General features: G+C 71.1%; 41 protein-coding genes and 2 pseudogenes (1 of these 43 only partly in view). 18 read left to right on the forward strand and 25 right to left on the reverse strand.

Annotated elements, in window-relative coordinates:
- Positions 1-176, forward strand: partial view of a dihydrolipoamide acetyltransferase family protein gene (locus ACWCPI_RS13085; protein ID WP_451038173.1) — the 3' end only. 1,237 nt of this gene lie to the left of the window's left edge; the window shows 176 of its 1,413 coding nt (coding positions 1,238-1,413); its start codon lies off the left edge, out of view; it ends in the stop codon at positions 174-176.
- A 55-nt stretch (positions 177-231) separates the two neighbouring features.
- Here the strand turns inward: ACWCPI_RS13085 and ACWCPI_RS13090 are convergent, their stop codons facing one another.
- Complete coding sequence (locus tag ACWCPI_RS13090) at positions 232-1,170, reverse strand: D-alanyl-D-alanine carboxypeptidase family protein (RefSeq protein ID WP_451038174.1); 939 nt, start codon at positions 1,168-1,170, stop codon at positions 232-234.
- Between the two features lie 169 nt (positions 1,171-1,339).
- Positions 1,340-2,245 carry a D-alanyl-D-alanine carboxypeptidase family protein gene (locus ACWCPI_RS13095; protein ID WP_451038175.1) on the reverse strand — a complete coding sequence of 302 codons (906 nt, stop codon included), beginning with the start codon at positions 2,243-2,245 and terminating at the stop codon, positions 1,340-1,342.
- A 255-nt stretch (positions 2,246-2,500) separates the two neighbouring features.
- Here ACWCPI_RS13095 and ACWCPI_RS13100 point away from each other — a divergent pair, with 255 nt between their 5' ends.
- Positions 2,501-3,163, forward strand: coding sequence for a GntR family transcriptional regulator (locus ACWCPI_RS13100; protein WP_451038176.1), 663 nt, complete (start codon positions 2,501-2,503; stop codon positions 3,161-3,163).
- Entirely contained in the window at positions 3,160-4,473 is a 1,314-nt protein-coding gene (locus ACWCPI_RS13105) for an MFS transporter (RefSeq protein ID WP_451038177.1), read from the forward strand. The genes ACWCPI_RS13100 and ACWCPI_RS13105 overlap by 4 nt, the downstream gene beginning before the upstream one ends.
- A gap of 27 nt (positions 4,474-4,500) precedes the next feature.
- Here the strand turns inward: ACWCPI_RS13105 and ACWCPI_RS13110 are convergent, their stop codons facing one another.
- Positions 4,501-5,298, reverse strand: a complete 798-nt coding sequence (locus ACWCPI_RS13110) for an SAM-dependent methyltransferase (RefSeq protein ID WP_451038178.1) — start codon at positions 5,296-5,298, stop codon at positions 4,501-4,503.
- An 83-nt stretch (positions 5,299-5,381) separates the two neighbouring features.
- The gene (locus tag ACWCPI_RS13115; RefSeq protein ID WP_451038179.1) at positions 5,382-6,206 is read right to left on the reverse strand and encodes a maleylpyruvate isomerase family mycothiol-dependent enzyme; all 825 of its coding nucleotides are present in this window, start codon (positions 6,204-6,206) and stop codon (positions 5,382-5,384) included.
- A 202-nt stretch (positions 6,207-6,408) separates the two neighbouring features.
- Here ACWCPI_RS13115 and ACWCPI_RS13120 point away from each other — a divergent pair, with 202 nt between their 5' ends.
- Positions 6,409-7,212 carry a carbon-nitrogen family hydrolase gene (locus ACWCPI_RS13120; protein ID WP_451038180.1) on the forward strand — a complete coding sequence of 268 codons (804 nt, stop codon included), beginning with the start codon at positions 6,409-6,411 and terminating at the stop codon, positions 7,210-7,212.
- A 32-nt stretch (positions 7,213-7,244) separates the two neighbouring features.
- Here ACWCPI_RS13120 and ACWCPI_RS13125 read toward each other — a convergent pair whose 3' ends face one another.
- Complete coding sequence (locus ACWCPI_RS13125; RefSeq protein WP_451038181.1) at positions 7,245-7,742, reverse strand: LURP-one-related/scramblase family protein; 498 nt, start codon at positions 7,740-7,742, stop codon at positions 7,245-7,247.
- A 78-nt stretch (positions 7,743-7,820) separates the two neighbouring features.
- On the opposite strand from ACWCPI_RS13125, the pseudogene ACWCPI_RS13130 reads away from it, so the two are divergent.
- A pseudogene (locus ACWCPI_RS13130) lies at positions 7,821-8,141 on the forward strand (alkyl hydroperoxide reductase); the annotation flags it as partial.
- Here the strand turns inward: ACWCPI_RS13130 and ACWCPI_RS13135 are convergent.
- The 4 genes from ACWCPI_RS13135 to ACWCPI_RS13150 form a co-directional block, all read right to left on the reverse strand.
- Entirely contained in the window at positions 8,129-8,380 is a 252-nt protein-coding gene (locus tag ACWCPI_RS13135; RefSeq protein ID WP_019754387.1) for a DUF6458 family protein, read from the reverse strand. The pseudogene ACWCPI_RS13130 and the gene ACWCPI_RS13135 overlap by 13 nt on opposite strands.
- Before the next feature lie 88 nt (positions 8,381-8,468).
- Positions 8,469-9,785 (reverse strand): M18 family aminopeptidase, encoded by a 1,317-nt coding sequence (locus ACWCPI_RS13140; protein WP_451038182.1) that lies wholly within the window; start codon positions 9,783-9,785, stop codon positions 8,469-8,471.
- 111 nt (positions 9,786-9,896) lie between these two features.
- On the reverse strand, positions 9,897-11,723 hold the full coding sequence (locus ACWCPI_RS13145; protein WP_451038183.1) for an acyl-CoA dehydrogenase: 1,827 nt from the start codon (positions 11,721-11,723) through the stop codon (positions 9,897-9,899).
- 127 nt (positions 11,724-11,850) lie between these two features.
- Complete coding sequence (locus ACWCPI_RS13150) at positions 11,851-12,699, reverse strand: intradiol ring-cleavage dioxygenase (protein ID WP_451038184.1); 849 nt, start codon at positions 12,697-12,699, stop codon at positions 11,851-11,853.
- A 168-nt stretch (positions 12,700-12,867) separates the two neighbouring features.
- Between ACWCPI_RS13150 and ACWCPI_RS13155 the strand changes: the two genes are divergently transcribed.
- Positions 12,868-13,344 carry an SseB family protein gene (locus tag ACWCPI_RS13155; protein ID WP_003999609.1) on the forward strand — a complete coding sequence of 159 codons (477 nt, stop codon included), beginning with the start codon at positions 12,868-12,870 and terminating at the stop codon, positions 13,342-13,344.
- A 2-nt stretch (positions 13,345-13,346) separates the two neighbouring features.
- Here ACWCPI_RS13155 and ACWCPI_RS13160 read toward each other — a convergent pair whose 3' ends face one another.
- Positions 13,347-14,084, reverse strand: a complete 738-nt coding sequence (locus ACWCPI_RS13160; RefSeq protein ID WP_451038185.1) for a TetR/AcrR family transcriptional regulator C-terminal domain-containing protein — start codon at positions 14,082-14,084, stop codon at positions 13,347-13,349.
- A 134-nt stretch (positions 14,085-14,218) separates the two neighbouring features.
- Between ACWCPI_RS13160 and ACWCPI_RS13165 the strand changes: the two genes are divergently transcribed.
- The 3 genes from ACWCPI_RS13165 (at position 14,219) to ACWCPI_RS13175 (ending at position 18,167) form a co-directional block, all read left to right on the forward strand.
- A complete protein-coding gene (locus ACWCPI_RS13165) occupies positions 14,219-15,748 on the forward strand; it encodes an MFS transporter (RefSeq protein ID WP_451038186.1) in 1,530 nt (509 codons plus the stop codon).
- 190 nt (positions 15,749-15,938) lie between these two features.
- The gene (locus ACWCPI_RS13170) at positions 15,939-16,919 is read left to right on the forward strand and encodes a pirin family protein (RefSeq protein WP_451038187.1); all 981 of its coding nucleotides are present in this window, start codon (positions 15,939-15,941) and stop codon (positions 16,917-16,919) included.
- A 153-nt stretch (positions 16,920-17,072) separates the two neighbouring features.
- Positions 17,073-18,167 carry an AI-2E family transporter gene (locus tag ACWCPI_RS13175; protein WP_451038188.1) on the forward strand — a complete coding sequence of 365 codons (1,095 nt, stop codon included), beginning with the start codon at positions 17,073-17,075 and terminating at the stop codon, positions 18,165-18,167.
- On the opposite strand, the gene ACWCPI_RS13180 is transcribed toward ACWCPI_RS13175, so the two are convergent.
- Positions 18,101-20,269 carry a SpoIIE family protein phosphatase gene (locus ACWCPI_RS13180; protein WP_451038189.1) on the reverse strand — a complete coding sequence of 723 codons (2,169 nt, stop codon included), beginning with the start codon at positions 20,267-20,269 and terminating at the stop codon, positions 18,101-18,103. The genes ACWCPI_RS13175 and ACWCPI_RS13180 overlap by 67 nt on opposite strands.
- Before the next feature lie 192 nt (positions 20,270-20,461).
- Here ACWCPI_RS13180 and aspS point away from each other — a divergent pair, with 192 nt between their 5' ends.
- Positions 20,462-22,225 carry an aspartate--tRNA ligase gene (gene aspS / locus ACWCPI_RS13185; RefSeq protein WP_451038190.1) on the forward strand — a complete coding sequence of 588 codons (1,764 nt, stop codon included), beginning with the start codon at positions 20,462-20,464 and terminating at the stop codon, positions 22,223-22,225.
- Positions 22,226-22,303: 78 nt separating this feature from the next.
- On the opposite strand, the gene ACWCPI_RS13190 is transcribed toward aspS, so the two are convergent.
- The 7 genes and pseudogenes from ACWCPI_RS13190 to ACWCPI_RS13220 form a co-directional block, all read right to left on the reverse strand.
- On the reverse strand, positions 22,304-25,492 hold the full coding sequence (locus ACWCPI_RS13190) for an FG-GAP repeat domain-containing protein (RefSeq protein ID WP_451038191.1): 3,189 nt from the start codon (positions 25,490-25,492) through the stop codon (positions 22,304-22,306).
- Between the two features lie 110 nt (positions 25,493-25,602).
- Positions 25,603-26,391, reverse strand: coding sequence for a nucleotidyl transferase AbiEii/AbiGii toxin family protein (locus tag ACWCPI_RS13195; RefSeq protein ID WP_451038192.1), 789 nt, complete (start codon positions 26,389-26,391; stop codon positions 25,603-25,605).
- 98 nt (positions 26,392-26,489) lie between these two features.
- Positions 26,490-26,855, reverse strand: coding sequence for a PH domain-containing protein (locus ACWCPI_RS13200; protein ID WP_019753506.1), 366 nt, complete (start codon positions 26,853-26,855; stop codon positions 26,490-26,492).
- Positions 26,856-26,986: 131 nt separating this feature from the next.
- The gene (locus tag ACWCPI_RS13205) at positions 26,987-27,463 is read right to left on the reverse strand and encodes a hypothetical protein (RefSeq protein ID WP_451038193.1); all 477 of its coding nucleotides are present in this window, start codon (positions 27,461-27,463) and stop codon (positions 26,987-26,989) included.
- Positions 27,464-27,641: 178 nt separating this feature from the next.
- Entirely contained in the window at positions 27,642-28,253 is a 612-nt protein-coding gene (locus ACWCPI_RS13210; RefSeq protein WP_451038194.1) for a Uma2 family endonuclease, read from the reverse strand.
- Positions 28,254-28,300: 47 nt separating this feature from the next.
- On the reverse strand, positions 28,301-29,182 hold the full coding sequence (locus ACWCPI_RS13215; RefSeq protein ID WP_451038195.1) for a helix-turn-helix domain-containing protein: 882 nt from the start codon (positions 29,180-29,182) through the stop codon (positions 28,301-28,303).
- Between the two features lie 275 nt (positions 29,183-29,457).
- A pseudogene (locus ACWCPI_RS13220) lies at positions 29,458-29,879 on the reverse strand (ATP-binding protein); the annotation flags it as partial.
- Positions 29,880-30,035: 156 nt separating this feature from the next.
- Here ACWCPI_RS13220 and ACWCPI_RS13225 point away from each other — a divergent pair.
- Positions 30,036-30,911: a helix-turn-helix domain-containing protein gene (locus ACWCPI_RS13225; RefSeq protein WP_451038196.1), complete on the forward strand. Its 876-nt coding sequence runs from the start codon at positions 30,036-30,038 to the stop codon at positions 30,909-30,911.
- Positions 30,908-31,120, forward strand: coding sequence for a DUF397 domain-containing protein (locus ACWCPI_RS13230; RefSeq protein ID WP_451038197.1), 213 nt, complete (start codon positions 30,908-30,910; stop codon positions 31,118-31,120). The genes ACWCPI_RS13225 and ACWCPI_RS13230 overlap by 4 nt, the downstream gene beginning before the upstream one ends.
- A gap of 96 nt (positions 31,121-31,216) precedes the next feature.
- Here the strand turns inward: ACWCPI_RS13230 and metG are convergent, their stop codons facing one another.
- Both metG and ACWCPI_RS13240 read right to left on the reverse strand, forming a co-directional pair.
- Positions 31,217-32,938: a methionine--tRNA ligase gene (gene metG, locus ACWCPI_RS13235; RefSeq protein ID WP_451038198.1), complete on the reverse strand. Its 1,722-nt coding sequence runs from the start codon at positions 32,936-32,938 to the stop codon at positions 31,217-31,219.
- A 183-nt stretch (positions 32,939-33,121) separates the two neighbouring features.
- Positions 33,122-34,726, reverse strand: coding sequence for a VWA domain-containing protein (locus ACWCPI_RS13240; RefSeq protein ID WP_451038199.1), 1,605 nt, complete (start codon positions 34,724-34,726; stop codon positions 33,122-33,124).
- A 286-nt stretch (positions 34,727-35,012) separates the two neighbouring features.
- Between ACWCPI_RS13240 and ACWCPI_RS13245 the strand changes: the two genes are divergently transcribed.
- A complete protein-coding gene (locus ACWCPI_RS13245) occupies positions 35,013-37,088 on the forward strand; it encodes a PhoX family protein (RefSeq protein ID WP_451038200.1) in 2,076 nt (691 codons plus the stop codon).
- A gap of 14 nt (positions 37,089-37,102) precedes the next feature.
- Here ACWCPI_RS13245 and ACWCPI_RS13250 read toward each other — a convergent pair whose 3' ends face one another.
- On the reverse strand, positions 37,103-38,047 hold the full coding sequence (locus tag ACWCPI_RS13250; RefSeq protein ID WP_451038201.1) for a LysR substrate-binding domain-containing protein: 945 nt from the start codon (positions 38,045-38,047) through the stop codon (positions 37,103-37,105).
- 175 nt (positions 38,048-38,222) lie between these two features.
- Here ACWCPI_RS13250 and snpA point away from each other — a divergent pair, with 175 nt between their 5' ends.
- Positions 38,223-38,903, forward strand: a complete 681-nt coding sequence (gene snpA, locus ACWCPI_RS13255; RefSeq protein ID WP_451038202.1) for a snapalysin — start codon at positions 38,223-38,225, stop codon at positions 38,901-38,903.
- Between the two features lie 73 nt (positions 38,904-38,976).
- Here snpA and ACWCPI_RS13260 read toward each other — a convergent pair whose 3' ends face one another.
- Positions 38,977-39,966 carry an endonuclease/exonuclease/phosphatase family protein gene (locus ACWCPI_RS13260; protein WP_451038203.1) on the reverse strand — a complete coding sequence of 330 codons (990 nt, stop codon included), beginning with the start codon at positions 39,964-39,966 and terminating at the stop codon, positions 38,977-38,979.
- Positions 39,967-40,092: 126 nt separating this feature from the next.
- Positions 40,093-40,872 carry an alpha/beta fold hydrolase gene (locus ACWCPI_RS13265; protein WP_451038204.1) on the reverse strand — a complete coding sequence of 260 codons (780 nt, stop codon included), beginning with the start codon at positions 40,870-40,872 and terminating at the stop codon, positions 40,093-40,095.
- A gap of 88 nt (positions 40,873-40,960) precedes the next feature.
- On the opposite strand from ACWCPI_RS13265, the gene ACWCPI_RS13270 reads away from it, so the two are divergent.
- A complete protein-coding gene (locus tag ACWCPI_RS13270; RefSeq protein WP_451038205.1) occupies positions 40,961-42,280 on the forward strand; it encodes an aminotransferase-like domain-containing protein in 1,320 nt (439 codons plus the stop codon).
- Here ACWCPI_RS13270 and ACWCPI_RS13275 read toward each other — a convergent pair.
- Positions 42,195-43,115, reverse strand: coding sequence for a hypothetical protein (locus ACWCPI_RS13275; RefSeq protein WP_451038206.1), 921 nt, complete (start codon positions 43,113-43,115; stop codon positions 42,195-42,197). The genes ACWCPI_RS13270 and ACWCPI_RS13275 overlap by 86 nt on opposite strands.
- Positions 43,116-43,337: 222 nt before the next feature.
- Positions 43,338-43,817: a hypothetical protein gene (locus ACWCPI_RS13280; RefSeq protein ID WP_451038207.1), complete on the reverse strand. Its 480-nt coding sequence runs from the start codon at positions 43,815-43,817 to the stop codon at positions 43,338-43,340.
- A 120-nt stretch (positions 43,818-43,937) separates the two neighbouring features.
- On the opposite strand from ACWCPI_RS13280, the gene ACWCPI_RS13285 reads away from it, so the two are divergent.
- The 3 genes from ACWCPI_RS13285 to ACWCPI_RS13295 all read left to right on the forward strand — a co-directional run bounded on the left by ACWCPI_RS13285 (position 43,938) and on the right by ACWCPI_RS13295 (position 47,782).
- Positions 43,938-45,164, forward strand: a complete 1,227-nt coding sequence (locus ACWCPI_RS13285; protein WP_451038208.1) for a PP2C family protein-serine/threonine phosphatase — start codon at positions 43,938-43,940, stop codon at positions 45,162-45,164.
- A 69-nt stretch (positions 45,165-45,233) separates the two neighbouring features.
- A complete protein-coding gene (locus ACWCPI_RS13290) occupies positions 45,234-46,964 on the forward strand; it encodes a hypothetical protein (protein ID WP_451038209.1) in 1,731 nt (576 codons plus the stop codon).
- 242 nt (positions 46,965-47,206) lie between these two features.
- Positions 47,207-47,782: a tellurite resistance TerB family protein gene (locus tag ACWCPI_RS13295; protein WP_451038210.1), complete on the forward strand. Its 576-nt coding sequence runs from the start codon at positions 47,207-47,209 to the stop codon at positions 47,780-47,782.
- Positions 47,783-47,925: the final 143 nt, after the last annotated feature.

Below are 47,925 nucleotides of genomic sequence, written 5' to 3' on the forward strand. Positions count from 1 at the left end.
TCGGCGCCATCAAGCTCCAGCCGTGGGTCCACAAGGGCAAGGTGAAGCCGCGTCAGGTGACGACACTGGCACTCAGCTTCGACCACCGGTTGGTGGACGGGGAACTGGGCTCCAAGGTGCTGGCCGACGTGGCCGCCATCCTCGAACAGCCCAAACGGCTCATCACCTGGGCGTGAACCGAGGACGGCCCCCGCTGGTGCGGGGGCCGTCGTCGTCTCGGGTCGTCGCGGGTCAGTCCCGCTGTGCCCCCTGAGGCAGCGTGCGCAGCTGCATCGTGCTCGCCGAGGCCGAGCCGAAGGCGTAGTCCATCAGCTTCGCGGCGTCCGTGAAGCGGTACTGGTCATTGAGCAGGACGCCGATGACCGTCTTGCCGTCGCGGGTTCCGGCGAAGACCAGGCAGGGACCGGCCGGGGTGTTGGTGCCCGTCTTCACGCCGATCGCGCCGCTGTAGGAGCCCAGCAGCTGGTTGGTGTTGTACCAGGTGTAGGTGCGGGTGCCGCCGGTGCTCGTCGTCGCGTACTGCACCGTCTTCTGCTTCTTCACGATGCCCGCGAAGGTCGTGTACTTCATCGCGCTGCGGGTGAGCTTGGCGAGGTCGCGCGGGGTCGTGTAGTTCGTGTTCTGCGTCGAGTTGCCGTCGAACGAGTCGAAGTGCGTGTTCGTCAGGCCGAGCGTGTCCGCCTTGGCGTTCATCTTGCTGATGAAGGACTTGGTGCGCGCCGAGACGGTAGTACCGGTGCCGAAGGCGTCCGCGAGGGCCATGGCGGCATCGCAGCCGGACGGCAGCATCAGCGCGTGCAGCAGCTGGCGGACGGTGACCTTGTCGCCCGTCTTCAGGTCCGCGGTGCTCGCGCCCTTGGCGGCGACGTAGTCCCGGTAGGCCTGCTTGACGGTGATCTTGCGGTCGAGGTTCAGGTCGGGCGTGCTCAGCACGACGCGAGCCGTCATGATCTTCGTCGTGCTCGCCATGGGCCGCTTGGTGTCGGCGTACTTGCTGTACAGCGTGGAGCCTGTCGCACTGTTGAGCATGAAGGCGCCCTTGGCGCTGACCGTCGGTGCGGTCGCTGCCTGGGCGGGCGCGGACAGGGCGCCGCCCGCGACCAGCGCGCCGGTGGTGGCGACGACGGCTGCGGCTCTGCGAAGACGTACGCTCCTGATGCCGGTTATCACTATGAACGCTCCGAAGGTGCGAAATGCCTCTTTTGGCATCTGCGAGTTGGAGGGGGGCGCTCAGGAGACTCGCGAGGAGTGCGAAGGGTTGTACGGCGGGCGGAAGTGATGCACGGGGCGAGGGCGACCACTGGTGTGTGGCCGCCCTCGCGCGGGTGCGCCGCGAGCGTCAGCTGATCTTCGCGTAGCCGTAGTTGATGAGCTTCTTCACGTCCTCGGTGCGCTTGACCTCCGAGGGGGCCGTGAGCACGGCGCCCATCACGGACTCGCCGTTCTTGGTGGCGGCGAAGACGAGGCAGTACTGGGCCTCGGTGCCGGAGCCGGTCTTGATGCCGAGCACGCCGTTCCAGCCGATCAACGGCGCGTTGGTGTTCTTCCAGGTCGCCATCGTGCGGATGGAGCCCGTCTTGGTGATCGTCTTGGCCGTGTAGGCCTTGGTCTTCACGACGGTCTTGAAGGTGGAGCTCTTCATCGCGCTGCGGGCGAGCTTGGTCAGGTCGCGCGGCGTCGAGTAGTTGGAGCCGTTGCTGATGCCGTCGAACGAGTCGAAGTGCGTGTTGGCCATGCCCAGGTTCTTGGCCGTGGTGTTCATCTTGCCGATGAAGCTCTGCACGCGGGCCTTGACGGTCGAGCCGGTGCCGAACTTGTCGGCGAGGGCCATCGCGGCGTCGCAGCCGGACGGCAGCATCAGCCCGTACAGGAGCTGGCGGACGGTGACCTTGTCACCGACGATCAGCCTGGCCGTCGAGGGGTAGCCCTTGGCGACCATGTAGTCGCTGACCTCCTTCCTGATGGTGACCTTGGTGTCGAGGTTCAGGTTGGACTGCGACAGCACGACCTTGGCGGTCATGATCTTGGTCGTGGAGGCCGTCAGCCTCTTGGTGTCGGCGGCCTTGGTGAACAGGGTCTTGCCGTTCGCGCCGTTCATCACGAAGCCGCCCTTGGCGGTGATGGTGGGCGTCGTCACGGCCTGCGCGGGCGCCGCGGTGAATGCTCCGGTCACGAGCACCGCACCGGTGGTCACGGCGACTGCGGCGGCTCTGCGAACGCGAAAGCCCTTGGTGGCAGTTATCAACTGAAATTACCCCGATTACGTCGAATGCCCCTGAGTGCGGCCGAGTTCGGTGGGGGAAGACAAGTAGGCCGCACGTACGTGACACGTAACTAGCACAGAAGGTTGTCCGGCGGATGCGATGGGCCCCTGTCGGCGGGTCCGGACGGCTGACGCCCTGTCGGAGGCTTCGTCCGGTGAGGTGACGCCCTGATGGAACTTTCGTCCGCATGCTGGACGAGATCCATGATGGGTACCTGTTGTATCTATGCTGTGCGCATGTCTGCCGTCGCGTCCCCGTCCCTCAAGCGGCCCCCCGCGGCCGACCGCGTCTACACCCACGTCAAACAGGGCGTCCTGGAGCGCCGTTACGAGGGCGGCACACTGCTCACCGAGGGCGAGCTCGCCGAGGCCGTCGGAGTCTCGCGCACCCCGGTGCGGGAGGCGTTGCTGCGGCTGGAGGTCGAAGGGCTGATCAAGCTCTACCCGAAGAAGGGCGCGCTGGTCCTGCCGGTCTCCGCGCAGGAGATCAAGGACGTGGTGGAGACGCGGATGCTCGTCGAGGAGCACGCGGCGCGCAAGGCCGTACCCGCGCCGGCCGGACTCATCGAGCGCCTGGAGGAACTGCTCGCCCGGCAGAAGGCGCAGGCCGCCGCCGGCGACCTCGCGGGAGCCGCCGTCACCGACCGGTGCTTCCACGCGGAGATCGTCCGCAGCGGCGGCAACGAGATCCTGTCGCGGCTGTACGACCAACTGCGCGACCGACAGCTGCGCATGGGCGTCGCCGTGCTGCACTCCCACCCCGACCGGATCGCCAAGACCCTCTCGGAGCACGAGGAGATCCTTCAGGCCTTGCGCTCGGGGAACGCCGAGGCGGCCGTGTCGACGGTCCACCGGCACATCGGCTGGTTCTCGCACCTCGCGCGAGGTGAGGAGCGATGAAGCCCGCCGCACAGCCCGGCCATCCTCCCCCGAAGGGGGCACCCCCGGGCGGCCGTCGTGCCATGGCCGTCTGGGGCATAGGCGTCTCGGTCTACTTCGTCGCCGTCATCTTCCGTACGTCACTCGGCGTCGCCGGTCTCGACGCCGCGGACCGCTTCGACGTCAACGCCTCGGCCCTGTCGACGTTCTCCATCCTCCAGCTCCTCGTCTACGCGGGCATGCAGATACCCGTAGGCCTGCTGGTCGACCGGCTCGGCACCAAGAAGGTGCTGACCCTGGGCGTGGTGCTGTTCACGGCGGGCCAACTGGGCTTCGCCTTCTCGCCGTCGTACGGCATGGCCCTCGCCTCGCGGGCACTGCTGGGCTGCGGCGACGCGATGACGTTCATCAGCGTGCTGCGGCTCGGCACGCGGTGGTTCCCCGCACGGCGCGGTCCGCTGATCGCGCAGCTCGCGGGTCTCGCGGGCATGGCGGGCAACCTCGTCTCCACGCTCCTGCTGGCACGGCTGCTGCACGGCGTGGGCTGGACGGCGGCGTTCGCGGGCAGCGCGGCGGCGGGCGTCGTCGTCCTCGTCCTGCTGCTGCTGTTCCTGAAGGACCAACCCGAGGGACACGAGCCGGCGCCGCTCCCGCACCTGGGCGCGGCCTACGTACGGCGTCAGATCGCCGCGTCCTGGCGGGAGCCCGGCACCCGGCTGGGACTGTGGGTGCACTTCACCACGCAGTTCCCGGCGATGGTGTTCCTGCTGCTGTGGGGGCTGCCCTTCCTGGTGGAGGCGCAGGGGCTGTCGCGCGCGACGGCCGGTCAGCTCCTGACCCTCGTCGTCCTGTCGAACATGGTCGTGGGCCTGGTCTACGGCCAGGTCGTCGCCCGGCACCACGAGGCGCGGCTCCCGCTGGCACTGGGGACCGTGGCGGCGACGGCGGCGGTGTGGGCGACGACGCTGGCCTGGCCCGGCGAGCGGGCGCCGATGGCGCTGCTGATCGTGCTGTGCACGGTGCTCGGGGCGTGCGGGCCGGCCTCGATGATCGGCTTCGACTTCGCACGGCCGGCGAATCCGCCGGAGCGGCAGGGGACGGCGTCCGGGATCACCAACATGGGCGGATTCGTCGCCTCGATGACCACGCTGTTCGCGGTCGGGGTGCTGCTGGACGCGACAGGGGACGACTACACCGTCGCCTTCTCGGTGGTGTTCGTCCTCCAGGCGCTCGGGGTCGGGCAGATCCTGAGGCTGCGCAAGCGGGCGGCGCGCAGGGAGCGGGAACGGCTGGTCGCCAGCAGGGTGGAGACGGTGCACGTTCCCGCCTGAACCGGCGGCCGGTGCGCGGGTACGGTCCTACAGGGCAGGGACGAGGGTGAGGTACGCGAGGTTCAGCACCCCGCGGTAGCTCATCCACTGGGCACGATGCCGGTCGAGGCGCTCACGGGTCTCGGCCGCGAGCGGGTGGCCGGGGTGCTCGGCGAGCCAGACCTCGACGTCCGCCTGGTACGCCGACTCGAACTCCTCCCACTCGTCGGCGTTCGCCGTCTCGGTCCACTCGGGCCGGAAACCGGCGTCGACCGCGAGGTCGAGCAGGGTCGCGAGGTCGTGGTGGTCCGTGGCGGCGGCCTTCGGCCACATGCCGGAGAGTTCGGCGGGGGTCGGGGTGCGCTCCCAGAAGCCCTCGCCGAGCAGCACGCGGCCGCCGTCGGTGACCAGACGGCGCAGGGCACGCAGGGCGTCGATGGTGTGATGCGGGGGCTGCGCCGTGCTCAGGGCCTGGCTCGCTCCCACGCACAGGACGAGGTCGGCGGGGCCGCGCGAGGTGCCCAGGGCCGACTCCTCGACGAACTCGACCCTTTGCGCCAGCCCTCTGGCCTCGGCGTTGCGGCGGCCACGGGCGAGGTCCTCGGCCTTGATGTCGATGCCGACGCCGTTCGCGTCGGGCGCGGCCGCCAGGACACGCAGCATCAACTCGCCCCAGCCGCAGCCGATGTCGAGGACCGTGGCGGGCTTCGTGCGGGTGAGTCGCTCGACGAGTCTGTGCGCGCGGGCCTCGGACAGCGGGCCGTGGAAGGCCAGCCGGGTGAGGCGGGGCGGTTGGTCGGTACGGGGGCCGGGGGCGGCCTCGGTTTCGTTTGTCGTCTCGGTCACGGCATGCACGCTAACCGCGCGCCGCCCGCCCCCGACAACGAATAACGGGCCGCCACCGCTCGGCCTCCGGCGCCCGGACGGTCCTACGGCGTCACCGTGAAGTTGCGCAGGATCGCCGCCGTCAGGTTCGGGTCGCCCTCCGCCTTCAACCGGTCCGCCACCGCTTCCGCCGTGACCCGGCCGCAGGCCAGGCGGACGTAGGTCTCCCAGTCGAGGGTGAAGGTGGCGGCGGGGCCCAGGGCGGGTGCCGTCTCCAAAGTGCCGCGACCCTGGATGTCGATGCGGATCGTCCGCAGGAACTCGATCGGGCCGTGGACGTCGAAGACGATCGCCGAGCTGCGCGGTGCGTCCGCTTTGGTCGCGACGATCTCGGGCAGCTTGCCGAGCAGCACGTCACGGGCCACGTGGGCGCCCGGGGAGTCGAGGTTGCCGGGGCGGCCGAGGGCGGTGCGCAGGTCCTGTTCGTGGACCCAGACGTCGAACGCGTGGGACCGCATGGACTCTTCGAGGGTCAGCTCCGCCCCGAGCGGGCCGCGCACCTTGGTGCCGGGGTCGCGGGACTCGTTCCGCAGCTGGCGGTTGCGGCGGATGATCGTGTACTCCAGCTCGGACGTCATCTCCGGCGCCGTGTGGTGGCGGCGGACGTCGACCTGCATCTCCATGTAGCGCTGGTGCTCGTTGGTGACATGGAAGAGGTCCCGCGGGAGGGTGTGGATGGGGCGGGGGTCGCCGAGCATCTCGCAGTCCAGGCCGATGACGTGGGACACCACGTCACGGACCGACCAGCCGGGGCAGGGGGTACGCCGGTTCCACTCGCCCTCCACAAGCGGCGTCACCAGCTCGGATATCGCTTCGATGGAGTGGGTCCAGGCGTCGGCGTAGGGCTGGAGGGTGGGATGCAGACTCACGGAACGGGACCCCTCGGCGGTTGGTACGTCGGTACGCGGGCAGGTTGTGGCGTCGGTGCCAGTGGGAGGCGGCTGCTGTCGGCGGGTGTCTTGGAACGCTAAGTTACGCTGCTGTGAGGCACCCCGGCAGTGCTTTCGTGTGACGATCGTAGGCCCGCTCGGAAGCCCATGTGGACCGCTCGAATGCCAGGACGGTGGTAGTGTGCGCGCCTCTCTGCTCCAGATCGACGTCAAAGAGGACGAATCGGTCGACTCCCGTCGTGTGAGGGTCGCCTCTCTGGTACGCGCACAGGCAGGGGCGGACCTGGTCGTCCTGCCCGAGCTGTGGACCACCGGGGCGTTCGCCTACGAGAAGTTCGGCTCCGAGGCCGAGCCGCTGGACGGGCCGACGTACGACGCGATGGCGAAGGCCGCCGGCGACGCGGGCGTATGGCTGCACGCGGGCTCGATTCCCGAGCGCGACCCTGAGGGACCGCTCTACAACACCTCACTCGTCTTCTCCCCCTCCGGTGATCTGGTCGCCGCCTACCGCAAGATCCACCGGTTCGGCTTCGACAAGGGCGAGGCGGTGCTGATGGGCGCGGGCGAGGAACTGGTGACGTTCCGTCTGCCCGGACAGCCCGGCACCACCGTCGGTGTGGGCACCTGTTACGACCTCCGTTTCCCCGAACTGTTCCGTGGGCTCGTCGACGCCGGTGCCGAGACCCTGGTCGTCCCGGCGGGCTGGCCGGAACGCCGCCGGGCGCACTGGACGCTGCTGGCTCAGGCGCGGGCGGTGGAGAACCAGGCGTTCGTGCTCGCCTGTGGAACGGCCGGGACGCACGCGGGAGTTCCGCAGGCCGGTCACTCGATCGTGGTGGATCCGTGGGGCGAGGTGCTCGCGGAGGCCGGGGCGGGGGAGCAGGTCCTCACGGTGGAGTTCGACCCGGGGAAGGTCGCCGTGACGCGGGACCAGTTCCCGGCACTGAAGGACCGGGTGCTGGGTCTGGCGCCACCGCGTCACTGACGGACACCTCTGCGCTCCCCCACGGGCGCTCCTCAGTCCGCCGCGTGCTCCTTCTCCGCCAGGTGGATCACGCACACCGCCACCGCGATCAGCAGCGCGGGGTCCGCGTCGTCCCGGACGACGTCCACGCCGTACGTCTCCCGCACCCGCAGCCACCGCCGGGAGACGACGGCCAGCAGTTCGCCGTCGTACTCGACGGCGAACTCCCGGTCGAGGATCTTGCCGCTGACGTCGAGTTCCGTCCGGCCGTCCGCCAGGGACACCCGGTAGTGGTTGCGCAGCAGGGACAGCCGCTTGCGGCGGATCCTCGCCAGCGGCTCGCCGTCCCGCTCGATCACCATCGTGTCGCGCAGGGAGAGCATCTTCTGATGGATGTCGATGAGGACGCGTCCCTGCGGGTCCTTCAGCTCGAAGGTGTCCCGCAGCCGCATCGCCTTGCCGTCGACGAGGAACACCTTGTTGCCCTGGTCGTCCTCGATCCAGTAGTCGTCACCGATGCCGAGGAGCCGGTCGCGTACGAGGAATCTCATGGACGAGCAGTTCCCCGCCGCCGCCCGCGCCCACACGCCGCCTGTAGGCCGAGGGGCTGACTCCGCCGCCTGTCGGACGACACCAGGTACGGCCCCTCGACCCGGCTGCTGGTCTCCGCCACCCCGCCGGAGCTGCTGCGCACGGGTGAGGGTGCGGGCACCGAACTCTCCCGCACCCTCGTACTCGATCCCTCCGTCGCGGAGGGAGTCCTGCATGTCTCCGCGACGGCCGCGTCCTGCGACGAGGACCCGGGCAACCCGTACCCGGCCTGCCATGTCCATCAGCCGGACCGGGGTGTGCCGGTCCGCCTCAACGAGGCCGGCGCCGACCGTCTTCCGCTGGTGCTCGCCGGGATGGACGGCACGGCCGACGAGGTGACGGGCGTTCAGACGCCGTAACCGTCGCTGTAGCCGTCCCGCCGGTGGTGGTGTGCCTCGTCGCTGACCACGGGCGTCGCGGGTGGCACCACCACGCGCCTGCGCCTGGCGATGCTGCTGAACGTCGTGACGCCGATCAGCCCCACGATCATCAAGATGATCCCGACCAGGTCGAGGTTGACCCCCTCCATGTCCCAGTCGGTCGCGAACGTGAGGATGGCTCCCGCGGCGATGAGGATGATGCATCCGCCGAGGCCCATGAGTGTCGCCTCCCTGTCCGGTCCGGTCGTTCCGGTCCGGACGTCCGGGTACCCCGGTCGGCTCCACCCATGCGGCCGCCGTCGCGAACTACCCCTCCAGGAACGCCACCAGCGCGTTCGCCAGCAGATGCGGGTCGTCCACGCCGCACAACTCCCGCGCGCTGTGCATGGACAGGATCGCCACACCGATGTCGACGGTCCTGATGCCGTGCCGGGCGGCGGTGATGGGCCCGATGGTGGTCCCGCAGGGCATGGAGTTGTTGGAGACGAAGGACTGGAAGGGCACGTCCGCCTTCTCGCAGGCCGCCGCCCACACCGCCCGGCCCGAACCGTCGGTCGCGTAGCGGTTGTTGACGTTCACCTTCAGGATCGGCCCGCCGTTGACGCGCGGGTGGTGCGTCGGGTCGTGGCGCTCGGCGTAGTTGGGGTGGACCGCGTGGCCCGTGTCGGAGGACAGGCAGACGGTGCCCGCGAAGGCGCGCGCCTTGTCCTCGTACGATCCGCCGCGCGCGAACACCGAACGCTCCAGGACGCCGCCCAGCAGCGGCCCGTCGGCACCCGTGTCGCTCTGCGAACCGTTCTCCTCGTGGTCGAAGGCGGCCAGCACCGGGATGCAGGGCAGCTCGGCACCGGAGCCCGCGACCGCGGCCAGCGCCGCGGCACCCGCGTGCACCGAGAGCAGGTTGTCCATCCGCGGACCGGCGACCAGTTCCTTGTCCCGGCCCAGGTACGCCGGCGGCTCCACGGAGTGCACCATCAGGTCCCAGCCGGTGACCTCGCCCGCGGCCAGCCCGGCGGTCTCCTCCAGGAAGGAGATGAGGTCGCCGTCACGTGCCTCGCCCAGGCCCCAGACCGGCTGGAGGTGGCGCTGCTTGTCGAGCTTGAGTCCCTCCGACGACACCGTCCGGTCCAGGTGGATCGCGAGCTGGGGGACGCGCAGCAGCGGCCGGTCCACGTTCACCAGCCGCGACGAGCCGTCCCGCAGCGTCAGCCGGCCCGCCAGGCCCAGGTCGCGGTCGAGCCAGGAGTTCAGCAGCGGTCCGCCGTAGATCTCCACGGCCACCTGCCGCCAGCCGTGCGTCCCGCTGTCGGGCAGCGGCTTCACGCGCAGGTTGGGGGAGTCGGTGTGCGCGCCGACGATCCGGAACGGCGTGTGGGGCGCCGCACCCTCGGGGACGTACCAGGCCACGATCGCGCCACCGCGCAGCACGTACCTGCCGCCGCTCCCCGCGGCGGAGCCCGCTGATGTCACGTCCCAGGCGTCCGTCTCCGCGACCTGCCGGAAGCCGGCCTTCTCCAGCCGCTCGGCGGTGTTCGCCACGGCGTGGTACGGCGTCGGGCTCGCCGTCAGGAAGGACATCAGGTCGTCGGTGTGGCCGCGGTCGAAGCGGGGGGGTGCGCTCATGGGTTCACCTTAACGACGGACGAGGGCCCGCTCCCGGTGAAGGGGAGCGGGCCCTCGTGAGGGCGATGTGGATTGTCCGTGAGTGCCTGGAAGGAGTGGCCGGAACCAGTCCTAGAAGGCGGCCTCGTCCAGCTCCATCAGGTCCAGCTCGACGTTCTCGGCGAGCTTGCGGGCGCCCGTGACACCCGGCAGGACGTTCGCCGCGAAGAACTTCGCCGCCGCGATCTTGCCCTGGTAGAACGCCTTGTCCTTGCTGGAGGCCGTCGGGAGCTTCTCGGCGGCGACCGCGGCGCCCTTGAGCAGCAGGTAGCCGACGACGACGTCACCGGAGGCCATCAGCAGGCGGGTGGTGTTCAGGCCCACCTTGTAGATGTTCTTGACGTCCTGCTCGGTGGCCGCGAGGTCGGTCAGCATCAGACCGACGATGGCCTCCAGCTCCACGGCCGCCTTGGCGAGCTGCTCGCGGGCGGTGCCCAGCTCCTCGCCGCCCTCGCCGAGCGCCAGGAACTTCTTGATGTCCTCGGCGAGCGAGTTCAGCGCGGCACCCTGGTTGCGGACGATCTTCCGGAAGAAGTAGTCCTGGCCCTGGATGGCCGTGGTGCCCTCGTAGAGGGTGTCGATCTTGGAGTCCCGGATGTACTGCTCGATCGGGTACTCCTGCAGGAAGCCGGAGCCGCCGAAGGTCTGCAGCGACTGGGCGAGCTGCTCGTAGCCCTTCTCGGAGCCGTAGCCCTTGACGATCGGCAGGAGCAGGTCGTTCAGCGCGTGCTCGGCCTTGGCGTCCTCACCGGCCGCCTCCTTGACCGCGATCGCGTCCTGCACCGACGCCGTGTACAGCACCAGCGCGCGCATGCCCTCCGCGTACGCCTTCTGCGTCATCAGCGAGCGGCGCACGTCGGGGTGGTGGGTGATGGTGACCTTGGGCGCGGTCTTGTCCATGAAGTTCGCCAGGTCCGGCCCCTGGACGCGCTCCTTGGCGTACTCCAGGGCGTTCAGGTAACCGGTGGACAGCGTGGAGATCGCCTTCGTGCCGACCATCATGCGGGCGAACTCGATGATGCGGAACATCTGGCGGATGCCGTCGTGCTTGTCGCCGATCAGCCAGCCCTTGGCGGGGTGCTGGTCGCCGAAGGTCATCTCGCAGGTGTTGGAGGCCTTCAGGCCCATCTTGTGCTCGACGTTGGTGGCGTAGACGCCGTTGCGCTCGCCCAGCTCGCCGGTCTCGAAGTCGAAGAGGTACTTCGGGACGAGGAAGAGGGACAGGCCCTTGGTGCCGGGGCCGGCACCCTCGGGACGGGCGAGGACGTAGTGGAGGATGTTCTCCTCCATGTCGTGCTCACCGGACGTGATGAAGCGCTTGACGCCCTCGATGTGCCAGGAGCCGTCCTCCTGCTGGATGGCCTTGGTGCGGCCGGCGCCGACGTCCGAACCGGCGTCCGGCTCGGTCAGCACCATGGTGGAGCCCCAGGTCCGCTCGACCGCGATCTGGGCGATCTTCTTCTGGACGTCGTTGCCCTCCTCGTAGAGGACACCGGCGAACGCCGGGCCGGAGGAGTACATCCACACGGCCGGGTTCGAGCCGAGGATCAGCTCCGCGTACGACCAGATCAGGGACGGCGGGGCGACGGTGCCGCCGATTCCCTCCGGCAGCCCCAGCCGCCAGTACTCGGAGTCCATGAAGGCCTTGTAGCTCTTCTTGAAGGACGCCGGGACCGGCGCGGTGTTGGTCTCCGGGTCGAAGACCGGCGGGTTGCGGTCGGCGTCCGCGAAGGACTCCGCCAGCTCGTTCTCCGCGAGCCGCGTCAGCTCCTCGAGGATGCTCTTCGCGGTCTCGACGTCCATCTCCTCGAACGGACCCGTGCCGTACAGCTTGTCGCGTCCGAGTACTTCGAAGAGGTTGAACTCGATGTCGCGGAGATTGGACTTGTAGTGCCCCATGGCGTCGGCTCCGTAGAGGGTCGGCGAGGCACGTGGATCCTCGCGCTCGTTCGCATACCAACAAGTAGCTACGATGATGCTACCCGTCAGTAATAAGACGCAACCCCGATCCGCGATCTGTGACAGGTCACACCGGAACGGTCAGCGTCGCCCTGTAGCCCTGCGTCGCGTCGCCCTTCAGCGTCGCCATCTGCTGCTCGTGGCCGTCGCTGAAGACGTTGTCCGTCTCCAGGGAGAGCTGCCCCAGGTTCCGCACGCTGTCGCCGTAACCGTCCGTGGCGTAGACGGTGTCGCAGACGTCCTTCGGGAAGGCCAGCTGGGAGGTGCTGGTGATCGAGCCGGCGGCCGTGGCGTCGGCCAGGCTGCCGTACACCTCGAAGTGGATGTGCGGCCAGCGCCCCTGGTAACAGCCGGGGAAGACGCTCTCGAAGGTGACCTGTCCCCGGTCGTCGGCCTCCTGTACGCCCCGCAGGTAGTTCTCTTCCGTGACGCCCTCGGAGTACAGGGAGTACCGGCCCTCCCGGTCGCAGTGCCAGAGGTAGACCGCGGCGCCCTTCTTCGGGGTGCCGCAGCCGGCGGCGGCGTCGACGACCGTGAGCGTGATCGTCAGCGGCACGCCCGCGGCGGTGCCGCCCGCGGAGTCACCGAAGCTCCGGGTGATGTCGCTGCGGACGACGCCGCTCTCCTTCAGGACGTTCACGCCGTTCGAGCCGTCACCGGGGTAGGGGCCGGCGGTCTCGTCCGGGATGGTCGCGCACTCGGCGGAAGCGGAGGAACTGCCGGAGGAGTCGGCCGAGGACGCGGAGGAGGAGGACGAGGGGGACGCAGCGGTGTCCTCCTCGGAACTGCACCCCACCAGCGGGATCAGGCCCGCTCCCACCATCAGCCGGATCATGCGGCGGCGGGCGAGGACGGGAAGGTCGTGGGACAGACCCCGGTCGTGCTCGTGGACCTCGTCGTCGTGGTGTCGGTGCATGGCTGTCCCTTCGCTGGTGTGCTGCCGCTTTCGGCACTCGCCTCCGCATCGCCGACGCTATGAGCGGTGCCTGTGGGAAGCCAGGGAAGTGGCTGTCGGGTCGCTGTCGGTTTCACCAGGACGCCCGTCCCGGTCCGGCGCGCAGCCACTCTCGGTACGCTTGCGCCCATGTACGGATACGGCCAGCCCATGGATGGCGGTGCTGCACAGCAGCAGTACGCCCCGCCGCAGCAGCCGGGCGGTGTCGGCGGGTACGGCCAGCAGCCGCCGCTCTATCCCGAGCCGTCCCCGCCCTCGCTGGCGGACGCGGTGCGTGCCTTCACCACCGGGCAGATGTCCGCCGAGGACTTCCAGCAGGTCTTCGCGACGTCGAAGGTCTACTGCCCGCGCGGTGACAACCCCGGCTTCCTCGCCCTGCACAACACCCAGCAGCCGGTGATCCCGATGTTCACCTCGCTGAAGGAGCTGCGCCGGTACGCGGGCAAGGAGTCCAAGTACTTCGTCATCACCGGCGCCGAGGTCATCGACCTGCTGCCGACCGGCTACGGCTTCGTCCTGGACATGGAGGGCGAGCACCGGATGGTGTTCGACGCGAAGGCGGTCGAGCAGATGGTCGAGTTCGCGATGCGCCGTATGTACGGCTGACGTCAACGCGTCAGACGCAGTGCCAGTCCGTCGAGGACGATCTCCAGGGCGGAGGTGAACTTCGCGTCCCGCAGCGCGGCCGGATCCGTGGTGGCCGCCCCCTCGGTCTCGGCGTAGCCCCGCGCGAGGTGCTCGTGGCCGGCGACCGCCTGCTGTGCCGCAGGCAGCAGGCGCGCGATGAAGTCGGCCTCCGTCTCGCCGGAGCGGGCCACCGTGATGAGCCAGGCGGCCTCGGTGGTGCTCATGCCGATGACGTACGAGAGCACCACGTCGATCGCCCCCGTGGGATCGGGGAATCCCGCGCCGGTGAACAGGGCCGCCAGGCGCTCCGAGTACGACATGAGGTTGGGTCCGAGGTAGGCGAGGCCCGCCTGGCCGAGGACCGAGGACAGCCACGGGTGCCGTAGGGCCGTCCTGCGGAAGGAGTGCGCCGCCTCGCTGACGGCCGCGCGCCAGTCGGGGCCGCCCGCCTGCGGTACGTGGATCTCGGCGGCGACCTCGTCCACGGCGAGTTCCATCAGCTCGTCCTTGGTCGCCACGTGCCGGTAGAGGGAGGCCGCGCCGGCGTTCAGCCGGGTGGCCAGCTTGCGCATGCTCAGCGCCTCCACGCCCTCCGCGTCCAGCATGACGATCGCCTCGCGCACGATCGTGGCCCGGCTGAGCGCGGGCTGGTCGGGCTCGCGCTGCGGGCGGGCCCAGACGGAGGGGAGGGGGCTGGGCTTCGTCGTCCTGTCGGCCATCGGCACTCCTTCACACGCTGTGCGTACATCGTTCGCATCGAGCGTACAGGAATCGAGAGTTGCGAACACTGTTCCGGCATGCGTACAGTGTTCGCATCGAAGGAACGGTGTTCGCGAAGTCGGAGGGGAACGTCATGGACGTCAAGGGAATGCGTGATCCACGCCGCTGGTGGATCCTGATCGTGCTCTGCCTGAGCACGCTGGTGCTGGTCGTCGACAGCATGGCGCTGACCGTCGCGGTGCCCGTGATGACCGGGGAGCTCGGGGCGAGCGCCCAGCAGACGCAGTGGATCCTGGACTCCTACATCCTCGTCTTCGCCGGTCTTCTGCTCACCTCCGGCAGCCTCGGCGACCGGTTCGGGCGGCGGAGGGTGATGCTGATCGGGCTCCTGCTGTTCGGGGCGGCCTCCCTGGCCGCGACCTGGTGCACCAGCCCCGGTGAGGTGATCGCCGTACGGGTCGCGATGGGCGTCGGTGGGGCGCTGATCATGCCGTCCACCCTCTCGATCCTCATCACCGTCTTCGACGAGGAGGAGCGCGGCAAGGCGATGGCCGCCTGGAGCTCGGTGTCGATGCTCGGCCTGGTCGGCAGCCCGGTGCTCGGCGGTGTCCTGATCGACCACTTCTCCTGGCAGTCGATCTTCTTCATCAACGTCCCGATCGTGGTGCTCGCGATCGTCGCCGGTCTGACGCTGATGCCGGAGTCCAAGGCGCCCTGGCAGAAGGCCGACCCGCTGGGCGCGGTGCTGTCGGCGGCCGGGATGACGGCCCTGGTCTGGTGGATCATCGAGCTTCCGCAGCACGGTGCACTGGGCGGCCGCTCCACCCTCACGCTGGTGGTGGCGATCGCGTCCCTGGTCGGCTTCGTGATCTGGGAGAACGTCACCAAGTCGCCGATGGTCCCGCTGGTCCTGTTCAAGCACCGCAACTTCAGTGGCGGTTCGCTCTCGCTGGCCCTCGTCCAGATCGGCAACGGCGGTCTGCTGCTGGTCCTCACCCAGTACCTGCAGTTCGTGCTCGGCTACTCGCCCATCAAGGCGGGCCTGGCCTTCCTGCCCCTGGCGATCACGGCCCTGCTCGGCAACGGCGTGGGCGTCAAGCTCGCCGCGAAGTACGGCAACCGGTGGGTGATCCTCGCGGGGATGCTGGTGATGGTGGCCTGCTTCGCCCTGCTGACCACGGTCTCGGCGGACTCCGGCTTCACCGTCCCTTCGGTGGCGCTCGGCCTGCTCGGTCTCGGTGCGGGCCTCGCGATGCCCGCCGCGATCGGCGCGCTGATGGGCACCATCCCCGAGGACAAGGCGGGCGTGGGCTCGGCCCTGAACGACACCATCCAGCAGGCCGGTACCGCGCTCGGCATCGCGATCCTCGGCTCGCTGCTGTCGAACGGCTTCGCCGACCGGATGCCCGAGGGGACGCCGGACGAGGTGAAGCACTCGATCGCCGGAGTGGTGGCGGGCGGTGACGCCGGTCTGGTCGCGGCGGCCCGAGAGGCCTTCACCGCCTCGATGTCCACCACCTTCACGGTCAGCGCGGTCGGTGTCCTCGCGGCGGCGCTGCTGGCGACGCTGGTGATGCGGGACGACCGGCGGGCGCCGAAGGCGGCGGACGTCACCGCCGGGGCGGATCGCACGCCCGAGGAGCGGCCGGAACTGGTCGTCTGACCCCGCGGGCCCAGCTCCTGCTGGAAGACTGAGCCCTTCCCGACACACCGGGTCCTCATGACGAAGGCCGGCACCCCCGCGGGTGCCGGCCTTCGGCTGTGCCCGGAGGGAATGCCCTCCGGGTTCCCGGCGTTCCTGGTGGCAGAAAGTTCAATGCTCAACTAAACTGGCCGCACAAGGAGGTACCGACATGCCTGCAGTGACCGTCGAGAACCCGCTGACGCTGGCCCGCGTCGCCGCACCCGCGGAGGCCGTGGCCCGTCCCGTGCTCGCCGTCACGACCGCGCCGAGCGGTTTCGAGGGTGAGGGATTCCCGGTGCGCCGCGCGTTCGCCGGGATCAACTACCGCTATCTGGACCCGTTCATCATGATGGACCAGATGGGCGAGGTGGACTACGCGCCGGGCGAGCCCAAGGGCACTCCCTGGCATCCGCACCGCGGCTTCGAGACCGTCACGTACATCATCGACGGGATCTTCGACCACCAGGACTCCAACGGCGGTGGCGGCACCATCACCAACGGGGACACCCAGTGGATGACCGCCGGCTCCGGGCTGCTGCACATCGAGGCCCCGCCGGAGCACCTCGTCATGTCCGGCGGGCTCTTCCACGGTCTGCAGCTGTGGGTGAACCTTCCGGCCAAGGACAAGATGATGCCTCCGCGCTACCAGGACATCCGCGGCGGCAACGTCCAGCTGCTGACGACGCCCGACGGCGGCGCGCTGCTCCGCGTCATCGCCGGCGAGCTGGACGGGCACGCCGGTCCCGGCATCACGCACACCCCGATCACGATGATCCACGCGACGGTGGCGCCGGGCGCTGAGGTCACACTGCCGTGGCGGGAGGACTTCAACGGCCTCGCGTACGTCCTCGCCGGGCGGGGCTCGGTGGGTGCCGAGCGCCGGCCGATCCAGCTCGGGCAGACGGCGGTCTTCGGCGCCGGCGGCTCGCTGACCGTCCGCGCCGACGAGAAGCAGGACTCCCACACGCCGGACCTCGAGGTCGTCCTGCTCGGTGGGCAGCCCATCCGGGAGCCGATGGCACACTACGGGCCGTTCGTGATGAACACCCGGGAAGAACTCCAGCAGGCGTTCGACGACTTCCAGAAGGGGCGGCTCGGGACGATCCCCGCGGTGCACGGCATGAGCGAGAGCGGGCCCGCCGGGAACTGACCTCGCGTCCGTAACCCCAGCCTGCAACGGCGGCCCCGCCACCAGGGCCCGAAGCCGCGACCCCGTGGTCGCGGCTTCGGGCCTGCCGCGTTCATCACCCACCCGGTCCGCCCGCACACGACAGCCCCGCCGGGCTCGTGGTCCGCTGGAGTCGTGCAGGCCCCCACCCCGCTGCTCCCCGAGCCCGTACGGCGGTTCGCCGCCTGGTGTGCCGTCGTGCTGCTCGTCGCCGGGGTCGTCTACGTCGGGATCCGGCTGGCCGACGAGTTCCGTACGGCTGTCGTGCCCGTGCTGCTCGCCCTGCTGGGGACGGCGTTGCTCCGGCCGCTGCACCAGCGGCTGGTGCAGGCCCGGGTGAACAGGTCCGTGGCCGCGGGGCTCACCTGCGTCGCCGTCGTGGCCGTGGTCGGCGGGGCCGTCTACATCGTCGTCGCCGCGATCGTCGACAGCGGCGAGGAGATCGTCACCTCGCTCAAGCAGGCGGGGCAGGATCTCGCCGGGCACTTCGGGGCCGCGGGTACCTCGTTGGACGATCTCGCCTCCAACTCCAGGGAACTGCTCACCAAGTTCGGGGGTACGGCCGCCTCCGGGGTCATCAGCGGGGTGAGCGTCGTCGGCGAGACCATCGCCATGGCCGTGCTCGCGCTGCTGCTCGTCTTCTTCTTCCTGCGGGACTCCCACCGGGCCGTCGACGCCCTGCGGTCCGTCGTCCCGCGTCAGGCCGGGGACACCGCGGAGGCCATGGCCCGACGTGCGTTCCGGGCGGTCGAGGGGTTCATGCGGGGGACCACCCTGATCGCCCTCATCGACGCCGTCTGCATCACCGTGGGCCTGCTCGTCCTCGACGTGCCGGGTGCGGTCGGGCTGGGCGCGCTCGTCTTCATCGGGGCCTACATCCCCTACCTCGGCGCCTTCATCTCGGGAGCGGTGGCCGTGCTGGTGGCGCTCGCCGACCGGGGGTTCGTCATCGCGCTGTGGGTGCTGGGGATCGTGCTCGCCGTGCAGCAGCTGGAGGGGCATGTGCTGACGCCGATGATCCAGAGCCGGACGGTGCAGATGCACCCGGCCGTGGTCATGGTGGCGATCACCGCGGGCGCTTCGGTGGCGGGGGTCCTGGGCATGCTGCTCGCCGTACCGCTCACCGCCGCCGCGACCGGGGTCGTCCACGAGCTGCGGGAGCGTTACGCGGGCAAGGCGGCCCCCGGTGCGTCCCCGCCCGCGGAACCGTCCGCGCCCTTGGACTCGTAGAACTCGAACCAGGTGCTCTTGCCCTCGCCCCGGGGGTCGACTCCCCACGCCTGCGCCAGCAGCTCGATCAGCACCAAGCCCCTTCCGGACGAGGCCAGTTCCCCGGGCCGCCGCTTGTGCGGCAGGTCGTCGCTGGTGTCCGTCACCTCCACACGCAACCGGCGGTCCCCCTCCTCGCCGCGCACCTCCGCGAGCAGCAGGGCGTCGGAGTCGGTGTGCACGAGGACGTTGGTGAGCGTCTCGGACAGCAGCAGGACCGCGGAGTCCACCTGGTCCTCGTACGCCCAGTCGTGCAGCAGCTCCCGCAGTTGCTGACGGGCCGCCGCGACCCGCTCCGGCTCGGCCTGCGCGACGGTGAGCATCGTGCGCCGGATCGTCGGCCGTACGACGGCCGGGGCACCGCAGCCGCACCCCTCCCCCTCCCGGCACAGCAGCAGTACCGCTATGTCGTCCTCGCGCCGGTCGGCGAGCGGGCCGGTGGTGTGGTGGGAGGAGGGGCCGTGGACGGCCTGGACGAGGGCGTCGGCGAGGGCCTCCAGGTCGCCGTCGTGCTCCTCCAGGATCGCGCGGATGCGCTTCCAGCCGGACTCCAGATCGTGGCCACCGGTCTCGATCAGGCCGTCCGTGCAGATCAGCATCGTCTCGCCGGGTTCCAGGGTGATCCTGGTCGTCGGGTAGTCGGCGTCCGGGTCGATGCCGAGGGGGAGGCCGCCGGCCGTCGGACGGGCCAGCACCGTGCCGTCGGCCATGCGGATCGCCGGATCCGGATGCCCGGCACGGGCGATGTCCAGCAGGCCGTTCGCGGGGTCGACCTCGACGTAGAGGCAGGTGGCGAAGCGCAGGTCGGACGGGTCCTCGTCGACGGAACCGAAGGTCATGCCGTGCAGAAAACGGGAGGCGCGGGAGAGGACCGCGTCGGGGCGGTGGCCCTCGGCGGCGTAGGCCCGCAGCGCTATCCGGAGCTGGCCCATCAGACCCGCCGCCCGGACGTCATGTCCCTGGACGTCGCCGATGACCAGGGCGAAGCGGCTGTTGGGCAACGGGATCATGTCGTACCAGTCGCCGCCGACCTGGAGGCCGCCGCCGGTCGGTACGTAGCGTGCGGCGATGCTCATGCCGGGTATCTCCGGGCCCAGCTTGGGCAGCATCGAGCGCTGGAGGCCGTCGGTCAGCTCGCGTGCCGACTCGGCGGCCTCGGCCCGGGACAGGGCCTGGGCGAGCATGCGGGCCACCGTCGTCAGCACCGACCGCTCGTCCGGTGTGAACGCCACCGGATAGGTGAAAGCGGCCATCCAGGCGCCCATCGTGCGGCCGGCCACGGTCAGCGGCAGGAACGCCCAGGACTGCCGGTTGAAGTGCGCGGCGAGCGGCCAGGTGACCGGATAGCGGTCCTTGTACTGCTCGGGAGTGGAGAGGTAGACGGCTCGGCCGGTGCGCACCACCTCGGCCGCCGGGTAGTCCGTGTCCAGGGCCATGTGTGTGAAGGGGTTCTCGTCGCCGGGCTGGTGGCCGTGGTGGCCGATGATCGTCAGGCGATCGCCCGTGACGCCGAACACCGCGAGGCCGTCCGGTGAGAATCCCGGCATCGACAGGCCGGCGGCGACCCGCAGCACCTCCGCCGTGGACCGTGCCTCGGCCAGCGCCCGCCCCGCGTCCAGCAGGAACGCCTCCCGTGAGCGCCGCCAGTCGCCGGTGACCGCCGTACGCCCGGCGGGTGTGCCCGGCCTGGGCTCGGTGACCTCCTGCAGGGAGCCGATGACCTCGTACGCCCGCTTCTCCCGGTCGAAGGCCGCGTGGAAGCGGCTGCGGGCCACCCGGACGACCCCGCCCCGCTCGTCCATGATCCGCACGCGTACCTCGCCGAGCGTGCCCTCGGCGACGGCGAGCTGGATCACACCCGTGATCTCGTTCCAGTCGACGGGATGCAGCCGGGCGCGTACCTGGGCCTGGCTGAGAGTGGCCTGCTCGGCGGGCAGCCCGAGCAGCCGTGCCGCCTCCGCGTCGACCGTGACCAGTCCCGTGGCGGTGTTCCAGTGCCACAGCCCGGTCGCGAGGGCGGCGAGGACCTCCCCCACGGCGGGCAGGGGCTCACCAGTGCGCATTGCCCCACTTTAAGAACAGGTGATCGCACGCTGCCACCGAAGCTGTATGGGGCATCTGATCGGGAGCGGGCCGAAGGGCGCGGGGAAATGGTGGGGAGGCGATCTTGGGGTCCCCGGTAGGCTTGGGTGAGGTTTCACGGAAAGTTTCACGTGAAACACGCCCCCCGATCCGCGAAGACTGGATGAACGACGATGCATCGGTACAGGTCCCACACCTGCGGCGAGCTCCGCTCCTCTGACGTCGGCACCGACGTCCGGCTGAGTGGCTGGCTGCACAATCGGCGCGACCTGGGCGGCATCCTCTTCATCGATCTGCGCGACCACTACGGCATCACGCAGCTCGTCGCCCGTCCCGGTACGCCCGCGTACGAGGCCCTCGACAAGCTCTCCAAGGAGTCGACCGTCCGCGTGGACGGCAAGGTCGTCTCCCGCGGCGCCGAGAACATCAACCCCGACCTGCCGACCGGAGAGGTCGAGGTCGAGGTCGGCGAGGTGGAGCTGCTCGGCGCGGCCGCCCCGCTGCCGTTCACGATCAACGCCGAGGACGGGGTCAACGAGGAGCGGCGCCTGGAGTACCGCTTCCTGGACCTGCGCCGCGAGCGCATGCACAAGAACATCATGCTGCGTACGGCCGTCATCTCGGCCATCCGGCACAAGATGACGGCGCTGGGCTTCAACGAGATGGCGACGCCGATCCTGTCCGCGACCTCCCCCGAGGGCGCCCGCGACTTCGTCGTCCCGTCCCGTCTGCACCCGGGCAAGTTCTACGCCCTGCCGCAGGCGCCGCAGCAGTTCAAGCAGCTGCTGATGATCTCGGGCTTCGACCGGTACTTCCAGATCGCGCCCTGCTTCCGTGACGAGGACGCGCGCGCCGACCGTTCGCCGGGCGAGTTCTACCAGCTCGACATCGAGATGAGCTTCGTCGAGCAGGAGGACGTCTTCCAGCCCGTCGAGAAGCTGATGACCGAGCTGTTCGAGGAGTTCGGCGGCGGCCGTCACGTCACGTCCCCGTTCCCGCGGATCCCGTTCCGCGAGGCGATGCTGAAGTACGGCTCCGACAAGCCGGACCTGCGCGCCCAGCTGGAGCTCGTCGACATCACCGACGTCTTCGAGGGCTCGGAGTTCAAGGCGTTCGCCGGTAAGCACGTGCGCGCGCTGCCCGTCCCGGCCGTCCAGGACCAGCCCCGCAAGTTCTTCGACCAGCTCGGGGACTTCGCGGTCTCGCAGGGCGCCAAGGGCCTGGCCTGGGTCCGCGTGGCCGAGGACGGCTCGCTGACCGGCCCGATCGCGAAGTTCCTCACCGAGGAGAACATCAAGGTCCTCACCGAGCGTCTCGGCCTGGAGGCCGGTCACGCCGTGTTCTTCGGCGCGGGCGAGTTCGACGAGGTCTCGAAGATCATGGGCGCGGTCCGCGTCGAGGCCGCCAAGCGCGCCGGGCACTTCGAGGAGGGCGTCTTCCGGTTCTGCTGGATCGTCGACTTCCCGATGTACGAGAAGGACGAGGAGACCGGCGCGATCGACTTCTCGCACAACCCGTTCTCCATGCCGCAGGGCGGTCTGGAGGCCCTCCAGACCCAGGACCCGCTGGACATCCTGGGCTGGCAGTACGACATCGTCTGCAACGGCGTCGAGCTGTCCTCGGGCGCGATCCGTAACCACGAGCCGGAGATCATGCTCAAGGCCTTCGAGATCGCGGGCTACGACCGCGAGACCGTCGAGGAGAAGTTCGCCGGCATGCTGCGCGCCTTCCGCTTCGGCGCCCCGCCGCACGGCGGCATCGCACCGGGCGTGGACCGCATCGTCATGCTCCTCGCCAACGAGCCGAACATCCGCGAGACCATCGCCTTCCCGCTCAACGGCAACGCCCAGGACCTGATGATGGGCGCGCCGACGGAGCTGGAGGAGGCGCGGCTGAAGGAGCTGCACCTGTCGGTGCGCAAGCCGCAGCCGAAGTAGGCGGCAGGCCGAAACGGGCGTTGACGGTGAGTGGCTCGGAACCGGACCGGTTCCGAGCCACTTCCATGTCGTCCTCGGCTAGGACAGGAACTTGTAGCCGCTCCAGCCGCTCGCGATCTGCGCCCGCGAACCGAACGACCCCTTCCCGTCCCCGCTGTTGCGCCACACGTTGCCGCTGGTGTCGCGGGAGACGAGGTCCGGGCGGCCGTCGTCCGTGATGTCGCCGATGCCGACGACGACGTTGTAGCTGCCGCCCCAGTCGCCGAACACCTTCACGCGGGCGGCGAAGGTGCCGTCGCCCTTGCCGTCGTAGCGCCACAGGGTGTTCGCCGTGTCCTGGGCGAGGAGGTCGGGCTTGCCGTCGCCGGTGATGTCGCCGACGCCGACGATCTTCCGGTAGCCCTTCCAGTTGTCGTACAGCTTCACCCGCGCGGACAGCTTGCCGTCGCTGGTGCCCTTGTAGAGGTAGACCGCGCCGGTGGAGGAGTTGCGCGCGATCAGGTCCGGGCGGCCGTCGCCGCTCACGTCACCGGGCGAGGTGAGCGCGTTGTACTGGGTCCAGCCGCTGCTCGCCAGCGTGGTGTACGACGTGGACGGCTTGACCGCCGAACCGCAGCCCGGCTTGTACAGCCGCAGGGCGCCGCTGCTGTAGCGGACCAGGACGTCGTTGCAACGGTCGCCGCTCAGGTCGCCGAAGGGGACGGCCATGATCGTGGTGGCCCAGCCGGTGCCGGTGTACTTGGAGTTGACCTTGCCCGTGCCGGTGCCGCTGTGGAAGGTCAGGCCGCCGGAGGAGTTCAGGGTGAGCAGGTCGCCGCGGCCGTCGGGGCCGTCGGGGCTGGTGTGGTCGCGGCGCACGGCGGCGCCCCGGGTGAGGAACCCCTCGCCGGTGGTGACCGTGGCGGCCGTGGAGCTGCCGAGGCCGGTCGCCTTGAGGGCCCAGGTGAACTCGCCGTTCGGGAAGTAGCCGCCGCTCGCCGTCCTGCCGTTCCAGGCCGCCTCCACCAGGCCCGTGCTCGCACCGCCGGTGACCGTGCGGGTCGCCTTGCCGTTCGCGCCGCTCTGGACCGAGGTGAAGGTGAGGGACCAGGAGGTCACCGGGCGGGACAGGAACCACAGGCCGTTCCAGGGGTCCGAGCCGGGCGGGTACGCGTGGTCCTCGGCGTCCGAGTGCAGGGCCGTCGGCGCGGACGGGGCGACGCCGGTGGTGGCGACGTGCGTCTGCTCGTACGCGTCGAACCAGGCGACCAGGCCCGTGTACTCGTCGAGGGTCCAGCGGAAGCGGCGGTCCTGGGCGAGGCCCGTGTCGGGCAGCCGGGAGGCGATCACACGGGTGGTGCCCGTGGCCGCCTCGGTCAGCACCAGCTGGTCGGCGTCGTGGTCGTGGCGGACGGTGAAACCGTCGCCGAGGAGGACGTCACCGGCGGGAACCGGCCGCGCTGTACCGGCCTTGGTGTCGTACACCCCGGCCGACGCGTTCCCGCACGCCCAGTACAGCCAGCGGCCGGCCGTCTGGAGCTCGCTCGGCACGCAGGCCAGACCCGGGACGGTCACCGTGGCGAGGGTCTTGTTCTCGGTGAGGCTGTAGGAGGTCAGCTTGCCGGTGGTCGTGGTGGCGCTCCACAGCGTGGGGCCGCTCAGGGCGGCGGCGCGGATGGAGCGCTTCAGCAGCTGCCCCTGACCGAACTCGCCGACGTACTGCGCGGGGGTGGAGCCGCCGGAGTTGTAGACGGCGTAGTCGTCGGAGACGTCGACGATGGCGCCGCCCTCCGTGGGGAACTCCATGCGCTGGCCGCCGATGGAGACCAGCACATCGGCGTGGGACAGGCCGCTGCCGCCCTCGTCACCGTCGTAGTACGTGTCGAGGTAGACGTCCCTGGAGCTGTCGCCGTCGTGCATGCCCCACAGTGCCGAGCAGACGGCGCCCGGGTACGGGCACTCCGGGCTGATCGTGGCGCTGTCCGTGGCGGCGGACGCGGTGAGCTGGGTGCCGCCTTCGGTGGTGAGCGTGCGCAGCGAGGTGGTGTCGGAGCCGCTGTTCGGGTTGTCCTCGGCGACGCGCAGGGTGCCGCGGCTGATCGCGAGACCGGTCTTGGCGTTCTCGTACGGCGCGACCTTGTACAGCTTCTCCAGCCGCGGGGCGCCGTCGGTGCCCAGGGAGACCCGCTGGATCCACCAGTCGCTCGCGCCGGTGCCGCCGGTGACGAGCGCATTGCCGTCGGGGGTGGCCAGCGAGGTGCCGTAGGACCTGGTCAGCAGCGTCTTGTTGGTGCCGTCGGTCAGGGAGTAGGCGGCCACGCGGATGGGGGAGGTGAGCACGAGCCAGTCGCCGACGAGGGTCGGATGGCCGTCGAACGCCATCCCCGCGCCCACCGGCACCGTCTCCTCTGCGGTGAGGCCGGCGCGCGGCTTCAGATGCAGGCCGCCCGAGGCGGTGTACCAGCCGATGCGGTCGTCGGTGAGGACGAGCTCCGGCTTGCCCGGCAGACCGGTGAAGACCGTGGTGAACTGCGCGGTGGCGAAGTCGACATAGCCCACGGAGTACGACTCGATGTCGCCGATCTCGTCGAGGTTGGGGTGGGCGAGGAGCATGCCGGTCTCGTCACCGGTGCGGGCGTTGTCCTTCCACCAGGACTGCTGGGACGGGTAGCCCAGCACCGGACGCTGGCGCACCTTGCCGTCGACGAGGTCGAACAGGTGCAGCCAGGTGCCGTCGAGGGGCTCACCGTTGAAGGAACCCTGGAAGTCGGCCGCGACGACCGTCTCGCCGTACGTCCCGACGTAGGTGTCGGTGGACCCCGTGTCGACGGTCCGCAGCGCGCCGCCGCCCGGACGCCACAGCGACACCGGGTCCGTGTAGGTGATGTGCGGCAGCGCCACGGTGTCGGTGGCCTGCCCGTACATGCCCGAGGCGCAGTACGCGGAGATGTCCCAGCAACTGGTCGTGGTCGGCTTGTAGACGCCGGACGGGCCCTCGACGGTGACCGTCGTGCCGTCGTCGTAGTCGGTCCACAGCAGCCCGGCGACCCCGGCCTGGCGGTGCAGGAACCCGGTCTCGCCGGCCGAGAGCAGCCGGTCGGAGCGCGTGGTGTCGTTGCGTGGATCGTCCAGGACGATCTCGGTGGTGCCGGCCGACGTCGTGGTGGCGGCCCGGGCGCCGTTGTCCCGCGTACTGGAGAACAAGGTGATGGATCCGGCCGCGACGGCGACCGTGAGCGCGGAGACGAGGACGGCCCGACCGCCCCGTCTCGGGGCGTGTCTGCCCACGTGAACTTCCCTCCCCTACGAGGGCCCGTGCCCTCGCACAAGTGGCCGGATCCTATCAGTGGAACGATGGCCGGAAGGGGCGGTGTTCACGCAGGTGAAGGGCTGTCCCGTCACTCCTCCGGCGGTGGCCCGAGGGCCTCCTCCTCCAGGAGGCGTTCGGCGATGTCGTCCGCCCAGGCCCGTACCCAGCGGCGCAGGGCCGGCAGCGCGGGTTCGGGCAGGCCTCGGGCGGTGAACTCCCTGTCGTCCAGGAGTTCCGTCGCCTCCAGACGGGACTGGAGGTCCGCCGGGTCGAACTCGTCCCAGGCATGGCGGCGGCCCAGTTCCTCCAGGTCGGGGAAGCTCCAGCCGGGGGCGGCCAGGTGTACGTCGACGACGTCGCGCGCCGAGCCCCGGTCGGTCAGGGCGCGGACCTTGGTGCCGATGAGGTCCTCCAGCGCGAGGGCCGGGCCGAGGTCGGTGGTGACCGGTGGCCGCCAGAAGGTCTCCTTGAGGAGGTCGACCGTACGTTCCTCACCGGTGTCGGGGTCCGTCACGAGCAGGCGGGCGGAGAGCGGGTCGGTCTCCAACACGCGCACCAGCCAGCCCCGTTCCGTCAGGCCGGCGCGGATCACCGCCGCGATCCGGTCCATGGGCTGCGGGGTCTGCGTCGCCACTTCCAGCGGTTCGCCGTGCGACGCCCGGCGGTTCCTCGCCACCCGGTCCTCCCCCGGCTCCGCCAAGGGCTCCCCGCCCGGGAGTTCCAGCGGTTCGCCACCCGGCTCCCGCGCCGGGGCAGGGTGTGACGGCCGCTGGGTCAGACCGTGGGCCCGGATCGCGCACTCGCCGGCCAGGACGAGCGGGTAGCGGGCGCCGAGGCTGAGGACGTCGGTGGGCAGATGGCGGCGGTGCGGGATCATCGTGCGCCGATTATGGCGTGCGGCCGGAGCCGCGGCGCGCAATGACCGCCGTCGGCCGCGCCGGGCGGACGACCCGGGCGCGACCGGCGGGAGGCGGGCTACCTGGCCACGAACTGCGTGAGGATCGCCTGCACCTCGTAGATGTCGACACCCTTCGTGAACGTCTTCTCGATGGGCGTCGCCGAACCCGAGAGCCAGATCTTCAGCTCGGCGTCCAGGTCGAAGGTGCCCGCGGTCTCCACCGCGAAATGCGTGATGCTGCGGTAGGGGATGGAGTGGTACTCCACCTTCTTGCCGGTGATGCCCTGCTTGTCGACCAGGATGAGACGGCGGTCGGTGAACAGGATGGTGTCCCGTATCAGCAGGTAAGCGGCGTGCACCTGCTCACCGTGGCCCAGCAGACGCGCGTAGTCCTGCTGCGCCTGCCCCTGGTCGACGGTGTGCGCGTTCCCGAACAGTGCCATGGATGGAATCCCCCCACGCATCGGCTTCGATGTCTGGTCATGTCCCGGCAAGCCACCGGATTCACATGATCTTCGCCATGTATAGCGCTTCGGGAGCCGCACCGCACAGGGGTACAAGCAGGCGCAGAGGGTCAGGTGTCGTACGAACCGTCCCAGGGCGCGCCGAAGCCCAGCTGGTCCGGGTAGAGCTCGGCCCAGGGCTCGCCCTCGTCCTCCCCGGTCACCATCCCGAACAGCACGTTCTCGAAGGTGAGCTGGAAGGGGCGTATCGCGATGTCCGTGTACGTGCGCCGCGGGAGGCTGCGCAGCAGGGTCGCGAGGTGGACGCGGGCACGGGCCACGACGGAGTCCGGGCTCCCCGGGTCGCGCTGCTGCTCGGCCCAGCTGCCGGCGCACCAGATCTCCGAGTCGCGGTGCCTGCCGTCGGCGTCGAAGGTGTGGAGGACGGCGTAGAGGCGTTTGTGCTCTTCCCAGCCGGCGTCGAGGACGAATCCCTTGGGGAAGGCGTAGGTGACCGAACCCAGGAACTGCCCGTCCGCGTAACGGCCGATCGCCTCGGTGCGGCCGTGCGGTTCGTAGGCGATCGGGATGACCTCAGGGACTGCCATGGCGGAAACCATACGTTCGTGGCGGAGGGCATGGTGCCGGTGAGGCGCGATCGATGCCAAGCCAATGGACAACATCCGCGTGATGCGCGCGGATTGACCACGAGTCGGCCGAAAAATTCACGGCAGCCTTGCGGATCTCCGCGACCACCGGAAGCCAGCCGTCGCCGGTCACGGTCGCTCAGTGCTGCTCGCTGTCCCCGACCTGGTAGCGCGGCAGATTCTGCGTCGAGATGGTCCAGTCGGAGATGGTGACGTCCTCGCCGTAGACGAAGTCCTTGCGGGTGGCGTAACGGGGGCCGTCGGGCGTTGAGTGGATGTCGCTGAGGACGGCGCCGGTGCCGGTGCGGGGGTCGAAGACGGCGTAGACGGGAATGCCCATCAAGGGGTAGTCGCGCATCTTGGTGACCCAGTCGTTGTCCGGGTTGGAGCGGGAGACGATCTCGACGGCGGCGATGAGCGTGCGAGGATCGAAGGCTCCCTCTCCCTCCATGTCCGCCTCGGCGATCACCATGATGTCGGGGCGGCGCATGATGCCTTCCGGCTCCATCTCTACGTCGGGCTCGCCCGTGTGAGCCACGATCTCCTCGGGCATGACCTGCTCCAGGCGCTTCCGTAGACGCAGCGCGGTGAGCTCGTGCGGCCGCACAGGCGACATCATGTCGAGGACGATTCCTTCTTTGGTGATCTCGAACTTGCCGGGGAGGGTGCCGTCCGTGGACTCCACGAAGTCGCGCATGGCCCGGTACAGACGAGAGGCGCCCTGCCGCGCGTTGTCCGGTGCGATGGTCATGGCGCTCGCTCCTCGTCGTCTGTGCCCAGGGGCAAGGATCGTCGCTCTCATGCTAGGCGGCCTCCGCGAGATCGGTCGGCTCGGCAGTCGCGGCAGCGGCCTGGAGCAGGGGCCCGGAAGGCGCGGTCGCAGCCCTCGCAGGTCCGAAGGGGATGGCGGGGCTCGGGCACCGGCGAGGCCGGGGGCCGCAGCGGCGGTGGCGGCGGGAGCTGGGCGCTCAGACGGTGGGCGAGGAGGGAGGCGGGTCGGATCAAGGGCTCGTCCGGCAGGTTCGCGGTCAGGGCGTGGCGTACGGCGGTGGGGGTGAGGTCGCGTTCCAGCCAGGCGGCGACGCCCGGGGCGAGGTGCTCGGCATCGGTGGCGGAGAGGAGCAGGCGGGGGTCCTGGCGACGGAGGCCGGCGAGGACGTCGACGGCTGTCTGGAGGAGGGCGGGGGCGGGGTACGAGGGCTGGGGGACGGCGGGGAGGCGCCTGCGTGGCGCGGGCTCGTCCAGGGACGTGCGCCGGGTGGCGGACCTGCGGGTGGGTGCCTCCCGGGCGGCGGTTCGGTGGCCGGGCCTGTTGCAGGAGACCGTGCGGGTGACGATCCGGCCGGTGGTGGTGCGCTCGCGGCTGCGGCGCAGGTAGCCGTGGGCTTCCAGTTCCCGCAGGGCGGCGGCGATGCGAGTGGGTCCCTCGGGGAAGCGGGCTGCGAGCGTCTTGATGTCGACGGCGGTGCCGGGTCGCACCGACTGGATGTAGCAGGCCAGTCCGATGGCGAGCAGGGACAGCTCCGGGTGCTGGGCCAGGTCGTTGCCGATCACCGTGAAGTTCTCGGTGTGGCGTACGTGGTCGTGGACGACACCGGCGGTGCGGTGCTCATCGGGGTGGTTTTTCGCCGGGATACGGGACTCGGCGCGCGCGGGCGCGCTACGGTTTTCGGTGTCCATCGGGAAGGTCCTGCTTCCTCGGTGGTCAGGCCCTCGCACTGGGATGCCAGTCCCGGCGAGGGCCGTCGCATGTCTGGGGTTTGTGGTGTGCTGCTGGCGCTGAGCGTAAGGCAGGCAACCGGGCCGAAATCCAGCCCAGTTGGGCATATTCACTCGCGGGAGTGAGCCCGCCCTGCGGGAGGGAGGGGTGGGGCTTGGCGGGGTGCTTTCTCCCCGGTGGGTGGTTCATAGGGAGCGCAGGTCCGGCCGGAGCGTGGGCCGTGGTGTTCCGGTGATGGCGGTGCGGTGAGGGTGAGTTCGGCCCAGACCGTCTTACGGGGTGGCAGGCCCGGGATCACGCCCCAGCGGTCGGCCAGAGCGGCCACAAAGGGGTGAGACCACTGCCCGATGCGTCGGTCGGGTCGGCGAGGCGGTGCTGCGGAAGCCGGTCACCGCGCGTGTCCGTGACCTCGATGCGGAGGGTCTCGCCGACGACGGAGAGCAGGAGCCGGAAGCTACGGCCGGGGACGCGGCCGTGGGTGGCGGCGTTGTTGGCCAGCTCGGCCACGATGAGCTGCGTCGGGTCCAACGGGATGTCCCACGTGCGGAGTTGTCCCACGGTGAGCAGGCGGGCGAGGCGGGCGCCTCGGGGTGTGGGGGACAGCAGGACGCTGAAGTTGCGGATGCGGCTGTCGTATGGGGGGAGCTTCGGATTCACGTCACTCAGCGTGGCCGGATGTGCTTACCGTGAGGCGTCACGTCGCGGTTGCGTACGGTGACTGTCCAGTGCTTGTCCGGCGGTGTCCGGGCTTGTCGGGGCGAGGCGTACGGGTAGGGCGTGGCTGGGACAAGGCGGTACGACGAAGGGGCGCGCATGTCGGTGGACGGCGAGGTTCGGCGGCTGAGGACCGAAGCTGACGAGCCGGGGTGGGAGGTCGACCCGGACGACGAGTGGGGCGTGGCCGTCGTGGCCACCGTGGGGCGGCAGTTGAAGCTGCGGCGCGAGGCCGTGGGGATGCGCGCCGGCGACTTCGGGAAGGCCGTGGGCTACGGGGAGGACCTCGTCTACAAGATCGAGGGCGGGAAGCGGATTCCTCGGCCTGAGTTCCTGGACAGGGCGGACGAGGTACTGGGGGCGGGTGGGCTGCTCGCTGCGATGAAGGAGGACGTGGCGAAGGTCCGGTATCCGAAGAAGGTGCGGGATCTGGCGGAGGTCGAGGCACGGGCGGTTGAGATCGGGGTGTATGTGTGTCACAGCATCAGCGGGTTGTTGCAGACGCCTGAGCACGCCAGGGCAGCTTTCGAGTCACGGCAACCTCCGTACTCGGAGGAGGAGGTCGAGCGGATGGTTGCCGCTCGCATGGCTCGGCAGTCGATCTTCGATCGGAACCCTGCGCCCGCCCTCAGCTTCGTCCTGGAAGAGGCGCCGCTCCGGAGGCCGCTCGGAGGCACAATGGTGTGGCGGCAGCAGCTCGAACGTCTGTTGGGCGTAGGGCGGTTGCGTAACGTCTCCCTCCAGGTGATGCCGACGCACCGCGAGACCCATCCGGGCCTGGACGGCAAGATCGAACTGTTGAAGTTCGAGGACGGAACGGCCGTGGGACGCTCCGATGGCGCGTTCAACGGGCGGCCGATCTCAGACCCGAGGCAGCTCCGCATTCTTGAGCTGCGGTATGGCACCATCCGGGCGCAGGCCCTCCCGCCGGGGGAGTCGCTGGCCTTCATCGAACAACTGCTTGGAGAAACATGATCCGCAAGGCCCCCGCCGGGGACGCCTCCGAACTGGCGTGGTTCAAGAGCAGCTACAGCGACGGGAACGAAGGTGACTCCTGTGTCGAAGTTGCCACTACCCCCGGCACCATCCACGTCCGTGACTCCAAGTACCGCGACTCCAGCCCGCGCCTTGCGCTGGCGCGGGAGGCCTGGGCGGACTTCGTGGCGTACGCGTCGGGGAGCTGACTCCTCAACCGCAGGCGCCCCGCGCCTGATGGTCACCAGGTGCGGGGCGCTGCCGTACCGCTCAGAACAGGGCGTCCGGGCGTCGGTACCTGAGAGCTATGCCGGTGCCGGCTCGCCGCCGAAGCGCTCCTTGTACGTCTCCAGGTCCTCGTCCGTCAGCTTGGCGAAGAGGACCGGCGGGACCGTGAAGGGGGTGCCGGCGGGGACGGAGGTGAGGGAGCGGGCCTCGTCCGCGCTCACCCAGGTCGCCGTGTCGTCCTTGAGCGCGAACGCCTGGCGCATGGCGGCCGCCGTCGTCGGGATGAAGGGCTCCGAGACCACCGCGTAGAGGTGGATCAGGTTCATCGCCGTACGGAGGGTGAGGGCGGCGGCGTCCTTGTCGGTCTTGATCTCCAGCCAGGGGGCCTTCTCCTCCAGGTAGGAGTTGCCCGCGGACCACAGGGCGCGCAGGGCCGAGGCGGCCTTGCGGAACTGGAGGGTCTCCATGTGCTGCTCGTACTCGGCGAGCAGCTCGGCGATCTGCTCGCCCAGCCTCGTCTCCGCCTCACCGGCCTCGGCGCCCGCCGGGACCTCCTCGCCGAAGCGCTTCTTCGAGAAGGACAGGACGCGGTTGACGAAGTTGCCGAGCGTGTCGGCCAGGTCCTTGTTGACCGTCGCCGTGAAGTGCTCCCAGGTGAAGGACGAGTCGTCCGACTCCGGGGCGTTGGCGATCAGGAAGTAGCGCCAGTAGTCGGCGGGGAGGATCTCCAGGGCCTGGTCGGTGAAGACGCCGCGCTTCTGGGAGGTGGAGAACTTGCCGCCGTAGTACGTCAGCCAGTTGAAGGCCTTGACGAAGTCGACCTTCTTCCACGGCTCGCGGATGCCGAGCTCGGTGGCCGGGAACATCACGGTGTGGAAGGGGACGTTGTCCTTCGCCATGAACTGCGTGTAGCGGACGTCGGTGTCGACGTCGTACCACCACGACTTCCAGTCGCGGTTGGCCGGGTCCTGGTCCGACCACTCCTTCGTCGCGCCGAGGTACTCGATCGGGGCGTCGAACCAGACGTAGAAGACCTTGCCCTCGGCCGCCAGCTCCGGCCAGGTGTCCGCGGGGACCGGGACGCCCCAGTCCAGGTCGCGGGTGATGGCGCGGTCGTGCAGGCCCTCCGTCAGCCACTTGTGGGCGATGGAGGACGCCAGGTGCGGCCAGACGCCGTCGTGCCGGGCGACCCACTCCATGACCTCGCGCTGGAGCTTGGACTGGAGGAGGAAGAGGTGCTTGGTCTCGCGGACCTCCAGGTCCGTCGAGCCGGAGATCGCGCTGCGGGGCTCGATCAGGTCCGTGGGGTCGAGGACGCGGGTGCAGTTCTCGCACTGGTCGCCGCGGGCCTTGTCGTAGCCGCAGTGGGGGCAGGTGCCCTCGACGTAGCGGTCCGGCAGGAAGCGGCCGTCTGCGGGCGAGTACACCTGGCGGATGGCGCGCTCTTCGATGAAGCCGTTCTCGTTGAGCTTGCGGGCGAAGTGCTGGGTGATCTCGACGTTCTGCGGGCTGGAGCTGCGGCCGAAGTAGTCGAAGGCCAGCGCGAAGCCGTCGTAGACCGCCTTCTGGGCGTCGTGCGCCTGCGCGCAGAAGTCCGCCACGGGCAGGCCCTGCTCCTTCGCGGCCAGCTCGGCCGGGGTGCCGTGCTCGTCCGTCGCGCAGATGTAGAGGACGTCGTGGCCGCGCTGGCGGAGGTACCTGGAGTACACGTCCGCCGGGAGCATGGACCCCACCATGTTGCCCAGGTGCTTGATTCCGTTGATGTACGGAAGGGCGCTGGTGATGAGGTGTCGAGCCATCGCGGGCTGCTCCCAAGTCGCTACGTGGGGTGACGGGCGCCGGGTCTCGGGGCGTCTGTCGTCGTATTCGAACCTTGAAATCGTAGCCGACATGGGTGGGCCGCCCGCTTCCCGTTCTGAGGGGTGGGCGGGCGGCCGCGGTCGGGGTGGTGGCGGGAGGGCCGGTGGGGCCGCCCGGTGGGGCTACGGGCGCCAGTTCGCGAGGATGCCCTCGTAGAGCTGCTTGTCGGTCAGCTCCAGCGGGGCCTCGCCCGCCATGAAGTGGGCGGTGTTGCCCGTCTTGAGCTTGCGGAGGTAGTCGAAGGCCTTCTGCTCGGGGTCACCGAAGGCGACGAAGGAGAAGAACACGGAGGGGTGGTTCTTGGCGGCCTCGGTGAGGGCCTGGGTGGCGGGGGTCTTGGCGTCGGGGGCGCCGTCGGTCTGGAAGACCACGAGGGCGGGGGTGTCGGGGGCCGTCTTGTGGTGGTGGGCGACGACTTCCTCGACGGCCACGTGGTAGCTGGTACGGCCCATGCGGCCGAGGCCCGCGTGCAGCTCGTCGATCTTGTTCTCGTGCTCGGTGAGGGTGAGCTCGCCGGTGCCGTCGAGTTCGGTGGAGAAGAAGACGACGTGGACCTTGGGGGCTGCGGCCTCGGGGTCGAGGTGGGCGGCGAGGGCGAGGGTCTGGTCGCCGAGGGCCTGGGCGGAGCCGTCCTTGTAGTACGGGCGCATGGAGGCCGAGCGGTCCAGGACGAGGTAGACCTTGGCCCGGGTGCCGGTCAGGTCGTGCTTCTTGAGGGCGGCGGCCGCGGCGCGGTGGGCTGTGCGCAGGGTGCGGGGGATGGGGGGCGTGGCGGCCTCGGCTTCGCCTTCGGCCTGGGTGTTCCCACCCGCACCACCCGTGCGGCTCTCGTCGTCGGCCGCGGGTGCCTCCTGGGGGGCGTCCTCGCCGTCGGCGGCCGCGGGTACCTCCGCGGTCGGCTCGGGCGAGGAGGTCTGGGCGGCGGCGGGCGCCTCGGCGAGCGGCTCCTCCGCCGCCGGTGCCTCGGCGGCGGGCTCGGCCTTGGCGGGCTCCTCGGCCACCGGCTCCTCGACCACCGCCGTCTCCGCGGCGGGCTCGGCCTTGGCGGGCTCCTCCGCGGCAGGCGTCTCGGCCACCGGCTCCTCGGTGACCGGCGCCTCCCCGGCGGGCTCGGCCTGGGCCGGTACCTCGGCGGCGGGCTCGGTCTTGGCGGGAGTCTCCGCGACCGGCTCCTCGTCAGCGGGCTCCTCGGCGGCAGGGGCTTCATCGGCGGGCTTCTGCGCCACCGGCTCCTCGACCACCGGCTCCTCGACCACCGGCTCCTCGATCACCGGCTCCTCGACCACCGCCGTCTCCGCGGCCGGCTCGGCCTTGGCAGGCTCCTCCGCGGCCGGCTCAGGCTTGGCGGGCTCCTCCGCGGCGGGCTCGGTCTCCACGGCGGGCTCGGCCTCCGCGGCCGGCTTCTCCGCGGACGGCGTCGGCTTCTCCGTGGCCGGAACCTCACCCTGCGTCTCCACCGGCTGAGCCGGCTTGGGGACCGCGACGTTGTCGAAAGCGGCCGAGACCAGCTCGTGCTCCCCGTCCTCCGGATCATCCGGCGTCGTGGGGGCAGCCGGCTCCGACGTCCGCGGCTCCGGCACCGGGGCGGTGGCCGTGGGCTGGGGCTCCGGGGACGGGGAGGGGACGGTCGGCTGCGGTTCCGGCGAAGGAGTCGCACCCTCTGCTTCGGCGGTACGCCCCTTGCGTGACCGGCCCAACGCGTTCCGCAGGAGAGTGAGAATGCCCATGTGCGCAACCCTTCGCGTGAGTTGATGCCCGTAGATCCCTGGCCAGGACGGACACGTAAGGTTAGCGGCCCCGGAAGGCGATCTTGGGGAGGGGCGGGCACGGAGGCCCCCGTACGTCAAGGACCGCATCGCGCCGAACCCGGGTGAGGACTCGGCCGCGGGCTCAACTCCCGTACGGCCACATCTGGTTCACCTGCCGTTCATGCAGCCGCTCCGCTACCGCACAGACGTGCCCCTAGCGTCCCTCACGCTGCACTTCATGGGGAAGCAGGGAGAAAGACACACCATGCGCATTCCGTTGCCGATCATCAGCACGAACAATGACTCGCACCACGGCGGCCGGGCCGCCCTGACCTGCCGGTTCCGGTGTGGTGACGCCTGCTTCCACGAGGTGCCCAATACCACCACGAACCCGTACGTAGGCGACGTCATAGCCGACGCCGTCAGCCGCCGTACGACGCTGCGCGCCGCCGCCGTCGTCACCGCTGCCGCCGCCGTGGGCGCCTCCGCCACCGTCGCCGCGCCGGAGGCGAAGGCCGCCGGGGGCGCCGCCGGGGAGGCGGAGCAGGGGCGTCACGCGCAGGGCGCGCGCGGGCTGCGCTTCCCGCCCGTCGCACCCAACACCGCCGATACGGTGACGATCCCGGACGGTTACGCGCAGAACATCGTCATCCGCTGGGGCGATCCCATTCTGCGCGGCGCGCCCGCCTTCGACCCGGACAAGCAGACGGCCGAGGCGCAGTCCAAGCAGTTCGGGTACAACAACGACTTCCTCGCCCTGCTCCCGCTGCCGGGCGAGCGCAACCGGCAGATCCTCGTCGCGAACCACGAGTACACCGACGAGGTGCTCATGTTCCGCGGGTACGACGCCGCCAACCCGACCCGGCAGCAGGTCGAGGTCGCGTGGGCCGCTCACGGCCTGTCCGCCGTCGTCGTCGAGGGCGACCGCCGCAGCGGGAAGCTCACGCCCGTGCCCCGGCATCCGCTCAACCGCCGGGTGACCGCCACGACCGAGTTCAAGGTCACCGGGCCGGCCGCCGGCTCCGAGCTGCTGAAGACCTCCGCCGACCCGACCGGCACCAAGGTCCTCGGCACCCTCAACAACTGCTCCGGCGGTGTCACCCCGTGGGGCACCACGCTGCACGGCGAGGAGAACTTCAACCAGTACTTCGCGAACGCCACCCGGGCGACGGACAAGCGCTACGGGCTCGGGACCGGTGCCAGCGAGCGCAAGTGGGAGAGGTTCGACAAGCGGTTCGACGTCGCCCAGGAGCCGAACGAGCCGCACCGCTTCGGGTACGTCGTCGAGCTCGACCCCTACGACCCGGACTCCAAGCCGCGCAAGCACACCGCGCTCGGCCGCTTCAAGCACGAGGGCGCGACCGTGCGGCTGACCGACGACGGCCGGCCGGTCGTGTACTCCGGTGACGACGAGCGCTTCGACTACTTCTACAAGTTCGTCGGCAGCAAGCGGATGAAGCAGGGGTCGAGCCGGGCCGTGCGCGAGCACAACCTGTCGCTGCTCGACGAGGGGACGCTGTACGTCGCCAAGCTCACCGGTGACTCCCCCGCCATCGAGATCGACGGCACCGGCAAGCTTCCGTCCGACGGCGAGTTCGACGGCAGCGGTGAGTGGATCCCGCTGGCCACGGCGACGGCGAAGGGCGCCGTCTCGCACGTCGAGGGGATGACGGCGCAGGAGGTGTTCGTCTTCACGCGCCTCGCCGGTGACAAGGTGGGCGCCACGAAGATGGACCGGCCCGAGGACATCGAGCCCAACCCGCACACCGGCAAGGTGTACGTCGCCCTCACCAACAACTCCAACCGCGGCAAGACCGGCTTCGCCGCCGCCGACGAGGCCAACCCGCGCAACAGCAACAAGCACGGCCAGGTCCTGGAGCTGACCGAGCGCTGGAACCGGGCCGACAGCAAGAAGTTCGCCTGGAAGCTCTTCCTCGTGGCGGGTGACCCGAACGACCCGGCCACCTACTTCGCCGGGTTCCCGAAGGAGCACGTCTCCCCGATCTCCTGCCCGGACAACGTCGCCTTCGACGCGTACGGCAACCTGTGGATCTCCACCGACGGCAACGCCCTCGGCTTCCACGACGGCCTCTTCGGTGTCGCCACCCGCGGTGACCGGCGCGGTGAGCTCAAGCAGTTCCTGACGATGCCGAAGGGCGCGGAGACCTGCGGCCCGGTCATCCAGGACCGCCGGGTGCTGGTCGCCGTGCAGCACCCGGGCGAGATCGACGGAGCGACGGCCGAGAAGCCGCTGAGCGCCTGGCCCGACGGAGCCGGGAAGCTCAACCGTCCGGCCGTCGTGGCGGTCTGGCGCAAGGACGGCTGCGACATCGGCGTCTGACGGCGGCCGCCCCCTCACGGGATGGCTGGGACCGGCGGCTGCCGCTCACCGTCGTGTTCCAGCCACTCCCGGTACGCAGGGGACCGCCGGGCCACCTCCCCGTACGCCTCCGCCAGCGCGGGATAGGCGCCGTCCAGGTCCGTCTCCGTACGGGCCGCGAGGAGCAGGCGTACCCCGAGCGGGTCGCCACGCAGTCGCCGTACGGCCATCTCGGCGCTGGAGGCGTGGGTCGGCTGGCAGACGGTGACCACCTCACCGGTGGCGACCAGGGCGCCGGCCGTGTGGTAGTCGCCGTGCAGGACATGGGGGCTGACGCCGGCCGCGCGGAACATGCGCTGCACGGCGTCCCACTCGCCGTCGACGGTGGGGTCGACCATCCAGCGGTCGCCGGCCAGGTCCCGCAGGTCGACCTCGGGTTCGGCCGCCGCCGGGTGGTCGGCCGGCAGGGACACGAACTGCGGTTCGCGTTCCATCAGCACCCGCAGCCGCAGCTCCGGCGGGATGCGCAGCGGGCAGCCCTCCACCTCGTGCACGAAGGCGACGTCCAGCTGGCCGTCGGCGACCATGCGCAGCAGGGCGTTGGGGGAGACGTTCATGTGGAGGGTCGGGTCCTGGCCCTGGCCGCGCAGTCTGCGCAGCCAGCCCGCCAGGGCCCTGCTGGCCGTCGAGCCGACGCGCAGCCCCGGGCCGCCCGCCGCGGCGGCCCGCGCCTCGGCGACCAGGGCGCGCATGTCGGCCACCAGCGGGCGGGCGCGGCTGAGGACCAGGCGGCCCAGCGGGGTGGGGTGGCAGCCGGCCCGGGTGCGCAGGAACAGCGCGCCGCCGAGCTCCTGCTCGATCCTGCGCAGCTGCGTGCTCAACGAGGGCTGGGCCACACCCAGGTGGCGGGCGGCGCGGTGCAGACTGCCGGTGTCGGCTATGGCGCACAGTGCGCGGAGGTGCCTGACCTCAAGGTCCATGTCCTCGGAGACTAAAGCGGAACCGAGGGTTTCACCAGCCGCACAAACCGCCACGGACTTCTGTGAATTGGGCACGTGATAGGGCGGTGCTATCACCGGTTGCCATCATCACAGCGGGCGCACAGGGGCCGAAACTCACGTGTTGAACGACTCACCCCCCACCCAGGAGTCTTCAATGCGTATGCGTACGTCCCTGTCCGCCCGCACGGCGGCCGTCCTCACCCTCACTCTCACAACGGCCGGGCTGGGCACCGCGGTTCCCGCCGCAGCTGCTCCCGTTCACGCCGGGCACGCCGGGTACGCCGCCGGGTCGGCGGACGCCGAGGCGAGCCGGGCGTTCTTCCAGGCCGTCGTGGAGTCCGTCGCCGAGAAGCGTGCCGCGAACCCGCGCATCAAGGCCGTCACCGTCGTCTACGACGCCTCCGCGGCGCCGACGTTCAGGACGCAGATAGCCCGCAGCACCCAGATATGGAACGGCGCGGTGTCCAACGTCCGGCTCCAGGAGGCGTCGAACGCCGACTTCACCTACCGCGAGGGCAACGACCCGCGCGGCTCCTACGCCTCGACCGACGGGCACGGCAAGGGGTACATCTTCCTCGACCACCGGCAGAACCAGCAGTACGACTCCACCCGGGTCACCACGCACGAGACGGGCCACGTGCTCGGACTGCCCGACCACTACGAAGGCCCGTGCAGCGAGCTGATGTCGGGCGGCGGTCCCGGCCCGTCCTGCACGAACGCCAACCCGGACGCGCGCGAGCGCGCCCGCGTCGACCAGCTGTGGGCCGACGGTCTCGCGGCGGCCATGGACAAGGCCCTGCACAAGGACAAGGCCCTGCACAAGTCCGCGCACTAGTTCCACCGGAACCCACCCCCCACACCCGGCGCGGTCGCCCTCCTGCACAGGGCGGCCGCGCCGACGTGTGCGCTCATCGGCGGGCGTGCAGCGTGACGTCGGTCAGGAGCGCGCGGTGGTCCGTGCCGGGCAGGTCGAGGAAGCGTGTGGCGGCTGCGGAGAAGTCGGCGGAGAGCAGCACATGGTCGATCTGCGCCCCGAGCGTCGGTGCCGTGCGGGCCGGCCAGGTGGGCGTGCGGTCGTGGCCGGTGAGCCGGGCGGCGTCGCGCAGGCCGGTGTCGAGGACGCGGCGGAAGGCGGCGTGGTCCTGGGAGGCGTTGAAGTCCCCGGCGAGGATCAGGGGCGCCCGGCCGGCCCCGGCGGCGAAGTCCCGTAGCCCGTCGAGTTCCCGGCGCCACTGGTCGATCCGGCCGGGCAGCGGCGGCCCGGGGTGGGCGAGCTGGAGTCGTACGGGGTGACCCTCCACGTCGGCGGTCGCACCGGGCATGGCCATGGCGCCGTCGACACCCTCGGCGGGCTCCAGCGGGAAGCGGCTGAGGACGACCGACCCGGCCGAACCGGCGGCGACCCGGGCCACGCGGTGCGGGTACGCGGCACCGAGGGCCTGCCGGAGCGTGGCGTCGCAGGTGTACTCGCACTCCTGGACGAACACGATGTCCGGCCGCTCGCGGCGTACCGCGGCCGCGAGCGCGTCGGTCGCCTGTCCGAACTCGACGTTCGAGGTCAGCACCCGGAACGAGGCGAGCGGGCGTCCGCCCGGCTGCTCGCTCGTCCCGTACGGCTCGATGAACCAGGCCAGCAGCCCCAGCACGACCACGCCCCAGAACAGGCCGGTCCACCAGCGTCCGAGCAGGGAGAGCAGCAGCGCGCACCCGGTGGGGACGAGCAGCCAGGGGAGGAAGGCGAGGAGCTGCGGGACCGGGGTGACGCCGTCGCTGTCGGCGACCCGGCACCCCATCACGACGGTCACGCCGACGAGGAGGAGGGCGGCGAGCCACCGCCCGGCCCGTCGTCGGGGCCTGCCGTCGCGGGAGGCCGTCCACTGGGCAGCCGCAGTCTCCACGTCCCGGCCTTCCGCTCGCGGATGGGATGCCCGCATCCTCTCTCACCGGTGGCGGCGAACGGGCCTGGGCCGTGTCCCGGGCCGTGTCCCGGATCCGAGGGCGCGGTGTGCGGACCGGACGTCGGGTCAGCCGTCGACCCGCGCCAGGAAAGCCCTCAGCGCCTCGTTGAACTCCTCCGGCCGCTCCAGGTTCGGCATGTGCGCCGCCCCCTCGATCACCCGCAGGGTCGAGTCGGGGAGCGCGGCGTGCATCGACTCCGCGTCCGGGACGGGCGTGAAGGCGTCGTCCTCGCCCACGACGACCAGGGCGGGGACCCCGATCCGGGTCAGCAGGTCGCGGTAGTCGGGGCGTTCGGCGCGTCCGCGCAGGGCCGCCGCGGCGCCCTCGGGCGATGTGGCCGTCATCATGCCGTGCACGTGGGCCTTGACCTCGGGGTCTGCGTACGGCGCGACCATCTTCTCCAGCACCTCGTCGGCGTATCCGCGCATCCCCTCGCGCAGCAGCCGGTCCGCCATGGCACCCCGGTCCCGCTTGCCCCGCGCCGTCTCCGGCGCCGCGAAGGTGTCCGCGAGGACGAGGCCCCGTATCCGGTGGGGGAAGCGGTCGTAGCACTCCATGACGATCTGGCCGCCCATCGACAGGCCCGCCAGGACGAAGGTCTCCACCTCCAGATCGTCCAGGAGCGCCTCGATGTCCCCGGCGAAGACGGACAGGGGGGTGACACCGGGGACGACGGGGGAGGCGCCGTAGCCGCGCAGGTCGGGGGCGACGACCCGGCGGGCGCCGGAGAACGCCTCGATCTGCGGGGCCCACATCGTGTGGTCGAAGGGATGGCCGTGGACGAGAACGAGGGGAACCGAGGAGGTGTCGGCGCCTTTGTCCTCGTATGCGAGGAAGGGGCTCATGTGATCGACCCTAGATCGCCCCAATTGCTCGGTGCAATAAGATCTTTGCCCTCGGTGCAATCGGAACGGCCTGGGCGGGAGGCGGCTCGTGGAGGACTATCGGCGGCTCGCCGACCGGATGGCCGACGAGATCGTCTCCGGACGGCTCAAGCCCGGTGAACGGCTGCCGCCGCAGCGGGTGTTCGCACGGCGGCGCGGGATCGCCGCGTCGACCGCGGGACGGGTGTACGCCGAACTCGTACGCCGGGGACTCGTCGTCGGCGAGGTCGGCCGCGGCACCTTCGTACGGGCCGCCCCGGCGGGAACAGGGCAGTCCCTCGTCGAGGCGGCGACCGCCGCGCCGGTCAACCTGGAGCTCAACTACCCCTCCGTTCCCGGCCAGTCGGAGCTGCTCGCCCGCTCGCTCGCACCGCTGCTGCGCCCCGACGTCCTGACCGAGAGCCTCCGCCCGGCCCCGGCCACCGGCACCCCCGAGGCCCGTGAGGCGGCCGCCGCCCTGCTCGCCACGCCCGGCTGGCACCCGGCCCCCGACCGGCTGCTCTTCACCGGCAACGCCCGCCAGGCCGTCGCCGCCACCCTCGCCGCCCTGGTCCGGCCGGGCGGCCGGGTCGGCGCCGAGACGCTGACGTACCCCGTGGTCAAGGAGATCGCCGCCCGACTCGGCATCACCCTGGTGCCGTTGGCCACGGACGGGCAGGGCCCGCTCCCGGAGTCCGTCGCCGCCGCCCACCGCACCGCCCCCCTGTCCGCGCTGTACCTCCAGCCGACCCTGCACAACCCGACGTCGCTGACCACCGGCCCCGAGCGCCGGCGCGTCCTCGCCCGGCTCGCGGCCGACCTGGACATCCCCGTCGTCGAGGACCGCATCTGGTCCTTCCTCACCGACGACGACCCCCTCGCCGTTCACGCGCCCCACCTCACCCACGTCGTGGACGGCCTCTCCAAGCGCGTCGCCCCCGGACTCACGGTCGGCTTCGCCGTCGTGCCCGAGGCACGTGTCGAGGCGGTCGCGGCCGCCGTGCGGTCCGGTGGGTGGAGCGCCGGGCGGTTCGCGCTGGAAGCGGCCGTACGGTGGATCGGGGACGGGACGGTGCGGCGGCTGGTGGCCGCCAAGCGGGCCGACGCGGCCCACCGGCAGCGCGTCCTCGGCGAGGAACTGGGCGGATTCGCCGTACGGTCCGATCCGCGCGCCCCGTTCGCCTGGTGGGAGCTGCCCGCGCCGTGGCGCGCGGACCCCTTCACGGCCGCCGCGTCCGCGCACGGCATCGCGGTGACGCCGGGCCCCGCCTTCGCCGTCGACCCGAGCCGTACCCCGGATGCCGTCAGGCTCGGGCTCGGGTCGGCTCCTGAGCCGGATCTGCGGTGGGCGTTGCGGACGCTCGCCGGCGTCGCGCGTACAGCTCCGTGAGCCGGCAGGCGAGGGCGACCGTCAGGCCGGTGGCGATCAGCAGCCAGGACACCGTGCGCAGGGTCTCGGTCAGGGCGTCGTAGACCGCGCCCGCGGCCGGGCGGTGGGCCGCCTCGGGCAGGTCGGCCAGCGTGAGCCGGCGGGCGACGGCCACGGCGAGGAGCAGGAAGGCGCCGCCGAGGGCCGTGCCCAGCGCGGTCGCCGTGATCGCGCGCCGGCGGCACGCGGCGACCGCGATGCCGGCGGCGGCGAGGACGGCGGCCGAGACGGGCAGCCAGAAACCGGCGACTTCCAGCACGTCGTACCCCTTTCTCAGCCGGTCCAGCTCGTGCGCCGGGAGCACCGGAACCTCGGTGTGCTCGACCGGGATGCGATGCGCGAGCGGCACGTTGTCCTCGGTGAGCCGGCGTTTGACCTGGGCGGTGATCGGAGCCAGGTCCACGGTGACCGCGCGCTCGCGCCCGTCCTGAAGGGCGCTCAGCACGGCGTCGTGGACCGCTGCGTTGCCCGCCTCCCACGCCGTGCGGAAAGCGTCGGTACGGGTGAAGGAGCGCACCGCGTCCCGCACGAAGGGCCGCACGGCGCCGCGCTCGTCGCGGACGTGGAACTCCTCGTCGAGCCGGGGCGCGACCTCCTGCACGATCCCGTCCCCGACGGTGTCGGCCACCGCGCCCTGCACGGCCGGATCCGCGGCGAGCGGCGCCATCGCGGTGACGTACCGCCCGGTGTCCGCCAGCCCGTACGCCACCCAGGCCGCGGGCGCGCCGAACGGCACGAGGAGGCACGACAGCGCGATCAGCGCTGCCGACAGGGCGTTCCGCAGGCGGGTGGGCACCCTCCCAGGCAAAGAGCGGCGGGCCGGGGGCGCCAGCGGTGTGACTGCATACGGCCGCACACATCCGCTCTCCGGTGGAGAGTTCACCCGAACGGGTGTCTCATGGATCAGGAGGGCTCAAAGGGCCCCGCCGAGTGCACGGGAGTGAGGCGAGCGATCGCGTGGGTGGATGAAGGGGAACGGTTCGGCCCCGGCGAGCAGCCGGGGCCGAACCGCGCGCCCTCAGCCGATCCGGCGGCCCTGGGCGTCCTCGTGGGTGTAGTAGCGGTAGAACAGCGCGGCGAAGCAGGCCGCGGCGATCAGGATCCCCAGGAGCGCGGGGCCCAGGACGCTCTCGGTGCTCTGGCTGTACAGGAAGCCGACCGCGCTGCCCGCGAACCCGGCCCACAGCAGCGCGTGCAGCTCGCGCCTCATGTGGGGTGCCAGCATGTGCACGACGAGGTAGAGCGCCGTGAACACGAACGCGGTGACGAAGCCGAAGAGCAGGTTCCAGCCGGTGATCTCCCCGCCGAAACGGCGGTTCGCCGCGCACCAGTAGCCGTACACGAGGCCGAGGACGATCGCCACGGCGACGTTCGCGACACGGTGGGCGCGTGCGCTGAAGACATCGGGCGGGCGGCCGGTGCCGACCGTGGCGGCCGTACCGGTCGTGGTCGCGGCCCGACCGGACCGTCCGCCGGGCACGGGTGCCGCATGAGCCATGAGAGCACTCCTTCCTCCTCGCCCCCGCATCCAGGGCACACCTGCGCCCGCCGCCGGGCAAGTCGTACGGCCCCGCGTACCCGGATGCGGCATGCCGGACGCCGTGTTTCGCTGAGGCTCATGAGGGCCGTCAGCGACGGCGGAGCCGACTCGCTGGGCGGCGGCCGCCGCCCGCAGCTGCTGCGCGTGCGCGGCCGCAGCGTCGCCTGGGTGCCGCCGCTGCTGCTGCTCGTCGGCATCGTGCTGGTCGACTTCCGTACCAGCAGCGACTTCCGGATCCTGTCCTGGATCGTGCTGGTGCCCGGTATCGCCGCCGCGATCTGCGGGGTGTGGGGCACGGCGGTGTTCGCCGTGCTCGCGCCCGCCACGTACGTCGCCGCGGACGCCGCCCTGCCGCACGAGTACCAGGCCGGCCTCCCCGACCTCGTCCTCGCCGGCATCGGTGGCGTCCTCGCCACGCTGGCCTGCGTGGTCCGGGTGCGCGGCGAGCAGCGCATGCTGCACATGCAGGACGTCGCGGAGACCATCCGCCGTACCGTGCTGCGCCCGCTGCCCCCGGGCTGGGGCGGCCTGGACCACGCGGCCGTCTACCTCGCCGCCGACAGCGAGGCCAGGGTCGGCGGCGACTTCTACGACATCCAGACCGGCCTGCACGGCACGCGCGTCATCCTCGGCGACGTCCAGGGCAAGGGACTCGGTGCCGTGGAGGCGGCCGCCGCGCTGCTCGGCACGTTCCGGGAGACCGCCTACCACGAGCCCGACCTGGCGACGGTCGCCCTGCGCCTGGAGGTGCGGATGCAGCGCCACATCCGGATGCGCGCGGCCCTCGGTGGCGCGGAGGAGGACCGGTTCGCCACTGCCGTCCTGCTGGGCTTCCCCGAGGAGCGGTCGGGCGTGCTGGACGCCGTCGTACTCGGTCACGAGACCCCGCTCCTCGTCCGCGCCGGGGGCGTACGGCCGCTGCCGCCCGGCCGCGGCCTGCCCCTCGGCTACGGCGGGCTCGCCCCCGCCGACGGCCCGCCGCCGGTGCTGCACGTACCCCTCGCCCCCGACGACACGCTGCTGCTGACCACGGACGGCGTGACCGAGGCCCGGGACGGCGGCGGCGTTTTCTACCCGCTCGCCGACGAGGTGGCCGCCGCCGTCGCCGCCGATCCGGGCCTCGCACAGCCCCGGCGGCTGGTCGCCTTCGTCCGGGAGAGCACGCTGCGGCACTGCGCCGGTCATCTGGACGACGACACGACCGTGTTCGCCGTCCGGCTCGGGGCCGGTGCGGGGAGTGGCACGGGAGCCCGTGCGAGGGCCGGTGCGGGGAATGGGGACGGAATCGGACGTAAACAGTCTTGAGATCCCGCTTTGCAGCCGCACCGGTTACGGTGCTGCCGTACGTGATCGACGGGGGATGGGGAGGGACCGATGCCCGGAACCGTTCTGCTGCTGGCCGCCGCACCGGCGGGCAAGAGCTGTCTGGTGGACGCCGCTTCCGTGCTCCCCGTCCTGGCCGCCGTACCGCCCGCGGTGCTGTCCGGCGCGGACACCGCCAACGTGGTGGAACTGGCCGACCCCCTGGAACCGCAGGCCGTCCTCACCCGGCTGCGCGCCGCGGCGGCGGCACCGGGCCCGCTGACCGTCTTCGTCACCGGCCAGCTGCAACTCGACCGCCGCCAGCACCTCCCCCACCTCGCGCTGGCCCGGACCACCCCGTCGACCGTCCGCTACACCGGCTTCCCCTGGCACTGGATCCGTGAGGAACTGCGCCTGCGCGCACCGGGTTCCACGTCCCTCCTCCTCGACCTGCACGCCGACGCCGAGACCTGGGAGTGGCTGCGCGCCAACCCCCTCGACTCCGGCCGCAACAACGTGGTGTACGGCCGTGTCGCACCGCCGCCGCAGCGCCGTACGGTGGCGGGGCCCGCGTACATGAAGGCCGTGGCGACCCTCCTTCGCAGCGGCCACCGCCCACCGCTGGACCAGCTGCACCAAGAGGCACTGTCCCGCATCGCCCCCGAGGCGGGCGTGGGCACCGACATCGTCCTGACCGCCCAGAGCGCCCCTCAGCTCCCCCCGCGGCCCCTGCCACAGGCACCGGGCTTCGAGCGGGTCGCTCCGCGGGGGGCGCCGCTCGCGAGGGGGCCCCGGCAGGAGGCGCCGCCGGGCGGGGGGTTCGAGCAGGGCGGGCCACAGGGGGCACCGCTGCCGCCGGAGGTGCCGCCGGGCACGGGCCCGCGCCACGTGGTGCCGAGCCCGAGTCCCCGGCAGAACCACCCGGGGACGGCTGTACCGACGCTCCCGCACCTCCTTCCGCAGAGCCGGCCGCTCCCGGCGGAGGGCTCGCTCCGGGAACCGGTGCCGAGCATGGTGCCGGTGCCGGTGCCGGTGCCGGTGCCGGTGCCGGTGTCGGGTGCCGCGCCGCCGCCTGCGCCGGGTGCCTCGCTGCCTGCGCCGGGTGCGCCGGGTGCCGCGCCGAATCCGGGGCGTGCCGCCCAGGGCCCCATGGACGCAGCGCCGGCCCTCGTGCCGGGTCCGGCTCAGGGCCCCGGTTCGGCGGGGGAGTCCGAGCCGCGGACCACCCGGCTTCCCGCGCTGGATCCGGCGCGTGGCGAGGCGGGTGCGGGGGCGGATTCCGCGCCCGCTGCCGTGCCGGGCGCACCGCACCGCATCCCCCCGGTCCCCACCCGGCCTCCCGCCCCCACGCCGTCGGCGGCGAGCCCTGGGTCCGGTGACCCGCACGCCGCCATCAGCGCTGCTGTGGAAGCGGGGCGGCACGGGGAGGCCGACGCGTTGGCGGCGCATCATGAGCAGGTCGCGCTGCGGGCTCATGGGCATGCCTCCGAGGAGGCGCTGCACTGGATCGAGGTGCGGGCGGATCTGGCGATGCTGGCGGGGGACCCGGTGCGCAGCTGCCGGAGTTGGCTGACCGTCGCCTCGGCCCGGCTCTCCGCCGGGCAGACCCCGGACACGCCCGCCGTGGAGGCCGCCGTGGACCGGGCCCATCATCAGTGGGGGCTGATCCACGACGCCTCGCTCGCGCGGGAGCTGGGCTCCTTCCTGGCGGAGTTGCGCGGCCGGGTGCCAGGGCGTCGGCGGGGCGCCCTGAAGAACGTCCACGAGCGGCTGCGGCAGTTGCAGGTCAGCTCCGGGCGTTGAGGGTGTTGCCGGCCCGCGGCTCCCCAGGGTGTCGTGGGGAACCAGGGCCGGACGGCCGCGGCTGCCGTCGCCCCGTGCCCCGCCCCGCCCGCAGCCTTCGCCAAGGGGAGGCAGTGGCGCCGCAGCGGGCCGGCCGGGTGCCTGCCGTCCGTGTGGTGGACGGCCTCGGGCACCCCGGTGGAACTTCTGACGTGCGGTGGGCGTTGATCCGGATGACCCCGACGAATACCGAGGTGACGTCAATGGCGTTGTTCGACCGGCTCAAGGACCAGGCGAAGAATCTGCAGCAGCAGGTCCAGGGTGGCCACGGAGCGAGTGGTGGGCACGGAGGGCACGGTGGGCACGGCGGCTCCGGGTCCGGCGGCTCGCGGGGCGCTTCACGCGCCCAGCTGGTGGGTCTGCTCAAGACGCAGCTCGGCTCCCTCAAGACCGAGCTGAAGAGCGGGGCGTACCGGGACGCCAGCATGGCGATGTGTGCCCTGGTCGCGGCGGCGGACGGGCATGTGGACCCGGCCGAGCAGCAGCAGATGGAGTCGATGATCCTCAGCAACGACGTGTTGCAGAACTTCCCTCCGGACCAGCTGCGCCAGCGTTTCCACAAGCATGTGGACCTGCTCATGCGCAACTTCCCGCAGGGGAAGGCCGAGGCGATGCAGGAGATCGCCAAGGCCGCGAAGAAGCCCACCGAGGCCCGGGCGGTCATCCAGACCGGCATCGTCATCGCGGGGGCCGACGGCTACGTCTCCCAGGCGGAGCAGACGGTCCTCAGGGAAGCCTGCGCGGCACTGGGCGTCTCGCCGGCCGAGTTCCAGCTCTGACCCGCGCGAGGAGGGGCCTTCGGCTCCCGTGGAACACCTTCTGGCGCGAGGTCGTGTCCGCAAAGTCCCGCCTGCCCCGCGACGCCTGGCACGCACTCTCGCCGCACCGGGCGAAAGCCCACGTACAACCAGTACGAGGGCTT

This window comes from Streptomyces sp. NPDC001920 (genome assembly GCF_053594495.1).

What these genes read in the sequence shown, in the direction of transcription:
- ACWCPI_RS13170 (WP_451038187.1), top strand. Translation starts at nt 15,939, where the DNA reads ATGCCTGCAGTGACCGTCGAGAACCCGCTGACGCTGGCCCGCGTCGCC.
- aspS (WP_451038190.1), top strand. Translation starts at nt 20,462, where the DNA reads ATGCATCGGTACAGGTCCCACACCTGCGGCGAGCTCCGCTCCTCTGAC.
- ACWCPI_RS13155 (WP_003999609.1), top strand. Translation starts at nt 12,868, where the DNA reads ATGTACGGATACGGCCAGCCCATGGATGGCGGTGCTGCACAGCAGCAG.
- ACWCPI_RS13100 (WP_451038176.1), top strand. Translation starts at nt 2,501, where the DNA reads ATGTCTGCCGTCGCGTCCCCGTCCCTCAAGCGGCCCCCCGCGGCCGAC.
- ACWCPI_RS13295 (WP_451038210.1), top strand. Translation starts at nt 47,207, where the DNA reads ATGGCGTTGTTCGACCGGCTCAAGGACCAGGCGAAGAATCTGCAGCAG.
- ACWCPI_RS13150 (WP_451038184.1), bottom strand. Translation starts at nt 12,699, where the DNA reads ATGCACCGACACCACGACGACGAGGTCCACGAGCACGACCGGGGTCTG.
- ACWCPI_RS13160 (WP_451038185.1), bottom strand. Translation starts at nt 14,084, where the DNA reads ATGGCCGACAGGACGACGAAGCCCAGCCCCCTCCCCTCCGTCTGGGCC.
- ACWCPI_RS13240 (WP_451038199.1), bottom strand. Translation starts at nt 34,726, where the DNA reads ATGGGCATTCTCACTCTCCTGCGGAACGCGTTGGGCCGGTCACGCAAG.
- ACWCPI_RS13105 (WP_451038177.1), top strand. Translation starts at nt 3,160, where the DNA reads ATGAAGCCCGCCGCACAGCCCGGCCATCCTCCCCCGAAGGGGGCACCC.
- ACWCPI_RS13225 (WP_451038196.1), top strand. Translation starts at nt 30,036, where the DNA reads ATGTCGGTGGACGGCGAGGTTCGGCGGCTGAGGACCGAAGCTGACGAG.
- ACWCPI_RS13285 (WP_451038208.1), top strand. Translation starts at nt 43,938, where the DNA reads ATGAGGGCCGTCAGCGACGGCGGAGCCGACTCGCTGGGCGGCGGCCGC.
- snpA (WP_451038202.1), top strand. Translation starts at nt 38,223, where the DNA reads ATGCGTATGCGTACGTCCCTGTCCGCCCGCACGGCGGCCGTCCTCACC.
- ACWCPI_RS13245 (WP_451038200.1), top strand. Translation starts at nt 35,013, where the DNA reads ATGCGCATTCCGTTGCCGATCATCAGCACGAACAATGACTCGCACCAC.
- ACWCPI_RS13165 (WP_451038186.1), top strand. Translation starts at nt 14,219, where the DNA reads ATGGACGTCAAGGGAATGCGTGATCCACGCCGCTGGTGGATCCTGATC.
- ACWCPI_RS13135 (WP_019754387.1), bottom strand. Translation starts at nt 8,380, where the DNA reads ATGGGCCTCGGCGGATGCATCATCCTCATCGCCGCGGGAGCCATCCTC.
- ACWCPI_RS13280 (WP_451038207.1), bottom strand. Translation starts at nt 43,817, where the DNA reads ATGGCTCATGCGGCACCCGTGCCCGGCGGACGGTCCGGTCGGGCCGCG.
- ACWCPI_RS13210 (WP_451038194.1), bottom strand. Translation starts at nt 28,253, where the DNA reads ATGACCATCGCACCGGACAACGCGCGGCAGGGCGCCTCTCGTCTGTAC.
- ACWCPI_RS13230 (WP_451038197.1), top strand. Translation starts at nt 30,908, where the DNA reads ATGATCCGCAAGGCCCCCGCCGGGGACGCCTCCGAACTGGCGTGGTTC.
- ACWCPI_RS13250 (WP_451038201.1), bottom strand. Translation starts at nt 38,047, where the DNA reads ATGGACCTTGAGGTCAGGCACCTCCGCGCACTGTGCGCCATAGCCGAC.
- ACWCPI_RS13145 (WP_451038183.1), bottom strand. Translation starts at nt 11,723, where the DNA reads ATGGGGCACTACAAGTCCAATCTCCGCGACATCGAGTTCAACCTCTTC.
- ACWCPI_RS13290 (WP_451038209.1), top strand. Translation starts at nt 45,234, where the DNA reads ATGCCCGGAACCGTTCTGCTGCTGGCCGCCGCACCGGCGGGCAAGAGC.
- ACWCPI_RS13200 (WP_019753506.1), bottom strand. Translation starts at nt 26,855, where the DNA reads ATGGCACTGTTCGGGAACGCGCACACCGTCGACCAGGGGCAGGCGCAG.
- ACWCPI_RS13125 (WP_451038181.1), bottom strand. Translation starts at nt 7,742, where the DNA reads ATGAGATTCCTCGTACGCGACCGGCTCCTCGGCATCGGTGACGACTAC.
- ACWCPI_RS13205 (WP_451038193.1), bottom strand. Translation starts at nt 27,463, where the DNA reads ATGGCAGTCCCTGAGGTCATCCCGATCGCCTACGAACCGCACGGCCGC.
- ACWCPI_RS13215 (WP_451038195.1), bottom strand. Translation starts at nt 29,182, where the DNA reads ATGGACACCGAAAACCGTAGCGCGCCCGCGCGCGCCGAGTCCCGTATC.
- ACWCPI_RS13265 (WP_451038204.1), bottom strand. Translation starts at nt 40,872, where the DNA reads ATGAGCCCCTTCCTCGCATACGAGGACAAAGGCGCCGACACCTCCTCG.
- metG (WP_451038198.1), bottom strand. Translation starts at nt 32,938, where the DNA reads ATGGCTCGACACCTCATCACCAGCGCCCTTCCGTACATCAACGGAATC.
- ACWCPI_RS13195 (WP_451038192.1), bottom strand. Translation starts at nt 26,391, where the DNA reads ATGATCCCGCACCGCCGCCATCTGCCCACCGACGTCCTCAGCCTCGGC.
- ACWCPI_RS13180 (WP_451038189.1), bottom strand. Translation starts at nt 20,269, where the DNA reads ATGCGCACTGGTGAGCCCCTGCCCGCCGTGGGGGAGGTCCTCGCCGCC.
- ACWCPI_RS13140 (WP_451038182.1), bottom strand. Translation starts at nt 9,785, where the DNA reads ATGAGCGCACCCCCCCGCTTCGACCGCGGCCACACCGACGACCTGATG.